The organism is Blautia hansenii (assembly GCF_013304445.1).
Lineage (GTDB): Bacteria > Bacillota > Clostridia > Lachnospirales > Lachnospiraceae > Blautia.
The window spans coordinates 56655-114325 of record NZ_JAAITA010000002.1; the positions used below are offsets into that span (position 1 = coordinate 56655).

48 protein-coding genes and 1 tRNA gene (2 of these 49 cut by a window edge) are annotated in these 57671 nt (G+C 44.0%); 12 read left to right on the plus strand and 37 right to left on the minus strand.

The features are described 5' to 3' along the window. Both G5A70_RS02355 and G5A70_RS02360 read right to left on the minus strand, forming a co-directional pair. Positions 1-2182, minus strand: partial view of an insulinase family protein gene (locus tag G5A70_RS02355; protein ID WP_173747643.1) — the 5' portion only. 737 nt of this gene lie to the left of the window's left edge; 2182 of the gene's 2919 nt are visible here — the first part of the coding sequence; it begins with the start codon at positions 2180-2182; the stop codon falls past the left edge of the window. Positions 2183-2342: 160 nt separating this feature from the next. Continuing rightward, positions 2343-2984 (minus strand): phosphoribosyltransferase, encoded by a 642-nt coding sequence (locus G5A70_RS02360; protein ID WP_173748001.1) that lies wholly within the window; start codon positions 2982-2984, stop codon positions 2343-2345. 370 nt (positions 2985-3354) lie between these two features. Between G5A70_RS02360 and G5A70_RS02365 the strand changes: the two genes are divergently transcribed. Continuing rightward, positions 3355-4647 (plus strand): hemolysin family protein, encoded by a 1293-nt coding sequence (locus G5A70_RS02365; RefSeq protein WP_173747645.1) that lies wholly within the window; start codon positions 3355-3357, stop codon positions 4645-4647. Between the two features lie 101 nt (positions 4648-4748). Here the strand turns inward: G5A70_RS02365 and nifJ are convergent, their stop codons facing one another. Both nifJ and G5A70_RS02375 read right to left on the minus strand, forming a co-directional pair. Further along, positions 4749-8288, minus strand: coding sequence for a pyruvate:ferredoxin (flavodoxin) oxidoreductase (gene nifJ / locus G5A70_RS02370; RefSeq protein ID WP_173747647.1), 3540 nt, complete (start codon positions 8286-8288; stop codon positions 4749-4751). Positions 8289-8451: 163 nt separating this feature from the next. Further along, positions 8452-8871 (minus strand): RrF2 family transcriptional regulator, encoded by a 420-nt coding sequence (locus tag G5A70_RS02375; RefSeq protein ID WP_173747649.1) that lies wholly within the window; start codon positions 8869-8871, stop codon positions 8452-8454. Positions 8872-9045: 174 nt separating this feature from the next. Between G5A70_RS02375 and G5A70_RS02380 the strand changes: the two genes are divergently transcribed. Beyond that, positions 9046-10677, plus strand: a complete 1632-nt coding sequence (locus G5A70_RS02380) for an ABC-F family ATP-binding cassette domain-containing protein (protein ID WP_173747651.1) — start codon at positions 9046-9048, stop codon at positions 10675-10677. A gap of 34 nt (positions 10678-10711) precedes the next feature. Here the strand turns inward: G5A70_RS02380 and G5A70_RS02385 are convergent, their stop codons facing one another. Further along, on the minus strand, positions 10712-11608 hold the full coding sequence (locus tag G5A70_RS02385) for a helix-turn-helix domain-containing protein (RefSeq protein ID WP_173747653.1): 897 nt from the start codon (positions 11606-11608) through the stop codon (positions 10712-10714). Between the two features lie 152 nt (positions 11609-11760). Here G5A70_RS02385 and uxuA point away from each other — a divergent pair, with 152 nt between their 5' ends. After that, positions 11761-12831: a mannonate dehydratase gene (uxuA, locus tag G5A70_RS02390; RefSeq protein WP_173747655.1), complete on the plus strand. Its 1071-nt coding sequence runs from the start codon at positions 11761-11763 to the stop codon at positions 12829-12831. A gap of 15 nt (positions 12832-12846) precedes the next feature. Further along, positions 12847-14457, plus strand: a complete 1611-nt coding sequence (locus G5A70_RS02395; RefSeq protein WP_173747657.1) for a mannitol dehydrogenase family protein — start codon at positions 12847-12849, stop codon at positions 14455-14457. A gap of 79 nt (positions 14458-14536) precedes the next feature. On the opposite strand, the gene G5A70_RS02400 is transcribed toward G5A70_RS02395, so the two are convergent. The 12 genes from G5A70_RS02400 to G5A70_RS02455 form a co-directional block, all read right to left on the minus strand. Next, positions 14537-15424 carry a 3-isopropylmalate dehydrogenase gene (locus G5A70_RS02400; RefSeq protein WP_173747659.1) on the minus strand — a complete coding sequence of 296 codons (888 nt, stop codon included), beginning with the start codon at positions 15422-15424 and terminating at the stop codon, positions 14537-14539. Positions 15425-15702: 278 nt separating this feature from the next. Then, positions 15703-17076 (minus strand): MATE family efflux transporter, encoded by a 1374-nt coding sequence (locus G5A70_RS02405; RefSeq protein ID WP_173747661.1) that lies wholly within the window; start codon positions 17074-17076, stop codon positions 15703-15705. Then, positions 17057-17563: a MarR family winged helix-turn-helix transcriptional regulator gene (locus G5A70_RS02410; protein WP_173747663.1), complete on the minus strand. Its 507-nt coding sequence runs from the start codon at positions 17561-17563 to the stop codon at positions 17057-17059. Before G5A70_RS02410 ends, G5A70_RS02405 begins: the two co-directional genes overlap by 20 nt. 78 nt (positions 17564-17641) lie before the next feature. Further along, a complete protein-coding gene (locus G5A70_RS02415) occupies positions 17642-18106 on the minus strand; it encodes a DUF1648 domain-containing protein (RefSeq protein ID WP_173747665.1) in 465 nt (154 codons plus the stop codon). A 212-nt stretch (positions 18107-18318) separates the two neighbouring features. Next, positions 18319-18729, minus strand: a complete 411-nt coding sequence (locus tag G5A70_RS02420; RefSeq protein WP_173747667.1) for an arsenate reductase ArsC — start codon at positions 18727-18729, stop codon at positions 18319-18321. Between the two features lie 23 nt (positions 18730-18752). Beyond that, positions 18753-19088, minus strand: a complete 336-nt coding sequence (locus G5A70_RS02425; protein ID WP_173747669.1) for a thioredoxin family protein — start codon at positions 19086-19088, stop codon at positions 18753-18755. A 14-nt stretch (positions 19089-19102) separates the two neighbouring features. Then, positions 19103-20098, minus strand: coding sequence for a permease (locus tag G5A70_RS02430; RefSeq protein ID WP_420314200.1), 996 nt, complete (start codon positions 20096-20098; stop codon positions 19103-19105). A gap of 90 nt (positions 20099-20188) precedes the next feature. Beyond that, on the minus strand, positions 20189-20494 hold the full coding sequence (locus tag G5A70_RS02435) for an ArsR/SmtB family transcription factor (protein ID WP_173747673.1): 306 nt from the start codon (positions 20492-20494) through the stop codon (positions 20189-20191). 163 nt (positions 20495-20657) lie between these two features. Then, positions 20658-21602: a homoserine O-acetyltransferase MetA gene (metA, locus tag G5A70_RS02440; protein WP_173747675.1), complete on the minus strand. Its 945-nt coding sequence runs from the start codon at positions 21600-21602 to the stop codon at positions 20658-20660. A gap of 67 nt (positions 21603-21669) precedes the next feature. Further along, positions 21670-23232: a cardiolipin synthase gene (gene cls, locus G5A70_RS02445; protein WP_330489618.1), complete on the minus strand. Its 1563-nt coding sequence runs from the start codon at positions 23230-23232 to the stop codon at positions 21670-21672. A 6-nt stretch (positions 23233-23238) separates the two neighbouring features. After that, entirely contained in the window at positions 23239-25191 is a 1953-nt protein-coding gene (ligA, locus tag G5A70_RS02450) for an NAD-dependent DNA ligase LigA (RefSeq protein ID WP_173747677.1), read from the minus strand. Then, entirely contained in the window at positions 25184-26023 is an 840-nt protein-coding gene (locus G5A70_RS02455) for a pseudouridine synthase (RefSeq protein WP_173747679.1), read from the minus strand. The genes ligA and G5A70_RS02455 overlap by 8 nt, the downstream gene beginning before the upstream one ends. Before the next feature lie 201 nt (positions 26024-26224). On the opposite strand from G5A70_RS02455, the gene G5A70_RS02460 reads away from it, so the two are divergent. Continuing rightward, on the plus strand, positions 26225-27352 hold the full coding sequence (locus G5A70_RS02460) for an N-acetylmuramoyl-L-alanine amidase family protein (protein ID WP_173747681.1): 1128 nt from the start codon (positions 26225-26227) through the stop codon (positions 27350-27352). A gap of 43 nt (positions 27353-27395) precedes the next feature. Here G5A70_RS02460 and G5A70_RS02465 read toward each other — a convergent pair whose 3' ends face one another. The 8 genes from G5A70_RS02465 to aroF form a co-directional block, all read right to left on the minus strand. Beyond that, on the minus strand, positions 27396-28301 hold the full coding sequence (locus G5A70_RS02465; protein ID WP_173747683.1) for an SH3 domain-containing protein: 906 nt from the start codon (positions 28299-28301) through the stop codon (positions 27396-27398). Positions 28302-28352: 51 nt separating this feature from the next. Next, positions 28353-28425 (minus strand) — tRNA-Arg (locus G5A70_RS02470). Between the two features lie 117 nt (positions 28426-28542). Next, positions 28543-29424 carry a DUF5688 family protein gene (locus tag G5A70_RS02475; protein WP_173747685.1) on the minus strand — a complete coding sequence of 294 codons (882 nt, stop codon included), beginning with the start codon at positions 29422-29424 and terminating at the stop codon, positions 28543-28545. A 233-nt stretch (positions 29425-29657) separates the two neighbouring features. Beyond that, positions 29658-30215: an elongation factor P gene (gene efp, locus G5A70_RS02480; protein ID WP_173747687.1), complete on the minus strand. Its 558-nt coding sequence runs from the start codon at positions 30213-30215 to the stop codon at positions 29658-29660. An 84-nt stretch (positions 30216-30299) separates the two neighbouring features. Beyond that, positions 30300-30812: a YqeG family HAD IIIA-type phosphatase gene (locus G5A70_RS02485; protein WP_173747689.1), complete on the minus strand. Its 513-nt coding sequence runs from the start codon at positions 30810-30812 to the stop codon at positions 30300-30302. An 81-nt stretch (positions 30813-30893) separates the two neighbouring features. After that, entirely contained in the window at positions 30894-32258 is a 1365-nt protein-coding gene (locus tag G5A70_RS02490) for a citrate/2-methylcitrate synthase (RefSeq protein ID WP_173747691.1), read from the minus strand. Positions 32259-32359: 101 nt separating this feature from the next. Beyond that, complete coding sequence (locus G5A70_RS02495; protein ID WP_173747693.1) at positions 32360-34543, minus strand: DNA topoisomerase III; 2184 nt, start codon at positions 34541-34543, stop codon at positions 32360-32362. Further along, positions 34540-35565: a 3-deoxy-7-phosphoheptulonate synthase gene (gene aroF, locus G5A70_RS02500; protein WP_173747695.1), complete on the minus strand. Its 1026-nt coding sequence runs from the start codon at positions 35563-35565 to the stop codon at positions 34540-34542. The genes G5A70_RS02495 and aroF overlap by 4 nt, the downstream gene beginning before the upstream one ends. Positions 35566-35964: 399 nt before the next feature. On the opposite strand from aroF, the gene G5A70_RS02505 reads away from it, so the two are divergent. From G5A70_RS02505 to G5A70_RS02515, 3 genes are read left to right on the plus strand one after another with little or no spacing between them, the layout of a single operon-like run. Beyond that, the gene (locus tag G5A70_RS02505; RefSeq protein ID WP_173747697.1) at positions 35965-36933 is read left to right on the plus strand and encodes an AAA family ATPase; all 969 of its coding nucleotides are present in this window, start codon (positions 35965-35967) and stop codon (positions 36931-36933) included. Positions 36934-36954: 21 nt separating this feature from the next. Then, positions 36955-38022, plus strand: a complete 1068-nt coding sequence (locus tag G5A70_RS02510; RefSeq protein WP_173747699.1) for a DUF58 domain-containing protein — start codon at positions 36955-36957, stop codon at positions 38020-38022. 19 nt (positions 38023-38041) lie between these two features. Further along, a complete protein-coding gene (locus G5A70_RS02515) occupies positions 38042-40417 on the plus strand; it encodes a transglutaminase-like domain-containing protein (RefSeq protein WP_173747701.1) in 2376 nt (791 codons plus the stop codon). Positions 40418-40434: 17 nt separating this feature from the next. Here G5A70_RS02515 and G5A70_RS02520 read toward each other — a convergent pair whose 3' ends face one another. From G5A70_RS02520 to G5A70_RS02530, 3 genes are read right to left on the minus strand one after another with little or no spacing between them, the layout of a single operon-like run. After that, positions 40435-42273, minus strand: a complete 1839-nt coding sequence (locus tag G5A70_RS02520) for an ABC transporter ATP-binding protein (protein WP_173747703.1) — start codon at positions 42271-42273, stop codon at positions 40435-40437. Then, positions 42266-44434, minus strand: coding sequence for an ABC transporter ATP-binding protein (locus G5A70_RS02525; RefSeq protein ID WP_173747705.1), 2169 nt, complete (start codon positions 44432-44434; stop codon positions 42266-42268). Before G5A70_RS02525 ends, G5A70_RS02520 begins: the two co-directional genes overlap by 8 nt. Then, positions 44428-44904: a MarR family winged helix-turn-helix transcriptional regulator gene (locus tag G5A70_RS02530; RefSeq protein ID WP_226853468.1), complete on the minus strand. Its 477-nt coding sequence runs from the start codon at positions 44902-44904 to the stop codon at positions 44428-44430. The genes G5A70_RS02525 and G5A70_RS02530 overlap by 7 nt, the downstream gene beginning before the upstream one ends. A 235-nt stretch (positions 44905-45139) precedes the next feature. Here G5A70_RS02530 and G5A70_RS02535 point away from each other — a divergent pair, with 235 nt between their 5' ends. Next, positions 45140-45670 carry a shikimate kinase gene (locus tag G5A70_RS02535; protein WP_173747707.1) on the plus strand — a complete coding sequence of 177 codons (531 nt, stop codon included), beginning with the start codon at positions 45140-45142 and terminating at the stop codon, positions 45668-45670. Here G5A70_RS02535 and G5A70_RS02540 read toward each other — a convergent pair. From G5A70_RS02540 to G5A70_RS02555, 4 genes are all read right to left on the minus strand, one after another. After that, complete coding sequence (locus G5A70_RS02540) at positions 45667-46998, minus strand: MATE family efflux transporter (protein ID WP_173748008.1); 1332 nt, start codon at positions 46996-46998, stop codon at positions 45667-45669. The genes G5A70_RS02535 and G5A70_RS02540 overlap by 4 nt on opposite strands. Before the next feature lie 87 nt (positions 46999-47085). Beyond that, positions 47086-48303: an aminotransferase class I/II-fold pyridoxal phosphate-dependent enzyme gene (locus tag G5A70_RS02545; protein WP_173747709.1), complete on the minus strand. Its 1218-nt coding sequence runs from the start codon at positions 48301-48303 to the stop codon at positions 47086-47088. 59 nt (positions 48304-48362) lie between these two features. Then, positions 48363-49682 (minus strand): replication-associated recombination protein A, encoded by a 1320-nt coding sequence (locus tag G5A70_RS02550; protein WP_173747711.1) that lies wholly within the window; start codon positions 49680-49682, stop codon positions 48363-48365. A gap of 9 nt (positions 49683-49691) precedes the next feature. Then, the gene (locus G5A70_RS02555; protein WP_173747713.1) at positions 49692-50360 is read right to left on the minus strand and encodes a polysaccharide deacetylase family protein; all 669 of its coding nucleotides are present in this window, start codon (positions 50358-50360) and stop codon (positions 49692-49694) included. A gap of 163 nt (positions 50361-50523) precedes the next feature. On the opposite strand from G5A70_RS02555, the gene G5A70_RS02560 reads away from it, so the two are divergent. Continuing rightward, the gene (locus G5A70_RS02560; protein ID WP_173747715.1) at positions 50524-51561 is read left to right on the plus strand and encodes an FAD:protein FMN transferase; all 1038 of its coding nucleotides are present in this window, start codon (positions 50524-50526) and stop codon (positions 51559-51561) included. A 72-nt stretch (positions 51562-51633) separates the two neighbouring features. Here the strand turns inward: G5A70_RS02560 and G5A70_RS02565 are convergent, their stop codons facing one another. The 5 genes from G5A70_RS02565 to G5A70_RS02585 form a co-directional block, all read right to left on the minus strand. After that, entirely contained in the window at positions 51634-52401 is a 768-nt protein-coding gene (locus tag G5A70_RS02565; RefSeq protein WP_173748010.1) for a hypothetical protein, read from the minus strand. 20 nt (positions 52402-52421) lie between these two features. Continuing rightward, positions 52422-53333: an FMN-binding protein gene (locus G5A70_RS02570; RefSeq protein WP_173747717.1), complete on the minus strand. Its 912-nt coding sequence runs from the start codon at positions 53331-53333 to the stop codon at positions 52422-52424. Positions 53334-53346: 13 nt separating this feature from the next. Next, complete coding sequence (locus tag G5A70_RS02575) at positions 53347-54294, minus strand: RnfABCDGE type electron transport complex subunit D (protein ID WP_173747719.1); 948 nt, start codon at positions 54292-54294, stop codon at positions 53347-53349. Next, complete coding sequence (rsxC, locus tag G5A70_RS02580) at positions 54291-55670, minus strand: electron transport complex subunit RsxC (protein WP_173747721.1); 1380 nt, start codon at positions 55668-55670, stop codon at positions 54291-54293. Before rsxC ends, G5A70_RS02575 begins: the two co-directional genes overlap by 4 nt. Positions 55671-55769: 99 nt before the next feature. Next, a complete protein-coding gene (locus G5A70_RS02585) occupies positions 55770-56924 on the minus strand; it encodes a glycerate kinase (RefSeq protein ID WP_173747723.1) in 1155 nt (384 codons plus the stop codon). A gap of 198 nt (positions 56925-57122) precedes the next feature. Here G5A70_RS02585 and G5A70_RS02590 point away from each other — a divergent pair, with 198 nt between their 5' ends. Together G5A70_RS02590 and G5A70_RS02595 are read left to right on the plus strand one after the other, a co-directional pair. After that, positions 57123-57374 (plus strand): hypothetical protein, encoded by a 252-nt coding sequence (locus G5A70_RS02590; RefSeq protein ID WP_173747725.1) that lies wholly within the window; start codon positions 57123-57125, stop codon positions 57372-57374. A 40-nt stretch (positions 57375-57414) separates the two neighbouring features. Next, on the plus strand, positions 57415-57671 hold the 5' portion of the coding sequence (locus G5A70_RS02595; protein WP_173747727.1) for a hypothetical protein. It continues 166 nt past the right edge of the window; the window shows 257 of its 423 coding nt (coding positions 1-257); the start codon lies at positions 57415-57417; the stop codon falls past the right edge of the window.

Sequence of the window (57671 nt, forward strand, 5' to 3'; positions counted from 1 at the left end):
TGAGATTTGCAATAATCTCCTGCTTTTTCTCCTGAAAATTCTTTTCCATCTCATCTACAAATTTGTAAAAATCAATGCCTGCTACTCTTTCCTGGAAATTAGAATTTTCAGAAAAATAGGAAAGTGCCCGCATAACTGCTGTGCTGTGTCCGGCAGAAGCCAGGTTCATCTGCAGTCTGGATTTCATTTTTGCAAGGATTTCATAAAGCCGTTTTTCATCATCCAGATGAGAGGTACAAAGAATTTCTCTTATCATTTCAAAAACAAAGGGTAAATCTTTATACAAAGTTTTCGCCCGAATCCCCATCACTTGTGTGGTCTTTTGGTTGTCCTTTGCATCTCCGAATACCTGAATTCCAAAGGCAATTCCACCGCTTCTGGCATTGATTTCATTAAACAGTTCTCCGTATTTGTAATGTTCCGTATCTACATAACCTAGCACGGATTTCAGAATTCCGAGATAGGGAATCAAATCCTGAGGTACCTGTTTTGTATCAAAGAGCAAATCCAGATACCCGATGCCGTTAGTATAAAGGTTGTGGTGAAGAATCCGGGTATCTCCCACCTTTTTTTCTGTATTGTATAGCTTTGCCGCTTCTGTGCCGATATCGCTTCTTTTCAGCAGTGGAATGGTACGAAGGGCTTCCTCTGTCTCCGGCTCATCCTGGTATTTCTTTAAGTGTCTGGTATCTGCAGCAATTTTGCTGATTTCCTCTTTGCTTAAAGATGCTTTGTAAGCCGCCAGTTTTTCTTCCAGCTTTTTGTCTGTTTCCGCAGCCAGTCCTCTTTTGGGATTTACCACTACAATAGAAGCATGGGTATTCTCCAACAGATATTTTTCAATCAGTTCTTCAAAGTATCCGGTATCTGCTTTTGCTTTCAATTTTTCGAAAATATCCAGACGCATTACCTGGTCAAAAGGCCGGTTATCATCATATAACCAGCTGTCAAACACGTCAATGCCGTACATCAGTCCTTTGGGGAAGGAGGAGAAGTCCGCCTCACGGAAACGGAATTCCATATAATTAATGCCCGCTGCAATGGCCTTTTTGTCTACTCCGTTTTTCACAATCTCTTTCAGTGTATCCTGAATCAGAGACACAAAGCGTTCCTTATCCTCAGGTCTGGCATTTTTCGCTACAATGGAAAAGAAGGGCTGATAGATACCGTCTTCATAAGAGCCCATAATATCCTTTCCGATTCCCTTATCTAAAAGCACCTGCTTTAAAGGCGCCCCGGGTGCGCTTAGAAGGGTATAATCCAGCACTTCAAAGGCTGTACAGGTTTCCACATCCAGGCTGTCTCCCACAACCACATTGTAGGAAAGGTAGGAATTATTTTCCTCCGGCTCATTTTCTGTAATAGAATATTCCATTTCCAGTTCCCGCACCGCCTCAAAGGGGTTTTGCCGGGGAATTTCCGAGTGTACGGGAATTTCATCATATTTGCCCAGATATTCCTTGTCCATCCAGTTCAGCCGCTCTTCCATGTCCATGTTTCCGTAAAGATAAATATAGCTGTTGGCCGGGTGATAATAGCGGCTATGGAAAGAAAGAAAGTCGGAATACTTCAGCTCAGGAATATATTTCGGGTCGCCGCCGGACTCTACACCATAAGGAGTATCCGGAAACAGAGAATTGAAAATTTCTCTTTCCAACACGTCCTCCGGTGAGGAAAAAGCGCCCTTCATTTCATTATAAACCACGCCATTTAACGTAATCGGCCCGTCTTCCTCTTCCAGTTCATAGTGCCAGCCTTCCTGACGGAAAATTTCTTCTTTTTCATAAATATTTGGAAAAAATACCGCGTCCAGATACACATGCATCAGGTTTTTAAAATCCTGTTCATTGCAGCTGGCAATGGGATACATGGTCTTATCCGGATACGTCATGGCGTTCAAAAATGTATTCAAGGAACCCTTCACCAGTTCTACAAAGGGGTCTTTTAACGGGTATTTTTCGGAACCGCACAATACACTGTGTTCCAAAATATGCGCCACACCAGTACTGTCGGAAGGCGGGGTGCGGAAAGCGATATTAAATACTTTATTGTCATCATCGTTTTCCAGAAGCATCACTCTTGCACCGCTTTTTTTATGTTTCAGCAGATAACCTTTTGAATGAATATCCGGGATATCCTGCGTCAATACCAGCTCATAAGCCGGAACCTGCTCGATTCTCATAGTCTTTCCTCCGTATTCTTTTCTGTCTTCATACATAGCATATAGTATAACACAATTTATGTTTTCTTGATAGGGGTTTTCCTATCAGAAAAGGCAGCCAAAGCCACCCGCATTTCAAAAATGCCGATGTCCAGGCCGCCTTTTTGCATTTTGTTTTCATTTACAATTTTGAATAACCGTATCCATTTACAATGGCATCTATCCTTTCTTTTCGCTGACACATGGGGCATTTTTCCGCCGGATAAGATTCATAATCGGGAATGTCCTGCTTATCATATACTGCATTTATTTCAATTCCCGCCACTTTGTTCACCGCACTGAAAATTGCGGAGACTCCCTGTATTTTGCCCCCATAATACAGCACGGTTTCCATACACTGCCGCAGTGTTGTCCCCGTAGTAATGGAACCCATCAAAATCACCGTATTCCTGTTTTTTACCATGTTTTGCGTATTATCCCTGAAAAGCATTTGCCCATTGGCATGAAATTCCGGTGTTACAATGTAAATGGTCTTGTGCGCATTCATGGATAAAACACCGGCTTTGGCCAGTTCCTCTGCCAGAAAGGCACCTACAACTTCCAATCCGTCCAGACAAATAATACTGTCTACCGGTGTTGTCGCCTCATATTTGGCAGACAGCAGCCTTGCAATTTGGGCCGCCTCCGCACATCTGGTTTTCATCGTGGTCATATCCAGATAATGAGTGATATGGGACTGGGACGTTATAAAATGTCCCGATATAATTTTCAGCTGAATCTTTTCGTCCCCTTTTGCATACGCCTTAAACATTCTTGCCTCCATATCCATAAAAATCCCTCCCATCTTTTGACAGAATATCTCTTTTTTCTGCTATTCGCCTTCAAATTTTCTGATAATTTAATTATATCACGGTTTTTATGCAAAAGAAACAAAAATCTTTTCTTTTATATTTTTTCTTGACTATCTGGAAGTAATGTGCTATTTTATTGCTTAATCAAAAAATGAAAGGAAGTGAAGATTTTCATGGACGACGATCCTGATACGAATTGTATTAAAACACTGATTTCCTCTCCATGTGAGATTATGAATAGATAACGGAACAGCTGCACAGATAGCATTACTGTCTGTGGGGCTGTTCCGTTTTGCATTTTATTTCACAAACTTTACAATTTTATCTTACAGGAGGAACATTATGATTAGTTCATTTTTTTTATTAGCAATACTTATTTTACTAAATGCTGTTTTCGCAAGTGCGGAAATTGCAGTCATTTCCATGAATGAAACAAAGTTGAAAATGCTCACAGAACAGGGAAACAAGAAGGCTGTAAAACTGACGAAGCTAACCCGGCAGCCGGCACGTTTTCTGGCAACCATTCAGGTAGCCATTACCCTGGCAGGCTTTTTAAGCAGTGCCTTTGCAGCGGACTATTTTGCCCAGCCTCTGGTGGACACGCTTCTGCAGGCAGGCGTGCCCATCTCGGAACAGGTGTTAAGTTCGCTGTCTGTTATTGTCATTACCATTGTTCTATCTTATTTCAGCCTGGTTTTCGGAGAACTGGTACCGAAACGAATTGCTATGAAAAAGGCAGAAACTCTGGCCTTATCCCTGGCGGGGATTCTGTATACGGTTTCTAAAATCACCGCCCCTCTGGTATCTCTTTTAACGGTATCTACCAATGTAGTTTTAAAACTGCTCGGCATAAATCCGGAAGAAACGGAAGAACAGGTAACCGAAGAGGAAATCCGTATGATGCTTTCAGAAGGCAGTCAGCAAGGTACCATTGCCAAAGACGAAACAGAAATGATTCAGAATGTTTTTGACTTTAATGACACCAGTGCAGAACAGATTTGCACACATCGAATTGACGTACTTTCTCTAAATTACGAAGACAGTTTAAATACATGGGAAACTATTATTTTTGACAGCCGTCATACTTATTACCCTGTCTATCGGGAAAATACGGACAACATCGTAGGTATTCTGGATACCAAGGACTACTTTAGAACAAACACCAAAACAAGAGAATATATTCTGAAACATGCCTTGGATACTCCCTGGTTTGTACCCGAGAACATTAAGGCAAACGTACTGTTCCAGGAAATGAAGAAATCCAGAAAATATTTTGCCGTGCTGATAGACGAATATGGCGGCATGTCTGGAATCATCACCCTTCACGACCTGATTGAGGCTCTGGTTGGTGACTTATATGAACTGGAAGATGATTTGCAGCGTCCGGAAATTATACAGATATCAGAAAACACCTGGAACATTCTGGGCAGCGCCAGTCTTGACGATGTAGCAGAAGCCGTAGGTATCAAGCTGCCTGTTGAACGCTACGATACTTATAACGGGTATGTCTGTGATATTATAGGACGAATCCCAAACCGCGGAGAAAGCTTCACCTGTGAGGCTGATGGACTGAAAATACAAGTACATACGGTGGAGAATCATTGCATTGGGGAGACTACGGTCACGCTGGCGTAAATATCTCCTCTTATCAAAAAGGACTCCCTCCCCGCAGTTGCCTGCGGGTGGGAGTCCTTTTCAATCGTTTGGACACATTTATAACATTTCAGTTAATGGAATTACTCTTCTGTTTTTCCGTACAGAGTAACCAGTTTGTTCAGATATTCGTATCTTTCCTTAGCTTCAGACTCATTCTTAGCAAACAGTCTAGCTGCTTTTTCCGGATTAGAACGTTTCAGAGAATTGTAGCGAACTTCTCCGTCTAAGAATTCCTGGTATCCTTCTGCTGCCGGTGCTTTAGAATCCAGAGAGAATTTGTTTTCTGCTGCTGGATTGAAGCGGAAGTTGTGCCAGTATCCACATTTAACTGCTAATTCTTCTTCTGTCTGAGCTTTGCTCATACCTTTCTTGATACCATGGTTGATACATGGAGCGTAAGCAATAATCAGAGATGGTCCCGGATATGCCTCCGCTTCAGCAATTGCTTTTACAGTCTGGTTGAAGTCTGCACCCATAGCAATCTGAGCAACGTATACATAACCATAGCTCATAGCGATAGAAGCCATATCTTTCTTCTTCACTTCTTTACCGCCTGCTGCGAACTGTGCGATAGCACCTGTCGGTGTAGATTTAGAAGACTGTCCACCTGTGTTGGAGTAAACTTCTGTATCGAATACCATAACGTTGATATCCTGTCCGGAAGCTAATACGTGGTCAACGCCACCAAAACCGATGTCGTATGCCCAACCGTCACCACCGAAGATCCACTGGGATTTCTTAGCTAAGAAGTCTTTGTTCTTAACGATGTCTTTGCATACGTCACAATCAACACCTTCTAATGCTGCAACTAATTTATCTGTAGCTGCACCGTTTGTAATTCCGCTTCCGAATGTATCTAACCATTCCTGACAAGCAGCTTTTACTTCTTCAGAAGATCCTTCGTAAGCCATTACAGACTCAACTTTTTCTTTTAATCCGCCACGGATAGCTTTCTGAGCTAATAACATACCGTATCCGAATTCAGCGTTATCTTCGAACAGAGAGTTAGACCATGCAGGACCCTGTCCTTTTGCGTTTACAGTGTATGGTGTAGATGGTGAGGAGTTACCCCAGATAGAGGAACAGCCTGTTGCGTTAGCAATGTACATTCTATCACCAAATAACTGTGTGATTAATTTAGCGTAAGGTGTTTCTCCACAACCTGCACAAGCTCCTGAGAACTCAAGTAACGGCTGTTTGAACTGAGAACCTTTTACTGTATTTTCTTTGAATTTAGCGATAACATCTTCTTTAACCGGTAATGTTACACCGTAATCGAAGAATTTCTGCTCGCCTGCATTTGCTTCCATGTTTGCCATAACAAGCGCTTTTGCACCCTTCTTACCTGGGCAGACATTAGCACAAGAACCACATCCTGTACAGTCGTAAGCAGATACAGTCATAACGAATTTGTAATCAGCCATACCTGTCATAGGCAATGTTCTCATTCCTTCCGGAGCTGCTGCTACTTCTTCGTCAGTCATAGCAACCGGACGGATAACAGCATGAGGACATACATATGCACAACGGTTACACTGGATACAGTTTTCCGGCTGCCATACAGGGATATCCACTGCAATACCACGTTTTTCAAATGCAGAAGAACCAGATGGGGTAGTACCGTCAACGTAATCTTTGAATGCAGATACAGGTAATGTATTACCTTCCTGAGCATTTACTTTTGCCTGGATGTTGTTTACGAAATCAACAACGTCGCCGCGTCCGCCTTCTGCATGTGCCATAAACAGACCTTCATCAGCGCAGTCTTTCCAGCTTTCCGGAACCTGAACTTCAACAACCTGTTTTGCACCTGCATCGATAGCGTCATAGTTCATCTGAACGATAGCGTCACCTTTTCTTCCGTAAGTTGCTTTTGCAGCAGCTTTCATTAATTCGATAGCATGATCTTCCGGAATGATGTTAGCCAGTTTGAAGAATGCAGACTGAAGAACTGTGTTGATACGTCCGCCAAGTCCGATTTCTTTACCAATCTTAATACCGTCAATTACATAGAATTTGATATTGTGGTTGGCAATAAATGCTTTTACCTGTCCCGGCAAGTGTTTTTCAAGGCCTTCCATATCCCATGGGCAGTTTAATAAGAATGTACCGCCGTCCACTAATTCCTGAACCATATTGTATTTGTTCACATAAGACGGGTTGTGACATGCAACAAAGTTTGCCTGTCTAATCAGATATGTGGATTTGATTGGGCTCTTACCAAAACGAAGGTGAGACATTGTAACACCACCGGATTTTTTAGAGTCATAATCAAAGTATGCCTGTGCATACATATCTGTGTTGTCACCGATAATCTTGATGGAGTTTTTGTTCGCACCAACAGTACCGTCAGCTCCTAATCCCCAGAATTTGCAGTTGATAGTTCCTTCCGGTGTAGTAACAAGAGGAGCGCCAACTTCCAGAGATAAGTTTGTAACATCATCCACAATACCGATTGTGAATTTTTCTTTTGTTGTGTTTTCGTATACAGCAACGATCTGAGCCGGTGTTGTATCTTTGGAACCTAATCCGTAACGTCCGCTGAAGATTGGTGTATCGTTGAATTTTGTGCCTTTTAATGCAGCAACAACGTCTAAGTATAATGGTTCACCAAGAGCACCTGGTTCTTTTGTTCTGTCTAATACAGAAATCTGTTTTACAGAATCCGGAATAGCGTTTACTAATGCTTCCGCGCAGAATGGTCTGTAAAGACGAACTGTAACAAGACCAACTTTTTTGCCTGCTGCCATTAAGTAATCGATGGTTTCTTCAATTGTTTCACAAGCAGAACCCATAGCGATGATTACGTGTTCAGCATCTTCAGCACCGTAGTAGTTGAATAATTTATAGTTTGTACCGATTTTTTCGTTTACTTTGTCCATGTATTCCTGTACTAATGCAGGTAATGCATCATAGTATGGGTTACATGCTTCTCTTGCCTGGAAGAAGATATCCGGGTTCTGAGCAGAACCTCTCTGGCATGGGTGATTTGGATTTAAAGCGTGTTTACGGAATGCGTCAACAGCGTCCATATCTACCATGTCTTTTAAATCTTCGTAATCCCATGTTTCAATCTTCTGGATTTCATGAGATGTACGGAATCCGTCGAAGAAGTTAATGAATGGAACTTTCCCTTTGATTGCGGAGCAATGAGCAACCGGTGTTAAGTCCATAACTTCCTGTACAGAAGATTCACATAACATAGCGCAGCCTGTCTGACGGCATGCATAAACATCAGAGTGGTCTCCGAAGATAGACAGTGCATGGCTTGCTAAAGCACGAGCAGATACGTTGATAACGCCCGGTAACTGCTCACCAGCGATTTTGTAAAGGTTTGGAATCATCAACAGAAGACCCTGAGATGCTGTATATGTAGTAGTCAGGGCACCTGCTGCCAAAGAGCCGTGAACTGCACCAGCAGCACCAGCTTCAGACTGCATTTCTGTAACCTGTACTTCCTGTCCGAAAATGTTCTTTCTTCCCTGTGTTGCCCACTCATCTGTAGCTTCTGCCATTACGGATGAAGGGGTAATCGGATAGATAGCCGCAACATCTGAATAAGCATATGAAGCATGAGCTGCTGCATGGTTACCATCCATGGTTTTCATCTTTCTAGCCATTTGATTTTTTTCCTCCTTGAAAATTGTTGTTTTTTTAACAATATTCCACTTCGCTCACGAAGTCTATAAGAAATTATAGCACGATTTCAAGTGCATGTCCATTTGTAAAACATAAGAAAATCAAATGTTTTCCCAAAAAAACATGCCCTCTCCTGCTTTTGGCTTATTTTTCTTCTGAAACTTCCCCTGCCATAATTTCCGCAATAGATTTTGCAGACAATTCCCGCAGCAAAACACCCTGTATTCTTTCCAATTCCCTGTGCACCCTGCAGCCACAGTCCTCCTGATTGTGTACACAGGGCTTCTTGGGATTCATACATTCTATCATATAAAAGTCCGGCTCTACCGCCAGATAAATATCCAGAAGCGTCAGCTCCTCTATGGACCGCTTCAGCGCATAGCCGCCGTTGCTTCCCCGAAAAGACTTTACAATTTCCTTTTTTTCCAGTTTTTTCAGTATTTTATATACGAACGCCGGTGTAAGCCCCTCCTGGTCACATACCTGGTTGACACACATCTTTTCACCATTTGCCAGGGCACGGACAATCCTTACGCCATAGTCACATTCTCTCGTAATCAGCATGATATTTCCCCTTCTTTTGTTGTTAACTTCCTAATATAAATGTAATTATAACTATCTGTACTGTATTTATCAAGTATTTTTCGCAAGAAACACTTGCAAAATCCAGGTTTTACGGTAAAATAAAAGAGATTACGCATTAAAATTGTTTTTGATTAAGTGAGGTATGAATAAAACATGATTGCAGCAAATAATGTCACATTACGAATCGGTAAGAAAGCACTGTTTGAAGATGTCAATATTAAATTTACAGAAGGAAACTGCTATGGTCTTATTGGTGCCAACGGAGCCGGAAAATCCACATTCTTAAAAATCCTTTCCGGACAGCTGGAAACCACGAACGGGAATATTACCATTACACCGGGACAGCGTCTCTCCTTCCTGCAGCAGGACCACTTCAAATACGACGCTTTCACTGTCCTTGACACAGTTATTATGGGAAATCAGCGTCTGTATGACATCATGAAGGAAAAAGAAGCCATTTACGCAAAAGAAGATTTCACAGACGAAGACGGCATCCGGGCCAGTGAACTGGAAGGCGAATTTGCAGAAATGAACGGCTGGGAAGCAGAATCTGACGCCGCTATGCTCTTAAACGGACTGGGCATTGACACTGATTTGCACTATGCCCTTATGGCTGACTTAAAAGGCAGTGAAAAGGTGAAAGTTCTTCTGGCCCAGGCCCTGTTTGGAAACCCTGACATTCTGCTTCTGGACGAGCCTACGAACCATTTGGACTTAGACGCTATCGAATGGCTGGAAGAATTTTTGATTAACTTTGAAAATACGGTCATCGTGGTATCTCATGACCGTTATTTCTTAAACAAAGTCTGTACCCATACTGCCGATATTGACTACGGCAAAATCCAGCTTTATGCCGGAAACTATGATTTCTGGTATGAATCCAGCCAGCTTCTCATCAAACAGATGAAAGAAGCCAACCGTAAGAAAGAGGAAAAAATTAAGGAACTGCAGGAATTTATTTCCCGTTTCTCCGCCAATGCTTCCAAATCCAAGCAGGCAACTTCCAGAAAACGTGCGCTGGAAAAAATTCAGTTAGACGACATGCGTCCTTCCAGCCGTAAATATCCTTATATCGACTTCCGTCCAAACCGCGAAATCGGAAACGAAGTACTTATGGTAGAAGGTCTGTCCAAAACCATTGACGGTGTAAAAATTCTGGATAACCTGACCTTCACTCTGGGACGTGAGGATAAAGTGGCTTTTGTAGGCGGCAATGAACGCGCCAAAACTGTTCTGTTCCAGATTTTAACGGGAGAAATGGAACCGGATGAAGGTACTTACAAATGGGGCGTTACCACCACACAGGCCTATTTCCCAAAAGACAGCACCAAAGAATTTGACAATGATTTAACCATTGCAGACTGGCTCACCGGATATTCTGAAATCAAGGACGCCACTTATGTCCGTGGTTTCCTTGGCCGTATGCTCTTCCCCGGAGAAGACGGTGTGAAAAAAGTCCGGGTACTCTCCGGTGGGGAAAAGGTAAGATGTCTGTTGTCCAAAATGATGATTTCCGGGGCAAACATTCTGATTTTCGATGAACCTACCAACCATCTGGATATGGAATCCATCACAGCCTTAAACAACGGTATGATGAAATTCCCAGGTGTGATTCTCTTTGCCTCTCACGACCACCAGATTGTACAGACCACTGCAAACCGTATTATGGAAATTCTTCCAAACGGCGTATTAATTGACAAAATTACCACTTACGACGAATATCTTGCAAGCGATGAAATGGCAAGAAAACGTCAGGTTTACACTATGACCGAGGAAGACAACTAAACTTCCCGAAGCTGCCGCATGAAGCAAAAGCAACTTAATGCGGCAGTTTTTCTTCTTTCATTCCTATCTGTATTTTCAAGTCTTTGTATTCTTTTGGCGAAATCCCAAACTCTTTTTTAAAAGCCCGGTAAAAACTGGAATAATCCTTAAAACCAAACATCAGATAGGCCCGGCTGATACTGATGTTTCCCAAAATAGCGTCCTGACAAGCAGCCAGACGTTTTTTCATAATATACTGGTGAATCGAAATTCCTGTATTTTCTTTAAAAATATGGGCAATATGATATTTACTCACATAAAACTCTCCGGCCAGATACTCTAATGACAAATCCTGTTCCAGATGGTCGTCAATGTACTGCAGAATATTCCGGTAAAGGTTCTGGTCCTCCTTTATTTTCCCCGGGTTGTTTTTTTCATAGGCCATACGATTCAAATGGAGAAGCAAATCACAGATATTGATGAAAATCCGCGCTTCTTTTCCATAGCGCTCTGCATGAATCTCCTCCATCAGATGAAATATTTTAGACTGGATACCGGAAAATTCCACTGTGCTGTTGTGATACACATACTGCTTCTTTTCCGCTGCACGCTGAACCAGATAATAATAATCCTCTGACATCTGCCGCAAACGCTGATAATATTCCACACTAATCCAGAATACAAAGCGGCTGTAAGGATGTTCCTGGTCGTGAATCACTGCTTTATGGGGAATTCCCGGCGGCAGAATAACCACATCTCCCGGCTCCAGTCTATACAGCTTATCGCGAATCAGAATAGACACACTGCCTTCCAGGAAAAAATACATTTCATAATATTTATGTATATGGCTGTCCACATTGCCCAAATGACTGTCGCTGTAATAATAGATTTCATAATCTCTGGACAACATATATTGGCGTTTTAAAAATTCTGTCTTATAGTTTTTTTTCATAATGAGGCACACTCCTCTCTTCTTTATGCACCTATTTTAATACAAAACCGCAACTTTTACAATATATACAACAATCTTATCAATAGGAATTTTTTTCGGATAATCTATAATAATAACTATAAAAAATACATGCGAAAGCGAGGAACTTGACTATGGAAATGACAATGCGCTGGTACGGCACAGGACACGACACTGTAACTCTGGAGCAGATTAAGCAGAGCTGCTATGTAAAAGGAATCATCACAACTCTTTATGACAAATTGCCTGGAGAAGTATGGACACTGGAAGAAATTCTGGCAATGAAAAAAGAAGTAGAAGATGCAGGGCTTCACCTTGCAGGTATCGAAAGTGTAAACGTAAGCGATGCTATCAAGACAGGTGCACCGGAAAGAGATAAAGACATTGCCGCTTACATTGAAACACTGGAAAATCTCGGAAAAGCAGATATTCATATGGTATGTTACAACTTCATGCCCGTATTTGACTGGACAAGAACAGAACTGGCCAGAATGAGAGAAGACGGAACTACTGTTCTTGCTTACAATCAGGACACGGTAGACAAAATGGATCCAGACAACATGTTCGATTCCATCAAAGACAATATGAACGGAACCGTAATGCCTGGCTGGGAACCGGAACGTATGGAAAAAGTAAAAGAACTCTTTGAACTTTACAAAGACATTGACGAAGACAAATTATTTGACAACCTGAAATATTTCCTGGAAGCGATTATGCCGGTATGTGACAAATATGACATCAACATGGCTATTCACCCGGATGACCCATCCTGGAGCGTATTCGGACTGCCTCGTATTATCTCTTCTCAGGCAAAACTGAAACGTATGATGGACATGGTTCCAAACAAACACAACGGTGTTACTTTCTGCATGGGCTCTTACGGAACAAACCTGAACAACGATTTAATCGACACTATCCACATGTTAAAAGGCAGAATCCACTTTGCACATGTAAGAAACCTTCGTTTCAACGATGGTATGCGTGACTTTGAAGAAAGCGCTCACTTAAGCGCGGACGGAACCTTTGATATGTACAAAGTTATGAAAGCCCTTCATGACACAGGTTTTGACGGACCAATCCGCCCAGACCACGGACGTATGATTTGGGGCGAAAAAGCAATGCCCGGATACGGCTTATATGACCGCGCTCTTGGTGCCGCTTACCTGTGCGGCTTATGGGAAGCAGCCTGCAAAGAATCCAAATAAGAAAGGGAAAAAATCATGAAATTAACTTTAGAAGGTCTGAAAAATACACAGGAATGGGAAGCAGCAGGGATTGCTCTCCCTTCCTATGATGTAGAAAAAGTTGTAGCGAACACAAAGAACGCGCCTACATGGGTACACTTTGGTGCAGGAAACATCTTCCGTATTTTCATCGGCGGACTGGCTGACACACTTCTTGCAAAGGGAGAAGCCGACAAAGGTATTACCTGCGTGGAAACTTTTGACTTTGACGTAGTAGATAAAATCTACAAACCATACGACAATCTGGTACTGGCCGTTACTTTAAAAGCAGACGGCTCTACAGATAAAAAAGTGCTTGGTTCTCTTACAGAAGCTATCAAAGCACAGTCTAATGTTCCGGAAGAATGGAATCGTTTGAAAGAAATTTTTGTAAATCCGGTGCTGCAGATGATATCCTTTACTATCACAGAAAAAGGATATGCTTTAAAGGGCGCTGACGGAAACTTCTTCCCATTCATTCAGGCAGATATTGACAACGGTCCTGAAAAAGCAGGTTCTGCTATGGCTGTTGTATGTGCGCTGTTAAATGAGCGTTACAAAGCAAACAAAGCGCCTCTGGCTGTTGTTTCCATGGATAACTGCTCTCACAACGGTGAAAAACTGCAGAATTCCATCTTAACCATGGCAAAAGAATGGGCTGCAAAAGGCTTTGTAGAAGAAGGCTTTTTAGCATACCTGTCTGACGAAAAACAGGTTTCCTTCCCATGGTCCATGATTGATAAAATCACACCAAGACCGGCAGATTCTGTATGTGCAGACCTGGAAAAAGCAGGCGTAGAAGAAATCGCCCCTGTCATTACTTCCAAGAGAACTTACATTGCACCTTTCGTAAATGCAGAAGGACCACAGTACCTGGTAATTGAAGACAAATTCCCCAATGGAAGACCAGCTCTGGAAAAAGCAGGCGTCTACCTTACAGACCGCGATACGGTAAACAAAGTAGAGCGTATGAAAGTTACTACCTGCCTGAATCCACTGCACACGGCTCTGGCTGTATACGGCTGTGTATTAGGCTACACTCTCATTGCAGATGAAATGAAAGACGAACAGTTAAACAAGCTGGTTCACGAAATCGGTCCTGTAGAAGGCATGCCGGTTGTAACAGACCCTGGTATCCTCTCTCCTGCTGATTTTGTAAACGAAGTCATCAATGTTCGTATTCCGAACCCGTTTATGCCTGACACACCACAGCGTATTGCAACCGATACTTCACAGAAAGTTGGTATCCGCTACGGTGAAACTATCAAGTCCTATGTGGCTCAGTACGGAGATGCAAAGAAATTAACTGCAATTCCTCTGGCTATCGCAGGCTGGTGCAGATATCTTCTGGGTGTAGATGATGAAGGAAATACTTTTGAACGTTCCGCTGACCCCATGCTGGAAGAACTGACAAAAGCTCTGGACGGAATTGAAGTTGGAAATCCTGCTTCCTACAACGGACAGTTAAAATCCATTCTTTCCAATGAAAACATCTTCGGTATTGACTTATACAAAGCTGGAATCGGTGAAAGAATTGAAGAAATGTTCTTAGAAGAAATCGCCGGAAAAGGCGCAGTAAGAGCTACTTTGAAAAAATATATGGCTTAGAGTAAAAAGGTGCTGTTTCCCGGGAGACAGCACCTTTTTACAATTCAGGCACCTGAATATTGCAGTCAAACACTCCACCTTACAGACCGAATTCCTGGAACAGTTTTCTCTGGTACCCCTTGTCCGCTGCAGCTTTCAGAATATCATCTGTCCTTCCCAGTTTGGATAAACGCATATTCAAATCATTTACTCTGTTTTCGCCCTGCTGTATTCCCTGTTGTATTCCCTGTTGCATTCCCAGCCGTCTTCTCTCCTCCAGTTCATCGTGCATCAATTCTTCTAATGCCTCACACATATCTTTTACCTCCTGAAATTCCTTTTTATTCGCGCGTACAATAATATTCATAACAGACTTATACAGTGGATTCTTATCATGATTTTTGTAGTCTTCCAACAATTCCCTGGCTGCCTGTCTTCCCTCCAAATGATTGGTGAGATTTCGCAGCCATAAATTCTCTTTTGCCGACAATTTTCCAGTGACAATCAACTGCATAGGAATTTTATCTCCCGTTATATAGTAAATTCCCTCTTCCTTTTTTATGACCTGCAGCCCTTTGTCCTCCTGTAAATGCTTTAGGAGTTTTCTAGGATAGCCCTCACTGATTAAGGAAATCGTTAATTCTTCTATTCTGACTTCATTGACTCTGGTCGCATCCGCCTTATAAAAGCAGGCATAGCCATACACCTTGTAAAAATCATCTACACTCAAATAGTCTCCCGGTCCTTTATATTCTATAATATTGTGTTCCCGAAAAATTCTTCCAATATTCTTATGAATACTTCGGTTTCTATCTTTTTTTATCAGAACGTCAATGGACATAGGCTTTGTTCCCAGCTGATGTTCCTGCTCAAACTGCAGATACTTTGCCTCATTCCCAAATTCAATCTGAAGGCCTGCAAAAAATGCAGGATGCCATTGTAACAACTGCTCACTGCCCTTTTTTGCAGCTTCTGGTTGCAATTTCATACGAATCCTCCTCTTTTTTATTTTCTGGAGATTCGCTTTTCGGAATCTCCTGCTTGCTGTTGGATGAAAGCATGAATTTTCCGAAAACAGAATTGTAATAAGACCTGCAAAACAAAAGTATGCTCTGCGTATAGATGATTTTAAGAAAATAATGCTTTTTTACATTATAGCATGAACTTCCATTCATGAAAATATCGGAATAATAAACAAACCCGTGGGGAAAAATGCGACACACTTTCGTTTCCCCACAGGTTTCTTGTATACCTGAAAATCTTTTATCACACGGTTCCAGCCACAGTTCCCATATGCTTAAATTCTTTCGTAATAAAGAAAATACACAACAATGCAGCAATGCCGTCCGCCACAGGCGCAGAAAACATAACACCTTCAATCCCCACAAATACGGGAAGGATAATCAGCAGTGGCAGCAAAAAGATAATCTGTCTGGTAAGGGACAAAAAAACGCCTTTTCCTGCCTTTCCAATAGACGTAAAGGTGTTTGCCGTAATAGGATGAATTCCGTTAATAAAGGTAAAAAACATATAAATCCGGAAAAATTTTTCTGCAAACAGAAAATATTCCTCACTTCCAGAACCGAAAATTCCAATAATCTGCCTTGGCGCCAGTTGAAAAAGCAAAAAGGCCACCATCGAAATTCCCAAAGCAGCTGTCACCGCCTTTTTATAGGTCTGCTTGACGCGTTCATAATTTCCGGCGCCGTAATTATAACTGATAATCGGCTGGATTCCCTGGGAAATTCCGATGACAATAGCAAAGAAAATCATACCCACCTTAGAAATAATTCCTGCACAGGCCAGTGGAATATCGCTTCCGTAAGAAGATTGTCCTCCATAATGCGTCAATGTATTATTCATGACAATCTGCACAATCATCATAGCAAGCTGATTGCAAAAGGGTGCAACTCCCAGAGAAATAACAGGAATCCAGGCCGATTTAGAGGGAATCAGGGTTTTCAGGGGAATATGCACGGTTTTAAATCTGGAAAAATATATCAATACCATAATTCCCGAAACAATCTGTCCGATAATCGTTGCCCAGGCTGCACCTGCCATCCCCATATCCAATACGAAAATAAATAACGGGTCTAAAATCGTATTGATAATTGCTCCTGTCAGAGTACAAATCATAGAAAATTTAGGACTGCCGTCTGCCCGGATAAGATTGCTGCCCCCTGTCGTAACAATCAAAAACGGAAATCCCAGAGAGGTAATTCCCGTATACGTCAGCGCATAATCCAAAATCTGGTCCGTAGCTCCGAAAGCCCGCATCATAGGCTCCAGAAATATCCGGACAAGTATGCACAGCAAAATTCCCAACGTCAGCATCATGCCAATAGCACCTCCGGCAAATTTCACTGCCTTCTCCTTTTCATTCCGTCCCATAGAAAGGTTAAAATTTGCTGCGCCTCCGATGCCGCATAAAAGCGCCAGCGCCGTACAGGTAATGCTCAAAGGAAAAGCCACATTTGTCGCTGCATTTCCCAGCATTCCCACGCTTCTGCCTATAAAAAACTGGTCCACAATGTTATACAGCGAGCTTACCAGCATAGCGATAATACTGGGAACGGCAAATCTGGCAAGCAAACTTCCTATAGCTTCTGTCCCCAATGGATTATTCTGTTTTTCTCCCATCTGTTCTTTTTCCTTCCTCCTGCATTTTTATGGTATTTTCTGCTTTCCGTTCTTTTGCATTTTGCAGAACTTCCCGAGACTGCTGTGCCATTTTTTCCACACCGCTTATCATCCTCTGCTGTTCCTCCTCAGACAGTATGGATAAAACCTGTGTCCACCATCCGGCAAGGGCATTTCGCAGTCTTGGAATAATCTCTTCTCCTTTTTCAGTCAGATAAATAGCATAAGATCTTCCGTTTTCTACAGATTTCTCTCTCTCAATTAATCCCTGCTCTTGAAGCTTTTTCATCATTCTCACTGCCAAAGCTTCATCTACTGCCATGTTTTCACACATTTCCTTCTGGCTGCAGCCCGGATTTGCTGATAAATAAAACAAAAAATTATAACTGGAATAGCCAATACCGTATTCCTTCATGGTCTGAATCATATACTTTTGCTCTCGCCGATGAAGAATGGCAATACTTCTTCCCAATACACGGTTTTCCATATTTCCTCCTTTTTCTTGACAAGTCAATTCTCATTATAATAATCCATAATTGACTTGTCAAGTATCAAACCGTATATCTTATTTTACTTTCACAAGCTTCCAAATCCAGAAAAACAGACTGCCAAACAGCATTCCCATCGTGATAGGAAAAAACCACACAGATAGCGCGGTTCCAGATACTGTTTTTATGGTAAGAACCGTAAATATAAAAACGGTTTCTGCTTTCATGGTACTGAGTAGGTGCTGCAAAACACCATAGACTCTTTCTCTGTTGGCCTCTGTCACAGTAACCCCTGTATTCCATATCTGAGGATACCGTTCTGCCACTCGCAGAAAAAGATAAAGCAGGCAGGACAGCGCCGGCTCTATCAGAATTTCCCCTTTTCCACCCCAACGGTCTATTTCTCCAACAGCATTGTAATGTGCCGGTATGGTATCCGGAAACTTTCCCCAGGATACCAGCACATATAACATCTGACTGATAAGCAGCAAAATACAAAAAATATCTGCCAGCTTATCCCCTTTGCTTTTTTCCACTTTCATGAAATCCCTTCTTTCAGCTTTTTGAGCATAATGCATACTACAATCTGATTATACTATAAAAGTCTTTTTAAAACACCATGATGTATAAAAGACGGTAATTTTGATACAAAAAAGGATTGCTTCTGCTCATCTCCTTCTTTACATAGGACAGATAAAGAACATGCATTTCCGTCATACTGGCGTACTGATATGGCTCATCCTATTGCCAAACTTTAAGTAAGCAGTCCACTTTCTACTTTTTTAGCCAACTCCAGTACATTTGAATGGATTTTGTGTATCGTTTTTGAAAATTCAACATCGTCCTTTCCAGTAGGGTCATTTAAGCCCCAATCCTCTCTGTATTTACATGGTATTATAGGACAATTTACATTGCACCCCATGGTAATCACAATATCTGCTTGCGGTATTTCAGATAACCGTTTGGAATATTGTGTTTTCTCCATATCTATCTGATACATTTTTTTCATTAGGCGAACTGCATCCTGATTGATTCGTGGCTTTGTTTCTGTTCCTGCTGAATAACTTTCAAAGACATTGGAAGAAAGATGTTTCCCCAATGCTTCCGCAATTTGACTACGGCAAGAGTTATGAACACACAAAAAAGCTACTTTAGGTTTTTTCATATAAATAACTGCCTTTCACTGTTTTATTTTTTTGTCAATAATACTTTAACTTCTTCTACTGTCAACACTTTTCCATACGATATAACTTCGCCGTCAAGCACGAATGCCGGTGTAGCCATCACTCCATAACTTGCAATTTCTGCAAAATCTGTAATATGTTCAACCTCATAATTTAACTGAAGTTCAGATAATGCTGTTCTGGTTGCTCTTTCCAATTCCATACATTTTGCACAACCCGAACCGAGTATTTTAATTCCTTTTTCACGCTTCTTGTTTTCTGCATTTCGCATAGTTTGTGATGTGCCGTTTCCACCACAGCAACATGCTTTTGTTTCTTTTTTCTTTCCAAACAATTTCATTTTATTCGCTCCCTTTACATAAATAGTGTACTAAAAAAATTAAAAAGATAACCTACAATTATGATGCCAAATGTGCAAATGGCAATAAATAACGTTAATAGTTTTGGCTTTACTGCTTTCTTTAACATAATTAAGGACGGTAAACTTAATGTTGTCACTGCCATCATAAAGGATAAAATCGTACCTAATTCAGCACCTTTGGCAAGCAAAGCTTCTGCAACCGGAATTGTTCCGAAAATATCAGCATACATAGGAATTCCTACCAGTGTGGCTAAAATAACACCAAATGGATTGTTACTTCCTAAAATACTTTCAATCCATGTTTCAGGTATCCAGTTATGAATCATTGCTCCTATCCCCACGCCAATCAGAATATATGCAAATACCTTTTTGAATGTTCCTGCAACTTGTTCTTTCGCATATTGAACTCTGTCTTTTTTGTTTAAGGTAGGAGAGGTAATGTCAACGCTGCTTGCATTTTTCACAAAATCTTCTACATACCTTTCCATATGCGATTTTTCAATCAAAGTACCGCCAATCACAGCAATTATCAGACCAACCATGACATAAGCAAGAGCAACCCTAGCGCCGAAAATACTCATTAACAATACAAGACTTCCTAAATCAACCATAGGGGATGAAATCAAAAAAGAAAAAGTTACTCCCAGCGGCAGTCCTGCACTTGTAAATCCTATAAATAAGGGGATAGAAGAACATGAGCAAAAAGGTGTAACAGTTCCCAATAATACAGATACCATATTTGCTCTTATACCATGAAAACGACCTAATATTCTCTTACTTCGTTCTGGCGGAAAATAACTTTGTATATACGAGATAAAGAAAATCAACAGGCATAACAAAATGGTAATCTTGATTACATCATACAAGAAGAATTGAACACTTCCGCCTAAGCGACCGTTCAGGTCTAAACCTAGCAGTGACAGTCCGTTACCAATAAAATCATTCAACCATTTCATACCTAATATTTGGTCTTGGAAAAATAACCACATTGAACTTAATGCTTCCAAAAAATCTCTCCTTTAACATATCAACTTTTTTTGATGTGAAAGTGTTTTATAAAAGCCACCTCTCGATGACCTTTATTTACAACAGTTTGACTGATTTTCACTATTTGGTGTCGTTAATTCTAACAATCGTTTTGACGCATATTCGCTTCCACTTTTGCTAAGACTGTAATGCGTCCATTTGCCGTCTTGCCGTGCTGTAACAATACCAGAGTCGCAAAGTATCTTCATGTGATAAGATAATGCTGACTGTCCTATGTTCATTTTTTCAATTAGAACACACGCACATTTTTCGCCACTTTTTAAGTAATCTAAAATCGTTAGCCTTTTTGTATCACAAAAAGCCTTGAAGATTTTAGCATCCTTTGAAAAATCAGTCATTATCCTCACTCCTCACATCAAATATTTTTGATGTGTTTATATTAATACTTTTTCATTTTCTTGTCAATATATAAATCAAATATTTTTGATATGTATTGACCCGCTTTACATCGCTATTGATATCATGCTTTTTTGCACTCTTGCTTCTACGATATTTCTGGGTTTAACAGTTCTCCTGATTCCCACTTGAAAACGGGGTTCCCTCCAAATCATATGGAGTCATCTGATAGACGTAATAATTCAGCCAGTTGGTATACAGATTATTGGCATGAGACCTCCACAAAAGCTGCGGTTTATTGTCTGCATTATCCCCCGGATAATATCCCTTAGGCATATCAATAGGCAGTCCTTTTCCCAAATCCCGTTTGTACTCTCCATCCAGAGTCACCCGGTCATATTCCGGATGTCCCATAACGAAAATCTGCCGTCCTTCTTTCGCCATAGCCAGGAACACCCCTGCCTCCTCGGATTCTGCCAACACGGTAAGCTCTTTGCAGTTGTGAATATCGTCTGCCGGAACTTCTGTGTGACGGGAATGAGGAGCCAGAAAAACATCGTCAAATCCTCTTACCAGAGGTATTTTCCGGTTCTGTACCTTATGGTTGAAAAGCCCGAAGACCTTATGGTCCATCTGCCGTTTGCGCAGTCCGTAGTGATAATACAGTCCTGCCTGAGCCGCCCAGCAAAGATAAATGGTGGAAGTTACATTTGTTTTCGTCCATTCCATGATTTTCTTCATTTCTTCCCAGTAGTCCACTTCTTCAAACTCCATCTGCTCTACCGGCGCCCCTGTTATAATCATTCCGTCGTATTTGTGTCCCTTTACGTCTTCAAAAGTCTGATAAAATTTATTCAGATGACTGGTTGCCGTATTTTTCGAGGTATGGCTGCTGACCATCATAAAGGAAACATCCACCTGCAGCGGTGTATTTGACAGAGAACGCAAAAGCTGCAGCTCTGTCTCCTCTTTTAAGGGCATCAGATTTAAAATTAAAATCTGAATGGGACGGATATCCTGGTGTACTGCTCTTTTTTCGTCCATGACGAAAATATTTTCCTTTTCCAGAATCTCCTTTACGGGTAAATCACTCTGTATTTTAATAGGCATATTTTTTCTTCCTTTCCACTGCATTTTTTCATTGTATTTGAAATATTTCTGAACCCTTCGTTTCAAACTACATCAACGGCGCAAACATACGAAGCACCTTTCCTATTACACGCATGTACAGCTTCTGCTTCTGATAATCTCCGGCCTTAATTTTGATACATTTTTTCAAGGTATTCCGGAAATCCTCCTCTACCGCAGCAATCTGAGAATTTTCATACAGCAACGCCCCACATTCAAAATGATGGAACAAGCTTCTGTAATCCAGATTGATGGTTCCCACCACGGCCTTTGTGTCATCAGAAACAAATACCTTGGCATGTACAAATCCCGGCTCGTATTCGTAAATCTTCACACCTGCGTCCAAAAGTTCATTGTAATACGTTTTCGCCACTGCGAAGGCATATATTTTATCTGGTATATGAGGCATAATAATAGCCACGTCAATGCCCCTTTTTGCCGCATAGGTCAGAGCCATTATCATTTCGTAATCCAATATCAGGTACGGCGTCATAATATGTACATATTTCTCGGCTGTGTTTAAAATATCCAGATAAACTTTTTTACCCACTCGCTCTTTTCCATAAGGGCTTACTTCATAAGGTATCACAAAACCGTCATTGGGCATGGAAAAATTTTCCGGAGTCTTATAACGCAAATAATGTTCTTCCTTCATCTCGGTAACGTTCCACATTTCCAGAAACATATAAGTAAAACGCTCCGCTGCCTTCCCCTTCAGCCGCACAGCCGTATCCTTCCAGTGTCCGAAGCGTACTTTGCGGTTGATATATTCGTCAGCCAGATTCGTTCCTCCTGTAAAAGCAACTTTTCCGTCAATTACCATGATTTTCCTGTGATCTCTGTTGTTGTAATAAGTGGAAAAAACAGGACGGATAGGGGCAAACATCTTACACTGGATTCCCTGAGCCTGCAAAACCTTTGGATAAAAGTAAGGCAGCAGAGCCAACACGCACATACCGTCATACATGACTCTGACTTCTACGCCTGCTTTCGCCTTTTCCTTTAGAATATCCAGAATACTGTTCCACATTTCCCCTTCTTCCACAATGAAAAACTCCAGAAAAATAAATTTCTCTGCCTTTTTCAGTTCCTCCAGCATATCTACAAACTGGTCATCCCCAAGAGGATAATAGGTAACCTGCGTGTGGTCATAGACCGGTGAGTTGTCATATTCCTCCATGTAATCTGCAAAATGCCCCATCTGCGGATTCCGCTCTTTCAGCCGGGCCTTTACCTGCATATTCTGTGGTACGTACTGCTTTGTATACCCGGAGAGAAAGCGCAGTCTCCGAAACAGCATTTTCGTTCCCAGTTGTGTATACACATAAAGGTAAAATAAGGCGCCGAATACCGGAAAAATAATCAGCGGAAGCATCCAGACCAGTTTAAACTCCGGACTGCCGCTGCTGTTAAACAAATGGAGCACAACGCTGACGCTGAGCACAATAAATATCAGATAAAAAATATAACTGTACTCCCGCAGCCATATATAAATGGCTGTCAGAAGGGCAAACTGTACCAAAAACGCAAAAACCACAATCAAGGTTCTTCCAAAAATAATGGTTTTTACCCCTTTCATGCCCTTTTTTTTCATTTCGTTTTTGTCTATCATGCCCTGTCACTCTCCTGCCATTTTCAAAAAATCTTCCTCCGACAGTATAGGAATTCCCAAATCCTTGGCTTTTTTGTTTTTGGAAGAATTGGAAGTTGTATCATTGTTAATCAGATAATGGGTTTTGGAGGTTACGCTTCCCGTCACCTTGCCGCCTCTCTCTTCAATATATTCTTTTAGCTGTGCCCGGTTGGCAAAGTGTTCTACACTGCCGGTAATCACGAACTGTTTGCCTTCCAGAGAGGAATTTTCCTCTTTTTTCACAGTTTCCAGTTCCAGATGAGACAGCAGATGACGAAGCTTTCTCTGATTTTCCTCATCCTTAAAATATTCGGTATAGGTTTTGGCAATCACAGGCCCAATGCCTTCTATGTCACTGATTTCTTCCCCTGTAGCTGCAATGAGCCGTTCTATATCATAATCAAAGGCTTTACAGATAACCTTGGCATTGGCCAGTCCAATATTGGCAATTCCCAAACTGTACAAAAGCCGGGGCAGTGTGGTGTGTCTGGCTCTCTCCAGACTTACCATGAGATTTTCATAAGACTTCTCGCCAAAGCCCTCCATTCCCACAATTTCTTCCCGGTACCGGTCTATTTCAAAAATATCTCCGAAGTCCTTAATAAAGCCTTTCTGAATAAATTTTTCCAGTGTAGCCTCGGAAAGCCCGTCAATGTTCATGGCATCTCTGCTGACAAATAAGGTAAAAGACTTGATTTTCTTTGCCTGACACTGGGGATTCATGCAGTACAGAGATTCTACTTCATTGGTCTTCTGCACCCTGGCTTCCTGTCCGCACACCGGGCAGATATTGGGAATTTCCAGATTTCCGCTGCGGGTCAGGTTTTCCGCAATCTGTGGGATAATCATGTTAGCCTTATAAACCTGTATCTTATCCCCAATTCCCAACTGCATTTCTTTCATAATACTGATGTTGTGCACACTGGCCCGGCTGACAGTGGTTCCCTCCAGTTCTACAGGGTCAAATATGGCCACCGGGTTAATAAGACCCGTCCTGGAGGGACTCCACTCAATTTTTCTTAACACAGTTTCCCGGATTTCATCCTGCCACTTAAAGGCGTAGGCATTTCTGGGGAATTTTGCCGTACTTCCTAAAGATTCTCCATAGGCAATGTCGTCATACAGCGCCACCAGTCCATCGGAAGGGAAATCGTTCTCTGCGACCTGATGGGCAAAATACTCCATAGCCTCATCCAGAGCAGCTGCCGTCACCACCCGGTATTCCACCACTTCAAAGCCCTGTTCTTTCAGCCACAGAAACTGCTGCTCTCTGGAATTTTGAAAATCCACATCCTCAGCCTTTACCAGAGAAAACGCGTAAAAATGCACATTTCGCCTGGCGGTTATCTCGTTATTTAACTGCCGTACTGAACCGCTGCACAGATTCCGCGGATTTTTATATCTGGCATCCACATCCTCTATCTGCCGGTTGATTTTTTCAAAATCAGAATACGTGATAATGGCCTCTCCCCGAAGCACCAGTTCTCCCTGATATCCTATCTGCAGAGGAATGTTTTTAAACACTCTGGCATTGTTGGTAATCACCTCACCCACGGTTCCGTTTCCCCTGGTGACTGCTTTTTCCAGTTTTCCATTCCGATACGTCAGTACAATGGTAAGGCCATCCAGTTTCCAGGAAAGCAGGGTCTTATGCTCTCCCACAAACTGCCGCAGCGTTTCCCGGTCTTTCGTCTTATCCAGGGAAAGCATAGGACTTTCGTGGGCCTCTTTCGGCAGTTCTTCTAATGACGCATATCCCACAGAGACCGTAGGACTTCCTGCAAGGGTGACTCCTGTCTCTTCCTCCAGCTTTACCAGTTCGTCATACAATCTGTCATATTCAAAATTGCTCATGATTTCCCGGTCTTCCTGATAATAGGCCTTTGCGGCCTCCGTCAGCATGGGAATCAGTTCTTTCATTCTCTGCATCTTATCCATGTTTCTCAAACCTCCGTTTTTGTTGTCCCTGATGTAGTCCTTTCCTGTCTTTGACAGGGGTTCTGTATTTTCCCGCGTTTTTTACAGGCTTTCCTCCGGTATAGGTTTCCTGCACTTTTCCTGCCTTTTTCTCCTGCTCACGTTTCTCTAACAGCCGGGTGAGCTCTTCCATTTCTTCCCCGGTGGCTGCCCGATACTGTCCTACAGCCAGGTCTCCCAAACAGACATTCATAATCCGCACACGTTTCAGACGCTTCACTTCATATCCAAGATAATGACACATTCGCCGTATCTGCCGGTTCAAACCCTGGGTCAGCACAATCCGAAAACTGCGCTCTCCTTCCTTTGTAACTTTGCAGGCTCTGGTAACGGTTCCCAGAATGGGGACACCCTTTCCCATGGCCGCCAAAAATTCTTCCGTCACCGGCCTGTCTACGGTAACCACATACTCTTTTTCGTGGCCATTGCCTGCTTTCATCATTCGGTTCACCAGTTCGCCCTGATTGGTCAGAAGCAGCAGTCCTTCGGAGTCTTTATCCAGCCTTCCTGCATAATATACCCGTATTGGATAATTTATATAAGAAATCACGTTTTTTTTCACACGCAAGTCTGTGGTACACTCAATTCCTCTGGGTTTATGAAAAACCAAAAGCACCTTTTTCTCTTCTCTGCGGATTTCTTTCCCATCTATGAGAATCCGGCTGGAGTCTTCCACCTGGGTTCCTAAGGCCGCCGGTTCGCCGTCTATGAGAATTCTGCCCTCCTGCACCAGACGGTCTGCCTCTCTTCTGGAACAGACTCCTGCCTCACTTAAATACTTATTTAAACGCATAATATCTCCCTTTTTTTACCGCCCAACGCTGGTATACGGTCTGCACAATGTGGGACTATTATACCACAATTTCCCCGGTAAAGGAAAGATTTCTTCCAAACCCGGTTGCTATTTTCCCATGATTCAAGGTATAATAAGAACGGCAACGAAAACTTTAAGGCGGACTGACAGGACAGTCTGACTGACAAAAGAGGAGACAGCATGAAAGTTACAAAAAAGGGATTTTTTCTTACCGTGTTCGTTCTTCTTCTGGGTGCTTTTTTTGTTCTGGCCCCGCCCTTTGCCTGTGTACTGGTAAGAAACTATCTGGTTGCTTACGAAAACAGGCAGGAGGCCATGAAGGAGGACCACTGGGTTTACAATGCAACCGGTAAACGCTATGTCTACCATGACGGCTCTGTGATTCAAAATGACAGCAAGGTACTGGACAATGTGACCTACTATTTTGATTCCAAAGGCTATGTGAAAACAGGCTGGGTGCAGGATAAGGGCAAGCTCTATTACCGCAATTCTGACGGTTCCCCGGTTTCCGGCTGGTTTGAAGACGAAAACGGGAAATATTACCTGCTAGAAGACGGCTCTCCCACCATCGGCTGGGCAGATATTGAAAATAAAAAATATTATTTTCAAAGCAATGGCGTCATGGCTGTGGGCATGACGGAAATCGACGGCGCACAGCATCTCTTTAATGAGGACGGCTCTGTATCCTCCGGCTGGGCGGAAGATGACGGCAAAAAATACTATCGTGATGATACCGGTGCCCTGACTGTAGGATTCAAGGATATTGACGGCAAAACTTATTACTTCCGGGAGGACGGCACTATGGCTACAGGCTGGATTACCAACGGCAATGACCGCTACTATATGGACCAGGACGGTTCCAAGGTAACCAATGCCTGGATTGAAGAGGAAGGACAAAAGCATTTCGTAGACAAAGACGGCAAAGAATTAAAAGGCTGGGTAACCGTCAGCGGGAAGAAATATTTTCTCAATGAAGAAGGTATTCTGGCATCTTCCGGCTGGATGAAACAGGACAATAAATGGTACTTCATTGACAAAGACGGCAGCGCCAAAACCGGACTGTTCCAGGACAGTGGAAAATGGTACTTCCTTACTGCAGAAGGCGAACTGAAAAACGGCTGGGTAGAACAAAACGGCAAAAAATATTATCTTGCCAATGCACAGCTTATGACAGGCTGGAGAAAAATCGACAACAAACAATATTATTTTAATGAAGACGGCACCATGGCCACAGGCTGGATTACCATTGACGGAAAATCCTATTTTCTGAAAGAAGACGGCAGTTTGGACGCCACTGCAAAAAAATGAGGAGCAGGAAATTCCTGTTCCTCATTTTCTCTTTTCTATACTCTTATTGCAGTAAATCCGCATATACATAGGCTTCCTGCCCGTTATACTCCACTTTAATCCAGTTGTCTTCTCCGTTTTCCAGCTTCTTCACCTGGTCGCCGGCTTTCAGCCTTCCCAGAATCTCTGCATTAGTCGTGGAATCCGCACGCACATTACAGTCTTCCTTTGCCGTGAGCATATCGCCGTTGTCTGCCATCTGCGCGGTATTCACTTCCTTACCTAACTTTTCTTCAAAGGCTTTTAACTCTGCATCAGACGCCATAGCTTCATTCAGTTTATTCTCCACATCTTCAATCAGCGTCATCACATCTTTTTCCTGTCTGGTCTTTTCGATACATTCCTGTACTTCCGCATCACTGTCATCGTTGTGAATCACATAATTTCCGCTGTCATTTTTGATAACATAGAGCTCTGAAAGTCCCGGCGCTGCTGTTTTCACATCCTTAAACTTCAAGTCATAGGAAACAAAAACTACATAGCTGTCTTTTTCCAGTCCTTGCTTGGTGTAAACTACAATATTATCATAGCTTTCAATATACGTCGCATTGGTTACCTTTGCCTCATCTGTGGCATCGAAGTTATCCGTTAATTCTTTCATCTTGGCGACGTCTTTCTGTCCCCATGCTGTATAAAAGGACTCAATCAGGGCATTTACTTCAGGGTATGCATTCTTTTCAAGAGCATTCTCATCTTCCTTATCCGCATCGTCTTTCTCTGCTTCATCGGAATCTGTGGAATCTTTCTTTTGCTCTGTCTTTTTCTCCGTATCTTTTGGCTTTTCATCAGAAAATCCTCCGGTTAAAGCTTTGACGCCAAAAAATAATAAGACAAGAGCAAGCAGAATTGCCAGACCCAGAAGAATATACCTCAGATTATCTGAGAGCCATTCTCTGAAATTGTCTAACATACCTTTCCTCCTTATATTCCCTTATCCCTATGCTCTCCCCAAAGCACAAAACACACCCGGAGGGAATCGAACCCCCGACACGTGGTACCGGAAACCACTGCTCTATCCCCTGAGCTACGAGTGCCTGCGATTGTTACATCTTGGTTATCATACCACACATTTTGGAAAATGTAAAGACCTATACGCATTTTTGGGAAATGACACCCTGTTCATCCCAAAAACAGGGTGTCAGCCCCCACTTTTACATCATAAGAGCGGCTTTTTTCCTGTCATAATAATAAACCTCATTAGAGAGAATCTCCTCCTCTTCTACCTGTTTTTCATTCACCTCTCTCACCATTTTCTTTAACTCCAAACGGGAATACTGTCCCCGGTCCGGGACGAGAATACATTCATGAACGCTGCTTGGAAGAATGTAGAAATTCCCCCGCAGCAGACCTGCGATATGACTTAAGACATGAGGATAAAGGATAACTGCTGCGCCAAAACATTTTTCTTTGTTGGTCAGCACATACATCAGTTCCTCTTCCCTTGAAAATTCCGGGCTTTCTCCGGTAAGCTCTGCAATCAGGGCTTCCATTCCCTGAAGTGTGTAGGGAAGCTTCCGGCTGGTATTGTGCACGGCGTCTTCCAGCAGACAACGTCTGGTAATGCCCCAGGCTTCCAGATTGCAGTTGTGGATTAACACCGTGGCCCCGTGAAAGTTTCCCCCTTCCACCCGGTAATAAAAAACCACTGCCAAATCCAGATATTTTATATGCGGCATTTTGTCCAGGCGTTTCCGATTCATTTCGTAATTAATCAGTTTATAATAAATTCTGGTTCTGGCCTGTCCGTAATCTTCAAAATTCTCCATGGAAATCTCTGTCTCCGGCTTCTGCAATTCTTCAAATGCCAGAATTTCCTTTGCCAGTTCTTCCATAGAGGCGTTTTCTTCCCAGGCCTCATACAGTTCTTCCAGATAAAGGGTGGGGGCTATGTTTTTTCCCTCCTTACGGATAATAATGCCATCCAGTAAAACGCCGTTATTTTTCTCTATCTGGTGCAAAGATACTTCCTTTTTTTCTCCTGCGGCTCTTTGCAGCACCTCCAATAGTTCTGTTTTGAAAGTTTCATAGTCCATACATATTTTTCCTTTCTGAAATAATTATTTATATAAATCAGAACAGAAAAAGTACCTGGTGTGCCAGACGGACTTTCCCTGCTGCTGCTTTATATCACTTCCTGTTTGTATCTGGAAAAATCTTTCACGAATGTGTGTGAATAAAAATAAAATCAGAAATGTAAAAAGAATTTCAAGTCAAATCCGCGGGACGGATACGCCAAAGACACCGCCCCCGGATTCTTATATCTGTCTTATACTCTGGACAGGTATTCTCCTGTTCTTGTATCGATTTTGATAACATCGCCCTGGTTTACGAACAGAGGTACATATACTGTGGCTCCTGTCTCTACAGTTGCAGGTTTTGTTGCGCCCTGCGCTGTATTTCCGGCAAAGCCCGGCTCTGTATCTGTGATTTCCAGTTCTACGAATAATGGCGGTTCAATCGCGAATACGCTTCCGTTGTAAGAACATACTTTTACAGTTTCGTTCTCTTTTACGAATTTCAGAGAATCGCCTACTGTATCCTGGCCGATTGCAATCTGGTCATAAGTTTCATTGTTCATGAAGTTGAACAAATCGCCATCGCTGTATAAATACTGCATATCCACACGTTCAATACGAGCCTGTGGGAATTTTTCAGTTGGTCTGAAAGTTCTTTCAATAATTCCGCCACTGATAACATTTTTTAATTTTGTTCTAACGAATGCAGCACCTTTACCTGGTTTAACGTGCTGGAATTCCATAATCTGTACTACGTTACCATCAATTTCCAGTGTGAGACCATTTTTAAAATCTCCTGCTGATATCATAATGATATTCCTCCTTATTTCGTCCATTGGGAAAACCTGTGTTTTTTCCACTGTACTTCATTTTATAATACATCCGGGCAATTTTCAACTGTTTTTTCTCTTTCTTTTCTCTTTCTTATAAAAATACAGCACGATTTTTTCCAGTTTCCGCTTTAATACAATCTGAATCTCTTCTTTTGGATGAATGGGCTTTACCAAAATATTGTAAATTCCCGTTCTCTTTGCCCCGTAAACATCTGTAAAAAGCTGGTCTCCCACAAAAATCGTGTTTTCCAGAGAAGTTCCCATAAGTTCCATGGCCTTTCGGTAATTCTTCCTGGAAGGTTTATGGGCGTTTTCAATAAAATGTACCTGAATGTTCTGGTTAAAAGAGCTGACACGCTCATACTGATTATTGGACAACAGACAGCACTGAAAGCCTGTGTTTTTCAGTCCGGCAAAAAGAGCCTCTGCCTTTTCGTCTGCCGGTGCCCCGTGGGGAACCAGAGTATTGTCAATGTCGAAAATGACGCCTCTGTACCCCTTTTTGTAAAGAGCATCGAAATCTATGAGATAAGTAGAATCCAGATATTCATCCGGGAAAAATTTCTGAAACATATTTTCTTCCTTTCCTGTACCCGCTTTGTAAAACACTCTGCATTTTCTCTATGGTAACAGGTACAGGCGGTATTTGTCAAATTATCCTCTGCTCTTTAAAGGCTCATAGGACATTTCTTCCAACACATTTTTATAAGCCGGACGGATAATTTTATCTGTGTTAATCAACTCTTCCATGCGGTGCGCACTCCAGCCGACAATACGGGCAATGGCAAACATCGGTGTATACAGTTCCAGCGGAAGTCCCAGCATGCTGTACACAAAACCGCTGTAAAAGTCCACATTAGCGCTGACACCTTTGTAAATGCGCCGCTCTTTTGCTATGACTTCCGGAGCCAGACGTTCCACGGTGGCATAGAGTTCATAGTCTTTCATTCTGCCTTTTTCTTCTGCAAGCTGGCGGACAAATTTCTTGAAAATCTGCGCTCTGGGGTCAGAAATGGAATAAACGGCATGCCCTATTCCATAGATAAGCCCACGCTTATCAAAAGCTTCTTTATGAAGCAGCTTCGTCAGATATCCCTTAATTTCCTCTTCATCACTCCAGTCCTCTAAGTGTTCCTTCATATCCTGGAACATACTGACCACCTTAATGTTGGCGCCTCCGTGTTTAGGTCCTTTTAAAGAACCCAGGGCTGCTGCAATGGCAGAATACGTATCCGTACCGGAGGAGGATACCACATGAGTGGTAAAAGTGGAGTTATTTCCGCCGCCGTGTTCCATATGAAGTACCAGAGCCAGGTCTAAAATAGACGCCTCTAAAGGTGAGTACTGCTTATCCGGACGCAGCATCAGCAGAATATTTTCCGCTGTGGAAAGGTTTTTCTCAGGATTATGGATATAAAGACTGTCGTCCAAATTGTAATGTTTATGCGCCTGATAACCGTATACGGAAAGCATGGGAAACACGCTGATAAGGTTGATACACTGACGGAGAACATTGGGAAGGGAAATATCTTCCGGATTTTCGTCATAAGAATACAGAGTCAAAACGCTTCTGGAAAGGGTATTCATCATATCTTTGCTGGGTGCCTTCATAATGACATCCCGGACAAAGTTTGTGGGAAGCGTTCTCTGGGCAGCCAGAATCTTGCAGAAATCATCCAGTTCTTTCCGGCTGGGCAGACGTCCGAAAAGAAGAAGGTAAGTAGCTTCTTCAAATCCAAAACGCTTTTCATCCAGAAAGCCTTTCGTCAGGTCTTCTACATTAATTCCGCGATAATACAATTCGCCTTCGCAGGGAACCTCTTCACCGTCAATCACCTTTTTGGAAACAATATTGGAAATCTGGGTCAGACCTGCCAGAACACCTTTTCCATTAATGTCACGAAGCCCTCTTTTGACATCGTATTTCGGATACAGGGATGCATCTATGCGGCTGTTTTCTTTACAGATTTCCGTAAGCATTTCAATTTCCGGAGTAACATTCATATTAAAATCGGACATTTTGATTCCCCCTTATCTGTTTTTCGCTTTAGCGTGATAACATTTTAACACATGAGATAAGGGGTGACAAGAAAATTTTTTCTAAAAAATTTATGAACCATTTATTTCAGATTTAATTTAGCCAGTGCATCTGCAAAAGCATTATTGACAGGTTCCTGGGCCTCTTTCTTTTGTTTGTTCAGGTAACGCTGCACCTCTTTTTTGCTGACCCCTGCCCCTTCTTTGGCTCTTCTCTGCTGGAAACTGGAAAGTTTTTCCTTATAACCGCAGGTGCTGCAGATAAAGGTGTCCTCTTTTCCCTTGACATACATCTCCATTTTCCGGTGGCAGTTGGGACATCTGGCATTGGTCAGACGGGAAATGGTTTCTCTGTGTCCGCATTCCCGGTCCTGACACACCAGCATTTTACTGTTCTTACCGTTCACTGCCAGCATCCGTTTTCCGCACACCGGACACTTCGTATTGGTCAGATTGTCATGGCGGAATGTGCCTTCTCCTGTCTTAATTTCCCGGATGAGGTCCTCCGTATACCCCCGGATTTCCTTTAGAAACAAGTCTTTTTGCAATTTTCCCTTGGAAATCTCTGACAGCTTCATCTCCCAGTCTGCCGTCAGTTCGGGTTTCTTTAAATCTTCCGGAACCAGTTCCAGAAGCTGCTTTGCCTTTGAAGTCAGGTAAATATCATTTCCCCGTTTTTCCATTAAGAACGTGTGAAACAGCTTTTCAATAATATCTGCCCGTGTGGCAACGGTTCCCAGACCTCCGGTTTCTCCCAGGGTCTTTGCCGCTTTTTCATCTGCATTCTCCAGATATTTCACCGGATTTTCCATGGCAGACAACAGGGTTGCCTCTGTAAAAGGGGCCGGAGGTTTGGTTTTTCCTGCTGTGAGTTCCACTCTCTCGATTTTCAGCTTCTCACCTTCCTGTATATCGGAAAGCTTCTGGAAATCCTCCTCCTCCTCTTCTTCTGTCCAGGTGCCTTCATAAACCTCTTTCCATCCGGCCTGCTTCACGATTTTCCCTTTTGCCGTAAAGATTTCTCCCCCGGCTGAGGCTTTCATGGTGGTCTGTTCGTACTCAAAAGGCGGATACAACACGCTTAAAAACCGTCTGACTACCAAATCGTAAATTTTCCGTTCTTCGTTTGTCATGTGGTCCAACTGCACAAACTGCTCTGTAGGAATAATGGCGTGGTGGTCACTGACCTTTTTGTCGTCCACAAAGGATTTGGATACTTTCACCGGCTTCATGGACAGGGACCCTGCCAGAGAGCGGTAAGGACCTACCGCGCAGGCTTTCAGCCTTTCCTTAATGGTGGACACAATATCGCTGCCAATGTATCTGGAGTCGGTTCTCGGATAAGTGAGCACTTTATGATTTTCATAAAGTCTCTGCATAATATTCAGCGTTTCCTTTGCGGAAAAACCGAATTTTTTGTTGGCATCTCTCTGCAGCTCGGTCAAATCATACAGCCCAGGAGCATACGTTTTCTTCCGGCTCTTGTCCACAGAAACTACCTGCAGCAAATCCGACTGCACCGCCCCTTTTTTCTCTTCCATGCGTTCTTTCTGGAACGAACGGATACTGCCGCTTTTCTTATCCTGCCAGGTCCAGCGGTTTTTTCCTGCCAGAAGGGTCAGTCCATAGTATTCCTGCGGTTTAAAACTGCGGATTTCTGCCTCTCTTGCCGCAATCATAGCAAGGGTGGGCGTCTGGACACGTCCGCAGGAAAGCTGGGCATTGTATTTGCAGGTCAAAGCTCTGGTGGCATTGATACCCACTAACCAGTCTGCCTCGGCTCTGGACACCGCCGCGTCATAGAGAGAGTGATAGGCTCTTCCGTCTTTTAGGCTGGCAAAGCCTTCCCGGATGGCCTTATCCGTTACCGATGAAATCCAAAGGCGTTTGATGGGCTTTCTGCACTGGGCCTTTTCCAGAATCCAGCGGGCAACCAGTTCTCCTTCTCTTCCTGCGTCTGTGGCAATAACGATATCCTGCACATCCTTGCGCCAGAGTTGGGTTTTCACTGCCTGATACTGCTTTGCAGTCTGTTTGATAACCACCAGTTCCATCTTTTTCGGCATCATAGGCAGGACTTCCATATTCCACTCTTTGTATTTTTTGTCATATTCCTCCGGGTCTGCCAGAGTGACCAGATGTCCCAGGGCCCAGGTTACAATATAGCGTTCTCCTTCCAAAGCACCGTTCAGCTTTTTGCTGCATTTCAACACTCTGGCAATATCTCTTGCCACGGAAGGCTTTTCTGCTAAAACCAGTGTTTTCATTCGCCAGCCTCCTGCATATCTTTTCCGAAAAAGGCAGCTGTCCTGCTCACCTTGCTCATTAAATCAGAAAAAGCCTGAGGAGTTAAAGACTGTTTGCCGTCGCACAGAGCCTTCTCCGGGTTGTTGTGCACCTCTATCATCACACCGTCTGCTCCTGCTGCAATAGCTGCCATGGTCAGCGGTTCCACCATAAAACGCAGTCCTGCCGCATGGCTGGGGTCTACGATGACCGGCAGATGGGTTTTGGATTTCAGCATGGGAATGGCGGAAACATCCAAAGTGTTTCTCATAGAGGTTTCAAAGGTGCGGATACCTCTTTCACAGAGAATAACCTTTTCATTTCCCCCTGCCATAATGTATTCCGCGCTCATTAAAAGTTCTTCCAAGGTGTTGGCCATTCCTCTTTTCAGCAAAATCGGCTTATCCACCTTACCTAGTTCCTTTAAAAGCTGGAAATTCTGCATATTTCTGGTACCTACCTGAATCACATCCACCTCATCAAAAAGGGGCAGATGGTCTGTGCTCATAATTTCTGTCACAATGGGAAGTCCCGTGGCTTTCTTTGCCTCTAGCAGCATTTTTAATCCTTCGTCCCCCAGTCCCTGGAAAGAGTAAGGTGAAGTCCTGGGCTTAAAAGCACCGCCTCTTAGAAGACCTGCTCCTGCTTTTTTCACATCTAAGGCTACTTCTGTCATCTGTTCTCTGGTTTCCACAGAACAGGGACCTGCAATTACCTGGAAAAATCCGCCTCCGATTTTTCTGCCTGCAATATCTACCACCGTATCCTTGGGATGCATATCTTTGTTGGCTTTTTTATACGGTTCTTTGATTCGCTTTACAGACTCTACCACGTCCAGGGCAGACAACCACTCGGCATCTACTTCTGTGGTGTCTCCTACCAGACCAATCAGGGAAGTGTTCACCCCGTCTGACAAATGAAGCTGCAATCCCATATGGGTAAGTTCCTGTTTTAAAGCGTCTACTTTCTCTTCGTCCGCCCCTTTTTTCAATACTACAATCATGCTGTGCCCTCCTGTTTTCATAAAAAAAGCGATGCCTGCTGCTGCAAACACCGCTGTTTTCTCTTTTCCTGTGTGAAAGGAATCAGAATCTTTTGCAGCGAAAGCAGCCTGCGCCGTAAAAATAGCCCAGGTAAGCGTAATAAGAATCCTTGTTTCCGCTAAAAACTGCCTGTTTCTGCATCATGATTTCTTCCTGCCCTTTCTTTTAAACTAATCTTATCATATAACCGCCTTTCCTATTTGTCAACCGAAATTTTAACAATTTAAAGCGTTTAAGTGTTTTTTGAAATCTTTGTTAAAAAATCGGTTGTGTATTGTGATGTCAGCCGTTTTATATTATAATTATTTGAAGAATTATTTCTATTTTTCAGAATTTTTTTACAGATGAGGGGTAAACAAATGTCTAATACTACCAATCTTCGCAGCCAACTGGCCTATCAGGTAATTCAAGAGGTACAAAAAGCCGTTATCGGGAAAGAAGACCGGGTTCGCAAAGTGATGATGGCTATTTTAAGCGGCGGACACGTTCTGTTGGAGGATATTCCCGGTGTGGGCAAAACAACCATGGCTCTGGCTTTTTCCAAAGCACTGAGTCTGAAAGAAAAGCGTCTGACTTTTACACCGGACGTGCTGCCTGCAGATTTGACAGGCTTTACCATGTATCGGAAAGAAACCGGAGAATTTTATTTCCATCCCGGTGCCCTGATGTGCAATCTCTTTCTGGGCGATGAAATCAACCGCACCTCGCCCAAAACCCAGTCTGCCCTCCTGGAAGTCATGGAGGAAGGGCAGGTCAGCGTGGACGGCAGTACCTATCCCGTGCCAAAGCCTTTTATCGTCATTGCTACCCAGAATCCCTCCGGCTCTGCTGGCACCCAGCTTCTGCCGGAGTCCCAGCTGGACCGTTTCTGTATCTGTCTTAGGCTTGGATATCCCGACATGGAAGAAGAAATTGCCATTTTAAAGGGTCGAATTGCCCAGAGCACTATAGAAACCGTACGGCCTGTACTGAACGTCACTCAGCTTCTGTCCCTTCAAAAGGAATGTCAGGAGATTTTTGTCCATGACCGGATTTACAGCTATATTGCCGCTCTCGTACAGGCCACCAGAAACCATGAGCTCATTGCACTGGGTGTCAGCCCCAGAGGCACTCTGGCACTGACGAAAATGGCGCAGGCAGGGGCTTTTCTTTCCGGGCGCAGCCATGTGCTTCCCGAAGATGTACAGTCTGTGTTTGCCGATGTCTGTGTACACCGGCTGATTTTAAACTCCAAGGCCCGTATCAGTCACGTTTCTCCGCTTTCTCTTCTGGAGGAAATTTTGAAGACCACTCCGGCGCCTTCTGTACGGAAAAAGACATCTTTATAAAACCCAGAAAGGAAGCTCTGTATGGCAGCAAATATTTTTAGTGTAATCGGTATCCTTCTCTGTCTGTATCTGGCGATTCTGTACCAGAGTACAGCTGCCTGTGCTGTTTTTCTGTTTCTGGTTCTTTACGGCACAGCCTCTTTTTTGCAGCTTTGGTATCTCTCCGGGAAAATAAAGACGGAAATTCTGCAGGCCTCTGCCGCTAAATCCCAGGACCGGGAAATCGCGTTTGCTCTGTCTGTAAAAAATACGGGAATCCTTCCCCTCTTCCGAGGCTGTATCCTTTTGACGGTCCAGGATTTGCAAGGACAGGTCTGCCAGACTCAAAAGTTGTATTTTTCAGTCAAAAGCAGGCAGGAAATCCGCCCCGGAGGAACTTTAGAAAGTCCCTGCTGCGGACGTTTCCTGTTGTTGGTGAAGGCTGTGCGCCTTTACAGCTTCGGCCATCTTTTCAGCCGAAAGCTTTCTCAAGACTGCCCAAAGGAACTGCTTTTTTACCCGAAAATCACATCCCTTCCCCTCACTGTCAGCGAACAAGTCCGATATTTCTCCGCAGAAAGCGGGGAGGAAGAACAGATTCTTCCCGGTATCTTTCAAACACCTGTAAACCAGGTTCGGGATTTCAGCCCCGGCGACAGAGTCCGTCAGATACACTGGAAACTCAGTGCCAGAACGGACAGTCTGCTGGTGCGGGACATGGGTATACAACAGGGATTTCCTGTACTTTTATTCCTTTTCATTGAACCTCTGCCGGATAAGGATTTCACGGCTTCGTACAGCCGTTTTCTGGAAACTGCCGTATCCTTATCGTTTTCTCTTCTCCAGTCGGGGTGCCGCCATTTTGTAATCTGGTACCATCACCGGGAGGAAAAACTCATTCGTTTTCCCATTCGCCGGGAAGAGGATTTAGACCTCTGCACCTATTGCCTCCTGCTGGAAGATGTAAAGCCTGTACCGGGAGATATCTGTGAACTGTACCGGCAGCAGTATCCTTCCGATACCTTCTGCACCACGCTTTTACTCCATACACGGCTGGAATTTTATAAAAACGGTCAGCCGGAAAATCTAGAGTCTGTGCCGTCCATTTAGACGGCGGAATGGAGCCTTTATGAAAAAAGAAAAAACAATTTCTGTTCTTACCCGTATAGCGGATTCCCCCGTCCGCCCCAAAAACCTTCTGTTTTCTCTGACAGGCTGCTTTGCGCTGCTCTTTTTAGGCGGACTGGGCTTCTTTTCCAGTGTGAAGGATATGTCTGCGGTTCCCGGCGCCGTTTCTTTCTGGATTTTCCCCCTGGCAGGCGTGGCTTTGCTTCTTACCTTTCTCTTTGGGCTTTTTCTTCTGCACAAAAAGAAAAGGCTGGCTCTGCTTCTTAGCGGAGGGCTGCTCTGCAGTCTTCTTCTCTTTCAGAGAAAGGCTCTGCTGGCACAGGGAAGCTCTTTTTTGGGCTATCTCCACGCCCGGCTGGAACGGTTTTACGGTATTTCCCTATTTTCGGATTTTTCCGGCTCTGCTGCGGATAACTCCCTTTTCTTCTTTTTCTGTACCCTGTTATTCCTGATTCTGGTCTGCCTCACCCTATGGTACAGAAAAAAAGTACTTTTTCTCTTCTTGCTTCTGCTGGCACCGGTGGCACAGTTTGTTACAGAAATCCGTCCTTCTTTCCTTTCCGCCGGCTGTTTTTTGGTCTGCTTTTTCCTGTGGGACTGTCTGTCTGCAAAGGAAACCTCCTCTGGATTCCTTCAGACCGGACTTCTTTTCGGGCTTTACTGTTTCTGCGCCCTTGTGCTGACCCCCGGCTTTTCTGCTCTGGCTTTCCAATCCACTTCTTCGTTATTTCAGACGGTCAATGAGGCCTCTGCAAAGTTTGGCGCCCTTTTTCATGCAAATTCCGCTGACAGAGCGACGCGTACATCGAAAACCCGTCCTACCGCATCCGGAAACAGCAATCAAAATACGGTTTCCACACAGACAGACAAGGAAGTTCTGGACAATACAGCCCCTGTTTACAGCAATCAGACTATGTTTACGTTCCACACGAGCCGGATTTTTGACACACCTGTTTACCTGCGCGGCTTTACCGGATTCACCTACACAGACGGGGTCTGGGAAGCTTTGGACGAAAAGCAGTGGAAGTCTTTTTGCAGCAGTTACGGACTGTCAGACGAACTGCAGAAGCAGCTTCCTTCCATTCCTTATGAAGCCGGAAAAGCACAGACTTCTCTTGCCTCTGCACAAATGAGCCTAAAGCCTGCCTTTTCCCCTTCCTTTACTTATCTGCCTTACGGGGCTGACATACCGAAGGGGTTCAGCACTGGAGATGGCAATGTGCTGACAGAAAAGTTTCCTTCCAGGCTGACCTTTGACTGCTATCCTCTTTCCCTGGATTCCTCTCCATTTTTAAGAGCGCCTTCTCTTCCTTCCGCACAAACCTCTGCAGAAGGTCTATACAGGGAATTTGTGCAAAACACCTATACCTGGTATGACAAAGACTTAACAGCCCGGCTTCTGGAGGACATACAGCACCTGCCAGTATATTCCTCTCTGCCGGAAAATCCTTCCTATGACCAGGTGCTGAAGGCAGCCGGAGAAATTCAAAGTTTCCTCTCCAGCCATGCCTCCTACAGTCTGCAGCTCTCCCCTGTTCCCGCAGACAGCAATCTGCTGGACAACTTTCTCTATGAACAGAAAAAAGGCTTCTGCGTTCACTTTGCCACAGCCGGAACCCTGCTTTTCCGCATGTACGGTATTCCGGCCCGGTACGTCAGCGGATACGTCATTACCCCTGAAGATTTACAGAAAGAAAGCGAAGGCGGCTATTCCTTTGCCGTGCCGGATTCCAGTGCCCATGCCTGGACAGAAATCTATCTGGGTGAAGGAGGCTGGGTTCCCGTGGAGGTCACCCCGGCTGCTTCGGACACATCTCAGACCGTACAGACAGAACAGACAGCCCGCCAGGAGAATATGCAGACGGTAAAACAGGAGAACCTCCCAGACAGCAAAAAAGACCAGCCTTCCCCATCCTCAGACACAGAAAAAAGAGGCTTTCTGCCTGTTCTGACAAAAATCCTCTTTTTTGCAATGGTATTTTTTATAACTGCTGCTCTTTTGTTTTTTCTGCTGTATTTCAGACGAATCCTTCTCTTCCGCAAACGGATGGGCATTTTCTGCCGCAGCCGGGAAGCATGCTTTCTCTGTGTATTTAACAGTATTCTGGATTTATGGAAAGTGCGGTTCCACATTCCTGCCCTGAATCCCCAGCAGCCGGAATTTCCTGTCCTCTTCGGCCAGAAACTGCCGGAAGAGACACGAATTCTCTTTGACCAGCTTTACACCTTGGCCGAATGCTTCTGTTTCGGGGCGGACACACCTAAAAAACAGGATATCCGCAAACTGCGTCATATCTATGCAAGGGAGAGGAAGCTATTCTTTGCTTCCTGCTCCCCCAGAAAAAAACTGTATTATCTCTTTTTCCATGTTTTCTGACCGCCAGGGCTGTTCCTTTAAACAGCCTCAGCTTTCTCAAACTGGCTGTTGTACAGGTTTGCGTAGAAGCCGTTGGCGGCCAACAGGGATTCATGGGTTCCCTGTTCAATAATATCGCCGTCTTTCATAACCAGAATCAAATCTGCGTCACGAATGGTAGACAGTCTGTGGGCAATGACAAAGCTGGTTCTGCCCCTCATGAGATTATCCATAGCAGCCTGAATCTGTTCTTCGGTTCTGGTATCCACAGAAGAAGTTGCTTCATCCAGAATCAGAATCTTATTGTCTGCCAAAATGGCTCTGGCAATGGTGAGCAGCTGCTTCTGTCCCTGGGAAATATTGCTGGTTTCTTCATTCAATACCATCTGATAACCGCCTGGCTGAGACATAATAAAGTGATGGGCATGAGCTGCCTTTGCTGCAGCGATAACCTCCTCATCTGTAGCGTCCAGTCTTCCATAACGAATATTTTCCATAATGGTGCCGTGGAACAACCAGGTTTCCTGAAGTACCATGCCGAAAAGTTCCCGCAAATCCATTCGGTTGAAGTCTTTCAGATTGTGTCCGTCAATGAGAATCTCCCCAGAATTGACGTCATAGAAACGCATGAGCAGTTTTATCATCGTAGTTTTTCCGGCCCCTGTAGGTCCTACAATAGCCACCTTCTGTCCTGCTTTTACCACGCCGTTGAAATCGTGAATAATCATCTGTTCCGGATTATAACCGAATGCTACATGGTTTGCTACCACGTTTCCTTCAATACTGCTGATGTCCACAGGATTTTCCACAGTCTGGTCTTCTTCTTCTACATCCAGAAATTCAAAGACACGCTCTGCAGCGGCTGCAGAAGACTGCAGCATATTCGTCACCTGGGCAATCTGCTGAATGGGCTGGGTAAAGTTTCGGATATACTGGAAGAACGCCTGAATATCTCCCACCTTTACATCGCCTTTAATGACCATAAAACCACCCAGAAGTGCTACCATAACATATCCCAGATTTCCCACAAACTGCATAATCGGCATCATCATACCGGAGAAAAACTGAGAACGCCAGCCGGAAGTATACAGCTTTTCGTTGGTTTCTTCAAAGGTACGGATAACGTCTTCTTCTTTGTTAAAGGCCTTTACCACATTATGGCCGCTGTAGATTTCTTCCACCTGTCCGTTAACCTCACCCAGATATTTCTGCTGTGCCTGGAAATATTTTTGAGAGTGTTTCATAACCTTTCCGATAATCAGCATGGAAACCGGCAGAATCAAAAGCGCTGCCAGGGTCATCCACACATTGATAGACAGCATCATAATGAACACACCGATAAGAGTGGTCACCGATGTAATAAGCTGGGTAAAACTCTGGTTGATACTGGTCTGAAGGGTATCCACATCGTTGGTAATTCTGGAAAGAATTTCTCCATGCGTTCTGCTCTCAAAATATTTCATAGGAATTCTGTTGATTTTTCCTGAAATATCTTTTCTCAAATTATAGGTAACGTTATTGGAAATTCCCGTCATAATAAATCCCTGAATCAGGGAAAACAGCGCACTGACTACGTACAGTCCCAGCGCCCACAAAAGAAATGAGGCGATTTTTCCGAAATCAATGCCGCTTCCTCCGTTGATTTTCGATACCAGGCCGCTGTACAGTTCTGTGGTAGCTTTTCCCAGCACCTTCGGTCCGATAATATTGAAAACGGTACTTCCAATGGCAAACACAATCATGCACATAAGCTGTATGCGGTACCTTTTCATATAGGAAAGCAGTCTTTTCATAGCTGTTTTAAAGTCTTTTGCCTTTTCTGCAGACATGCCGCCGCCATGTCCGCCCATAGGCCCTCTTGGTCTTGCATTACTCATCTGCCAATTCCTCCTCTGACAACTGTGACATAGCAATCTGACGATAGACATCACAGGATTTTAAAAGCTCTTTATGGGTTCCCTGTCCAACCACTTTTCCTTCGTCCAGAACCAGAATCTTATCCGCATGGAGAATGGTACTGATTCTCTGGGCTACTATCAAGGTTGTGGCGTCTTTTGTTTCTTTCTTCAAGGCTCTTCTTAAAACTACATCCGTCTTATAATCCAGAGCAGAAAAACTGTCATCAAAAATATAAATTTCCGGTTCTTTGGCAATGGCTCTGGCTATGGAGAGACGCTGTTTCTGACCGCCGGATACATTGGAACCTCCTTGGGCAATGGCAGAATCCATACCATCTTCTTTATCCTGAATAAATTCCCAGGCCTGGGCAATCTCTGCTGCTCTTTTTACTTCTGCTTCTGTGGCTTCCGGCTTTCCGTAACGGATATTGGAATCAATGGTTCCTGAGAAAAGCACACCCTTTTGAGGCACATAGCCAATGCGCTGCCGCAAGTCATGGAGTTTTATCTTCCGTATGTCCACACCGTCTACCAGAATCCGTCCGGAAGTCACATCAAAGAATCTCGGTATCAGATTTACCAGGGTACTTTTTCCGCTTCCCGTGCTTCCGATAAAAGCCACCGTCTCACCCTTTTTGGCGTGAAAATCAATATCGGTTAAAGAAGCCCCGTCCGCACCGGGATACGTAAATCCCACATGCTCAAAGACCACATCTCCTTTTAATTCTGTGTTGACTTCCTGTGTCTCCTCTGCATCATGAATACTGACTTCGGTTTCCAGCACTTCGTTGATACGGGTTGCAGATACCTTTGCACGCGGAATCATAATGGACATCATGGTTATCATCAGGAACGCCATAATAATCTGCATAGCGTACTGCATAAACGCCATCATATTACCTACCTGCATAGTACCGTCATTCACTGCATGAGAACCATTCCATACAATTAATACCGTAACGCAGTTCATCAAAAGCATCATCACCGGCATCATAAAGGTCATGCAGCGGTTTACAAACAGGTTGGTCTTCATCAGTTTTACATTGGCGTCTTCAAAACGTTCTTCTTCATGTTTCTCACGGCTGAAGGCACGGATAACAGACACACCGGTAAGAATTTCTCTGGCTACCAGATTCAATTCGTCAATGAGGTACTGCAGCTTCGTAAACTTGGGCATGGCAATTTTAAACAAAAAGGCCACAAAGAGTATAATTAATACCACTGCCAGTCCTAAAATCCATGTCATGGATGCGTCGGTCTGAAATACCTTATACACACCGCCGAGTCCCAGAATGGGAGCATACAGTACAATACGGAACAGCAGTGTGAACAAAAGCTGTACCTGCTGCACATCATTGGTGCTTCTGGTTATCAGGGAAGCTGTAGAAAAATGATTCAGTTCCCCGCCGGAAAAGGAAATAACTTTTCTGTATACCTGATTTCTCAGATTCTTTCCAAGGGTTGCCGCAGCCTGGGAAGACAGGAACGTTACCGTAACTGCTGCTGCCATTGCCAGAAGCGCCAGCCCCAGCATTTTCAATCCGCTGCCTAAAATGTACTGTGTCTGCATGGCATCCAGGTCTTTTCCCTGCGCCTCATATTCACTCTGCACAAAAAGCACGGAACTCTGGGTGATAATAGACTCCGGCATGTCTTCAAACTTCTCCGTCATGCCTTTTGTCATGGCCTGCAGCTGCTCCTTTGGCATTTGAGAAAACAGTTCCAGTAAATTGGTCTCCTTTGGTACCTGCAGCTGTTCTTTTATCTTGGTTACTTCTGCAGAGGAATCATCCCAAAGTCCGCTGACTACCATTTCGGGAATCCCCAGAATCTGATTCAAGTCTTCCCGTTCTTCCTCTGTTACATCTTTTAACCGGTAAACATCTCCATCTTCTTTATAAAAATCTTTTACCTTTTTGGCATCTTTTTCATCCATAAACAGACAGACCTGCTCCATGGATTCTTTTCGCAGGGTTTCCGGCACTCCGTCTTCAATGCCCTTCTGCTGGATACCCACATTGACAATTTTGGATGTGTAATCCGGCAGAGATAAATCACAAAATGCCTGAACAAATAAAAGAAGGATAATCATGACAATATAGTGCCACCGTTCCTTCATATAATGAAACATTTTTAACATAAAGTCCTCCTTTGCTGGCTGTCACCTTCTAAATTATTTTCCGCCTCCAGGTTCGCAATCATCTGGTCAAAAAAACGCTTCATCAGACACCTTTCACTTTCGGAAAAGCCCTTAAAAATGATTTTTTCACTTTTCTCTACCTGGCGCTGGGCCTTTTCTATGAGTTCTCGTCCCCGTTCGGTCAGATAAATGCGGATTCTTCTCTGGTCCTGTTCGTCACTTTTCCGCTCTATAAGACCGCTTTTTTCCAGACGCTTCATAGAAACTGCCACCGTAGGCGCGCTGATATGAAGATTTTCCGAAATTTCCTTCTGGCTCATCCCTTCTTTTCTGCTCAGCTGCATCAACAAGGGCATTTGCTTGGGATGAATCCCTGTTTCGCTGAGAAGACAGAAAGTATTGCGGAAATACAGGTGCGTCAGCTTTACAACTCTTGCCTGAATGCTGTCTTCTTTTTCCATATCTATCATTCCGATTCTCCTTTCTTAGTTAGTCGACTAACTTATATTATGTCACATTTTACTAAATTGCAAGTCACATTTTTATATTTTACACTTTTTTTAGAAATTACTCCCAAAAAATTAATTAGTCATCTAACAGTATCATTTCGCTCTTGCACCCGTGTGTGTGTCCTGTTATAATAAGTATAACATTTTCACAGTTTAACTCGAAAAAGTATCTGTATTTAGAAAGGCAGGATTTCATATGTCACAGACAAAGAACAAAGGCTCTCTCCCCTTTAATCTCATACTTATCGGCTTTATGGGAACAGGAAAAAGCACGGTTGCCCGCTGTTTAGGGAAAAAATGCGCTATGGAAATTATTGAAATGGATGAAGAAATTGTCCGGCGGGAGCAGAGGAGTATTCCTGAAATCTTTCAGCAGCAGGGAGAAGCCTATTTCAGGAATCTGGAAACCGGTCTTTTAAAAGAATTACAAAAAGAAACGAATAAAATCATTTCCTGCGGCGGCGGCGCTGCCCTTCGTGCAGAAAATGTAGCCGAAATGAAAAAAAACGGAAAAGTCATACTGCTGACAGCCGAACCCCAGACCATTCTGAATCGGGTGAAGTATGACAATTCCCGTCCTATTTTAAAAAATCGCAAAACCGTTGCGGATATTGCCGAATTGATGGAAAAACGCCAGAAAAAATATCTGGCTGCTGCTGATCTGGTTATTTCCACTGACAATAAAAATATTGGGCAAATCTGTGAGGATATCCTGCATGCGCTCTAAGGGCGTTTCCCTCCTCTTGACAGCTCCGGCAGCACTACACAGAGCATGGTGACAAAGCAGGCCGTTCCACCGATAAAATTGGAAATGGGCTCTGCCAGGAAAACGCCTTTGGCTCCAAGTCCTGCCACAGAGGGCAGCCACAGGGTAAGCGGTATGACAATCACCGCTTTGCGAAGCAGCGAGAAAAAGATTGCCTGCTTTGCTTTTCCCAATGCGGTAAACACACTCTGTCCCGCAAACTGCAGAGACATAAAGCAAAATCCAAAGAAATAAATCCGCATGGACGGCACGCCCAGCTTCAAAAGTTCTTCCCCTCCGTTAAAAAGACGGATAAACACAGCCGGAAACAGCATAGTAAAAATCCAGACCACCGTAGTGTATGCCATGCATACCACAGACATAATCTTAATCCCTGTCCGTACTCTTCCATACTCCCGTGCTCCGTAATTAAATCCCAGCACCGGCTGTGCCCCCTGGGTAAATCCCTGAGAAGGCACGCTTAACACCTCTCGCACAGAATTAACAATCGTCATAATTCCCACATACACATCTCCGCCAACGGACTGAAGCGTAACATTGCAGACCACCTGTACGGCACAGTTGGTTGCCGCCATAATAAACCCGGAAAGCCCCAGTGCCAGAATCTCCTTCATGCAGCCAAAATCCGGCTTCATATACCGTCTTTGCAGTTTCAAAAGCGTCTTCTTTCCCCTGAGGAAAAATACCACCCATAAAGCTGACACTGTCTGAGAAATCACCGTAGCCACTGCTGCTCCCTTTACCCCCATGTGAAAACCGAAAATAAAAACCGGGTCTAAAATAATATTTATGACCGCGCCTATGAGCACTGTACACATACCGGTTCCGGCAAATCCCTGACAGTTGATAAAGCCATTCATGGACAAGGTTATCATCACGCAGACGGTTCCCAGCAGATAAATACTCAGATAGTCATTCGCATAACCGAAAGTATCCCTGCTGGCTCCCAGCGCGTACAATAGGGGGTCTTTTATCAAAAATCCCACCACCGTGAGAAGGACACCCATAACAAGCGTCATGAGAAAAGAATTCCCCATAATACGCCCGGCCTTCTCCATATTTCCTCGCCCTCTTTCAATGGAACACAGGGGCGCTCCCCCGGTTCCCACAAGGTAAGAAAAAGCCGTAATGGCGGTGATGACAGGAAACGCCACCCCCAGACCTGTAAGGGCCGCCGCACTGGCTCCCGGAAGTCGGCCAATATAAACCCGGTCTACAATATTATAAAGCACATTGATAAACTGTGCCAGAATCAAAGGAAGAGACAGCCGAAAAATATTTCCCAACATACTTCCTCTGGAAAAATCATGTTCCTCTGCACTGTGCAGAGTTTTTACCCTTGTACCCACATTTCCACTTCCTATCTCAAAAACCTTTTATTTCTGCCGGTAAGTAGTCAGGAAGTCTGCCAGTTTATCAGCCGCCTTTCCAAGAACCTCCACATTAGGCAGATACACAATGCGGAAATGGTTCGGCTGTCCCCAGTTAAATCCTTTTCCGCAGGTAATGAGAATCTTCTTTTCATGAAGCAAATCCAAGGCAAATTTCTCGTCATCATGAATGTTGAATTTCTCTGTGTCAATCTTGGGGAAAATATAAAAAGCCGCTTTTGGCTTCACAGCAGAAAGTCCCGGTATGTCTTTAATAGCATTGTAAATAAACTCTCTCTGCTCATAAATTCTGCCTCCCGGCACCAGATATTCGTTCACACTCTGATAACCGCCAAGAGCCGTCTGCACCACTGCCTGGGCCGGCACATTGGAACACAGGCGCATATTGGAAAGCATATTTAAGCCCTCTATGTATCCCTTTCCCTTTTCCTTTGCCCCGCTTAACACCATCCAGCCGCAGCGGAAACCTGCAATCATATGAGATTTGGAAAGTCCGTTTAAGGTTACGCAGAACAAATCCGGCGCCAGAGACGCAATGGAGGTATGGGTAATGCCGTCCATAACCAGACGGTCGTAAATCTCGTCTGAAAAAATCATCAGTTCGTGTTCTCTTGCCACATCTACAATCTTCTGCAGCACTTCTTTTGGATACACTGCTCCAGTAGGATTGTTTGGATTAATCAGGACAATGGCCTTTGTCTTATCTGTAATTTTGCTCTTAATATCCTCTACATCCGGATACCACTCCGACTGCTCATCACAGATATAATGTACCGCTTTTCCGCCTGCCAGAGTCACACAGCCGGTCCAGAGGGGATAATCCGGGGAAGGCACCAGAATTTCGTCTCCGCTGTCCACCAGTCCCTGCATAGCCATATTAATCAACTCACTGACGCCGTTTCCTGTATAAATATCATTGATAGACACATTGGGAATCTTTTTAAGCTGACAATACTGCATAATGGCTTTTCGGGCTGCAAAAATCCCCTTAGAATCCGAATATCCCTGGCTTTCTCTCAAGGTATAAATCATATCCAGAATGACTTCTTCCGGGGCTGAGAACCCAAACGGCGCAGGATTGCCGATATTCAGTTTTAAAATATCAATTCCGCTTTCCTGCATCCGGTTCGCTTCGTCCAGAACCGGTCCCCTTACGTCATAACATACATTGTCCAGTTTTGATGATTTCTGAAATGTTCTCATATTTCTGCCCTCGTTTTCTTTTTTATAACAATAGATTTTATCACTTTAGTCTGGGAAACTCAACTGTTTTCCCGAATCTTTCGGAAATATTCCTGTATCTCCTGCTCATACCCATTGTCTGTTGGACGATAAAAGACTCTGCCTTCTAATTCGGAGGGCAGATACTGCTGCTTTACATAATGATTGGGATAATCATGAGCATACTGGTATCCTATTCCATGCCCCATTTTGGCTGCCCCTTTATAATGAGAATCCTGAAGATGGACCGGCACGGTGGTTTTCACAGAGCGCACTGCTTCCATGGCCTCGTCCACGGCCAGATAAGCTGCATTGCTCTTAGGCGCACTGGCTACATAAGTGACTGCCTGAGCCAGGGGAATCCGCGCTTCCGGCATGCCAAGGCGTTCTACGGCCTGAGCTGCCGCTACCGCTACCTGCAGTGCCTGAGGGTCTGCATTTCCCACATCCTCTGCCGCACAAATCATAATTCTGCGGGCAATAAATTTAATGTCTTCCCCTGCGTACAGCATTTTAGCAAGGTAAAATACCGCTGCATCCGGGTCAGAGCCCCGCATACTTTTAATAAAAGCAGAAATGGTGTCATAATGGTTGTCCCCTGTCTTGTCGTAGCGCACCACCCGTTTCTGAATACACTGAGACGCTGTTTCCAAATCGATATGGATTTTCCCGTCTTCGCTCTTTTCCGTGGTTAAAACTCCCAGTTCCAAGGCGTTTAAAGCCGCCCTGGCGTCGCCTCCTGAAATATCTGCCAGAAATTCTTTGGCCTCATCCTCCAATACAGCGCCATAGCTTCCCATTCCCCGCTCCGTATCTGTGGCAGCCCTCTCCAGCAGTTTGCAGATATCTTCTTTTTTCAAAGGCTTTAGTTCAAAGACAATAGAACGGGAAATCAAAGCTCCATTTACCTCAAAATAAGGATTTTCCGTGGTAGCACCGATTAAAATCAACGTGCCGTCCTCTACGAAAGGAAGCAGATAGTCCTGCTGTCCCTTATTGAATCGGTGAATTTCGTCTACAAACAAAATGGTTTTCTTTCCGTACATACCCAGGTGCTGCTGCGCCTCCTTCACCACTTCCTCCATATCTTTTTTTCCGGCAACTGTGGCGTTAATCTGCTGAAACCGGGAACTGGTGGTGTTGGCAATGACCTTGGCCAGCGTCGTTTTTCCGGTTCCCGGCGGGCCGTAAAAAATCACGCTTCCCAGTTTATCCGCCTTAATGGCACGGTAGAGCAGTTTATCTTTTCCGATAATATGTTCCTGCCCTGCCACCTCCTCTAAGGTGCGCGGCCGCATGCGGGACGCCAGAGGAGATTCATTTTCCAGAGTCTGTTCTTTCATATAATCAAATAAATCCATACGCTTCTCCTATTCCAACAGCAGTTCATCTACTGTAACAAATTCATAACCCTGCTTTTTCAGTATATCTGCAATCTGCAAAGCCGCATCTACAGAGGACTGAAAAATATCGTGCATTAAAATAATATCACCTTCCTGCACATCTTTCACTACCCTTTTCACAATTTTTTCTGTATTTTCCGTTGTCCAGTCCAGAGAATCCACATTCCAGGACACCGGAATCATGGTAATTTCAAAATCCAGATTCTTTTTCCACGCGCCAAAAGGAGGACGGACAAAGGAGGTACAAATTCCCGTATTTTCATAAATTTTATTGCAGGTCAGCAGAATTTCCTCCTCTGCCTGGGATTCCGAAAGTTTTTTCAGATTTACATGGTGATAGGTGTGATTGCCAATCAGATGTCCTTCCTCCTGTATACGCTTCACAACATCCTCATTTCCCTCAATATTTTTCCCAATGAGGAAAAAGGTGGCGCGAATGTCTCTTTCCTTTAATCCGTCCAGCAGTTTTTCTGTATAAACGCTGTGAGGGCCGTCATCAAAGGTCAGCGCAATCCGGGGGTGTTCCTGATCCAAAAGCTCCCCTGCCGTCTCCCTGGCTTTTTCCATTCCATTTCCTGCATATCCCAAAACTGCCAGAAATAACAGCATGCACAGGAGTGTTATCCACTTTTTCATATTCTACGTTCTCTGCCTATCCTCTTTCTTCTATAATAATATATGCAGTGTTTCTTTTTATTTTCGCTGGAAATCCTTCTGCAGACAGAATCCTGCTCTTGACAGAATCTTTCCCTCCCATTACAATATTTTTGAATCTTGACAAAAAAAGTAAGGAGCGTTTATGACAAATCGAAAAACTATGACTGTTGTCTGCTGTCTGCTGGGACTGGCGGTGCTTATAACCTTTGCCGTCTTCTACCAGAAAAAAGAAAAGCAGGCAGAACCAATATCCGCAACGGCCTTTAAACTGAATACCATTGTCACAGTAACCATTTACGATTCCAAAAATCAGAAACTGGCAGATGAAGCCGTAGCTCTGTGCGACAAATACGAAAAGATGTTCAGCCGCACGATGGAATCCAGCGAATTGTATCAGCTGAACCACGGTACTCTGCCAAAAGAGGGAAATGCCTTTGTATTAAGCGAGGAAACTGCAAAACTAATTCAGAAAGGACTGGAATACGGAAAAGTTTCTGACGGAGCTTTTGACATTGCCATAGAACCCGTATCCTCTCTCTGGGATTTTACTTCCGGAAAAAAGGACATCCCTTCTCAGGAAGACATCTCAAAGGCCCTGCCTCTGGTCAATTACAAAGATGTGCAGCTTGACGGAAATCTGCTGACCTTTGCCAAAGAAGGCATGGGACTGGATTTGGGCGCCATTGCCAAGGGCTATATTGCAGACCGCATCAAAGATTATCTTCTGGAACAGGGCGTAAAAAGCGCCACCATCAACCTGGGCGGCAACGTTCTCTGTGTAGGAGAAAAGCCAGAGGGCACCCCATTTAAAATCGGTATCCAGAAGCCCTTTGCAGACCGCAGCGAAACCATTGCAGTTATGAATATTTCAGATAAATCTGTGGTATCCTCCGGAATTTATGAACGATATTTTGAAAAGGACGGGAAAATTTACCACCATATTTTAAATCCTGCTACGGGGTATCCCTATGACAACCATCTGGTGTCCGTCACCATTATTTCCGATAAATCCGTGGATGGGGACGGACTGAGCACCTCCTGCTTTGCACTGGGACTGGACAAAGGCATGGAACTCATCAATAGCCTGCCGGATGTACAAGCCGTGTTTATCACAGATGATTATGAATTGCATTACAGCGACGGATTTGAAGAAGAAATTTCTATGGCCGATGTAAAATAGAAAAATAACAGCATAACTCAAAAGAAAGAAGTGCACAGGTGATTTTCCGGCCTGCAGCACTTCTTTCTTTTCTCAATAAATACTAAGTATCATATAAATAAATCCCATGGAAAGCATTTCCACCGGAAGGCCCCGGAAGGCTTTCCATGTATTGGCAAATTTCAGTGTTTTCTGTACAGACCAGAACAACACCACGGGTACGGCTGCCGTCCAGATAAGACCTGCCACCTGTCCAAAACTCTCCATGTCAAAGGGACGCATAAAGAGAGCCAGCGGAATGACCAGCCAAAGGGTTCTCGTATCTGTGTGGTTCTTCTTCAGCACACTGTTCGCGCAAGCCAGGGAAATTCCCGCTGTGAGGAATCCGAAAATAACGTCCTGGAAAATACCAGACTGAAATTCTGCTTTCATAATCAAATTGCCAAAGATTTCGCCTGTCCCGAAAAATTCTCTGCCAATGGCAAACAGTATCCAGAATCCCCAGCAGACTGCAGATTCCCACAGCAGTTCTCCATACTCTGCATCTATATTCTCTGAGATTACATGCTTTGCCGCAAACAGTCCCAGAATCAGGGTCATAAGCCAGGTTCCCCATTCCATTTCCAGACCAAGAGCTGAAAAGCCCAGCAAAAAGGCGCTGGAGCTAATCGCTGCTGTCCCCACGCACACGCAGCCCATGAGGCTCCAGCGGGGAATCCGGGATTCCAGCAGGTTTTTCAGCACTTCTGCAAACACAACTGCCAGAATCACCAGAATACCCGCCGCAAACGCTTCCTTCATGCCGGCAGAAAACAGTACCATACCCAGGGCAAAGGCTTCCGCCGGATATTTTATTTTCATCAAATCCTGTCCTCCACTTTCTATTTTACTGACTGCAGAAACTCATAAGCAGCATTGATACCTTCCACTGCTGCAGTAGAGGAAATGGTTGCTCCTGCTACTGCATCTACCTGTGTGCCGTTCTGTGGTTCCTGTGTCTCAGTTTCTTCGCCTGCTGCCTGATTCAAGCACTGCTCTGCCAGGTTTACAAAGCCGCCTACTGCAATGCTGACACCAGATACTGCGTCTGTCTTTCCCTGCTCATTCACATTTAAAAAGCTAAGGGACTGCTTTTCAATAAGGGCTGCAGACAGCGCTTCTGCCTGTTCTTTCCAGGTAAGGCCGTCCTCTGTCATCACATATTCGCCGTTTTCGGAAAGCACACTCTTCTTACTGCCATCCGCTCCTACAGATTCCCAGTTTACAGCTGTGATTTTTCCGTCTTTTACCGTCATGGTTACCTGGTCTGTAAATCCGTTATTATCCGGGCCATCTGCTTTTGCCTCATAATCTCCATCGGCCAATGTCCTATCTTCCAGAGAAATCTCCTCTTTTTCCTCCAGACTCATGCCAGGGAGATATACCGGGGCTTCTGCACCTTCAAACTGTGACAGAAATTCTGATTCGGCAATTTTGGCACCCAGACCCTCTGTTTCTTTTTGCTCGGTCACTTCCACCTTTGTAATTTTCTTTCCTGCTTTATCAAAGGAAACGTTTAGGAAAATATCTCCGCCGTATCCCTTTGTCTTTACAGATACCAGATAGCCGTCTTCTGTTTTAGAGGCGCTTTCAATGCCTTCTGCACCCTTGGTATCCAGTTCTTCCGTAACTTTTGCTTCTGCGCTCTCGCCTTCGGTGTCCTGTGCCAGAGCCTTGGAGCCCAGAATCACACCAAAAGAAAGGGCGGTCACAACTGCCAGTGCCAGAATTCCTCTTACATTTTTATTTTTCATCTCTTTTCCTCCGTTAAGCCTTAATTTTCCTGATGCCGTATACATGTTTTTTATAGAGCAGGGACAACATTCCCGCCATACAGTTTGCTGTTAAAATACCGAAACAGATACCTTCCGGGTACACACTGAAAATTCGTATGGCAGCCGTAATCACACCGGCTGTGGCTGCATAAAGCAGTTTTCCCCTTCTGGATACAAATACATAATCTGTCAGCATATAGCAGCCGCCCATAATCAGCCCGCCGCCAAAGAGATTCAGCAAAATATCTCCTGTAAAAAGACCTTCCGGTCCAAATATAAAAGTCAGTACCGTTACGGTAGCAATATAAGTAAAGGCCGCTTCTGCATTCACCACGCCCTTATAGCACAGATAGCCGAAGCCCACCAGAAGCAGCAGCTTGCTGGTTTCGCCCATAGCGCCTGGCATTTCTCCCAGAAACATCTGTAAATAACTGTATTCCGGGGTATTTCCCCCTTTTACACTGCCCAGTATGGTTGCCGCGGAAACTGCGTCCACAGAAACGGTTTTGGGCACCACATACTGCATGACTGCCTGGGGCCATGCCACCATAACCAGCAGTCTTCCCATAAGCGCCGGATTTACGAAGTTATTCCCCAGTCCGCCAAACATCTGCTTCACCAGCAGAATACTGAAAACATCTGCTGCAACCAACACCCATAGCGGTACGGTTACAGGCATATTAAATACCAGCAAAAGTCCCGTTACCACAGCACTGAAATCTCCCGCTGTCACTGGTTTTTTCGCCAGTTTCTGCCAGATATACTCGGTCAATACACAGACCGCCACGGAAAGCCCCGCCAGATACAGCGCGCGGATTCCGAAATAGTAAATTGCTCCTAAAAGCACAGGTACCAAAGAAATGGCTACATCCATCATGACTGCTCTGGTGGTTCTCTGTGTCCGGATGTGAGGTCCGTTTATCACTCTTGCTTCACTCATGCTTTCTGCACCGCCCTTTCTCTCATTCTCTGTTTCACCATATCTCTTGCCATTCTGGTACTGACAGAAAGTTCCCTTTTTGCCGGGCAGGTATAAGAACAGCAGCCGCAGGCAATACACTCACTGGCATACAGACTTTCACACAAGTCATAGTCCTCTTCACGGAAGGCAAAATCAATGGCATAGGGAGTCAGACCCGCCGGACACACGTTTTCACAACCGCCACAGCGCATACAGGGCGATTCCTCCTGCCGGCTGTCCGGCAGCACCAGAATACCGGAGGTATTCTTTGTCACATAAAAAAGTTCCTCTTCTTCCGTCCAGTCCGATGCCACGCAGGGTCCTGTCATAGGGCCTCCGGCAATGATTCTGTTTTTCTCTGCGGTCACACCGCCGCAAAGAGTCAGCAGTTCTTTTGCAGAAGTACCTACAGGCACCAAATAGTTTCCCGGCTCTTTCACACATCCGGTAACGGTGACAATTCTCTGAATCAGCGGCATCCCTCCCAGTATCATATCGGCAGCGGCCTTCGCTGTTCCCACATTGGAAACAATCACGCCCACATCTGCCGGCAGTCCGCCCTGGGGTACTTCTCGTCCCAGGACCGCCTGTATGAGCTGACGCTCACCACCCTGGGGATATTTTGCCGGAAGTTCTCTGATTTCCAGTTTTTGGGTTTCCTCTATCTTTCCGCTCTGTTTTGCAGCTTCTAAAATTCTGCGAAGACTGCGGATGGCCTCCGGCTTATTATCTTCAATGCAAAGATACGCCTTCCTGGCTCCTGAAGCCTTTAAAAGCAGACAGATACCATTTAAAATTCCATATCCCTGCTCCAACATCAATCGGTAATCACAGGTCAGAAAAGGTTCGCACTCTGCACCGTTTATCAAAAGACTGTCAATGGATTTATCCGTTTCATATTTTTTATGAGTTGGAAATCCCGCGCCTCCCATACCGGTAAGACCGCCATCCCGAATTCCTGCCAAAATCATCTCTTGGGAATAGGATTCCAGGCTCACCATTTCTGTCTCATACTTTTGAGCCTCTCTCCCCTTTTCTCCTTCATTTTTTATTATGCAGCTCAAAACCATGCGGTTTTGCTGACGCACTTCTTTCACGTCCAATACCTCTCCGCTGACGCTTGCGTGAAGAGGTGCTGCCATAAATGCCTCCGGCTTTCCAATCTGACTTCCTTTGAGAACTTTATCCCCTGGCTTTACCAGCAGAGAGCATTTGCCTCCAAAGGACTGTTCTGTCAGAATGGTTACTGTCTCAGGCCAGTATTCACGGACAGGCAGATTCATGGTCATGGCTTTGTCATAACCGTCTGTGGGGTGGATTCCTCCGGGGAATCCGCTTTTCTTCTTTTTCCACATGTTCTGTCTTCCTCCAGTCACTTTCATTTGTTAAATAATTGACATGCCATCCTAAGATAACATATCGGAGAGATTTTGGCAAGATTATTTTTTATCCATTTATTGTATATTCTTCTTATTTATGGTAATTCCTGCTCTTAAAATGCGAAACAGACGTTCTGCGGCATCTGCATACAGCATTTCTGCCTGTTTCAAAGCTTCTTCAAGACACATAGGACTGTTTTGCGTTGTCATAATACTGTCAATTCCACAATCATAAACTGCCTTTGCACCTTCTCCCATGGCTCCCGCAAGTGCAAGCACCGGGATTCCCTTTTTCTTCCCACAGGTTCCTATTCCATCCAGCACCTTTCCGCAGACAGACTGGCCGTCAATTCTGCCCTCTCCGGTAATAATCAAATCCGCATCCCCAATCATAGTTTCAAAATCCACCATCTCCAATACCGTCTGAATTCCTGACTGCAGTCTGGCATTGCAGAAAGCCAGAAGGGCAGCACCCATACCTCCTGCTGCACCGGCACCCGGAATTTCAGAAACTTTACGGCCGCAAAGCACTTCTATTTTTTCAGCATAGTGTACCATTCCTCTTTCCAAAATCTCCAAATCCCTGTCTGACGCGCCTTTCTGCGGCCCAAAAACATAGGTTGCACCCTGGATTCCCAAAAGAGGGTTCGTCACGTCACACATGACACAAAAGGAAGCATTTCGCATTTCAGACAGGATACCGCTGCAATCTATTTTTTCTATGTTTCCCAGCGTCTCTCCAACGGGTATAAACCTTTCTCCGTCTTTGCTGTAAAACTCTACTCCCAGAGCAGCCAGCATACCTGCTCCACCGTCATTTGTCGCACTTCCGCCAATGGAAACCGTGATTTTCCGGTATCCCGCTTCCAGAGCATTGCGGATAAGCTCCCCCGTACCATAGGAAGTCGTCTTTCCTGCATTTCCGGATTTATAGGGAATCAGGGTAATGCCTGAGGCCTGCGCCATTTCAATGAAGACCCTGTCTTCGTCCAAAATCAGATATTCCGCCTCTACAGCTGCCCCTAACGGCCCTGTTACCCGGCATTTTTTCAGTTTTCCTCCTGCCGTATTCCATATTGCCCTCATAGTGCCTTCTCCTCCGTCTGCTATGGGAACTCCTACGGTTTCTGCTTCCGGAAAAATTTCTTGTGCCTTTTGTTTTAAAATACCAATCTGCTGTTCTGATGACAAAGTTCCCTTAAAGGAATCGGGTGCAAATACAAATTTCATGATGTGTTTTCCTTTCTACTTGTTTTTCTCTTTTAAAGGTGTAATAATACTTTTGTTCTATCATATTACTATTTTAACAGGGGAATCAACTATGAAAAACAAAGGTCTATTTTTTACCCCTATTTTGCTTTCTGTTCTATTTTCTTTCACCTAGTTATTTTTGACCAAAATGGCCAGTTGCTTCAGGAATATCCAGATGTGAAAGTCAACTGGCTCTATCCTCTGGAAAACTCCAATTTCATAATTGCCGGAAACTTTAACAAAGAAATCTGTTCCTTTTCTCTGGATAAAGACGGAAATCTGTCGGAATACCAGACCCTCTTTACCAGTGAAAACCTTATGATTGACCCTACCATTATCCAGAAACGCCGATTCCAATGCAGCAAATGGAACTTACACGGTACATACTTATACTTCAAAAGATTTAAAAAACTGGGAATATCATTCTGACATTCTTACCTGTCAAAACAATTTAGAGGACGGGGACATTTTGTATGAAAATGGCATTTTATACTATGTGTTTGAAAAAGAAATGTACGATAAAGGTCCGTCTTCCTTAAATGTGATTTCATCTGCGGATGGCGGTTTCACCTGGTCTGGGGAAAAAGAGATTCTGCCTGCTGATGCCGACCACGAACCAGCAGCCTGTCTGCCTGATAAATCCAGTTATACCTTATATTACAGCAGCGACAGTCAGAATCCCGGTAAAAGCTATGCCAGTGCTTCTGTGTATAAAATAAAACTGGA

What these genes read in the sequence shown, in the direction of transcription:
- G5A70_RS02360 (WP_173748001.1), bottom strand. Translation starts at nt 2,984, where the DNA reads ATGGAGGCAAGAATGTTTAAGGCGTATGCAAAAGGGGACGAAAAGATT.
- G5A70_RS02365 (WP_173747645.1), top strand. Translation starts at nt 3,355, where the DNA reads ATGATTAGTTCATTTTTTTTATTAGCAATACTTATTTTACTAAATGCT.
- nifJ (WP_173747647.1), bottom strand. Translation starts at nt 8,288, where the DNA reads ATGGCTAGAAAGATGAAAACCATGGATGGTAACCATGCAGCAGCTCAT.
- G5A70_RS02375 (WP_173747649.1), bottom strand. Translation starts at nt 8,871, where the DNA reads ATGCTGATTACGAGAGAATGTGACTATGGCGTAAGGATTGTCCGTGCC.
- G5A70_RS02380 (WP_173747651.1), top strand. Translation starts at nt 9,046, where the DNA reads ATGATTGCAGCAAATAATGTCACATTACGAATCGGTAAGAAAGCACTG.
- G5A70_RS02385 (WP_173747653.1), bottom strand. Translation starts at nt 11,608, where the DNA reads ATGAAAAAAAACTATAAGACAGAATTTTTAAAACGCCAATATATGTTG.
- uxuA (WP_173747655.1), top strand. Translation starts at nt 11,761, where the DNA reads ATGGAAATGACAATGCGCTGGTACGGCACAGGACACGACACTGTAACT.
- G5A70_RS02395 (WP_173747657.1), top strand. Translation starts at nt 12,847, where the DNA reads ATGAAATTAACTTTAGAAGGTCTGAAAAATACACAGGAATGGGAAGCA.
- G5A70_RS02400 (WP_173747659.1), bottom strand. Translation starts at nt 15,424, where the DNA reads ATGAAATTGCAACCAGAAGCTGCAAAAAAGGGCAGTGAGCAGTTGTTA.
- G5A70_RS02405 (WP_173747661.1), bottom strand. Translation starts at nt 17,076, where the DNA reads ATGGGAGAAAAACAGAATAATCCATTGGGGACAGAAGCTATAGGAAGT.
- G5A70_RS02410 (WP_173747663.1), bottom strand. Translation starts at nt 17,563, where the DNA reads ATGGAAAACCGTGTATTGGGAAGAAGTATTGCCATTCTTCATCGGCGA.
- G5A70_RS02415 (WP_173747665.1), bottom strand. Translation starts at nt 18,106, where the DNA reads ATGAAAGTGGAAAAAAGCAAAGGGGATAAGCTGGCAGATATTTTTTGT.
- G5A70_RS02420 (WP_173747667.1), bottom strand. Translation starts at nt 18,729, where the DNA reads ATGAAAAAACCTAAAGTAGCTTTTTTGTGTGTTCATAACTCTTGCCGT.
- G5A70_RS02425 (WP_173747669.1), bottom strand. Translation starts at nt 19,088, where the DNA reads ATGAAATTGTTTGGAAAGAAAAAAGAAACAAAAGCATGTTGCTGTGGT.
- G5A70_RS02430 (WP_420314200.1), bottom strand. Translation starts at nt 20,098, where the DNA reads ATGTGGTTATTTTTCCAAGACCAAATATTAGGTATGAAATGGTTGAAT.
- G5A70_RS02435 (WP_173747673.1), bottom strand. Translation starts at nt 20,494, where the DNA reads ATGACTGATTTTTCAAAGGATGCTAAAATCTTCAAGGCTTTTTGTGAT.
- metA (WP_173747675.1), bottom strand. Translation starts at nt 21,602, where the DNA reads ATGCCTATTAAAATACAGAGTGATTTACCCGTAAAGGAGATTCTGGAA.
- cls (WP_330489618.1), bottom strand. Translation starts at nt 23,232, where the DNA reads ATGATAGACAAAAACGAAATGAAAAAAAAGGGCATGAAAGGGGTAAAA.
- ligA (WP_173747677.1), bottom strand. Translation starts at nt 25,191, where the DNA reads ATGGATAAGATGCAGAGAATGAAAGAACTGATTCCCATGCTGACGGAG.
- G5A70_RS02455 (WP_173747679.1), bottom strand. Translation starts at nt 26,023, where the DNA reads ATGCGTTTAAATAAGTATTTAAGTGAGGCAGGAGTCTGTTCCAGAAGA.
- G5A70_RS02460 (WP_173747681.1), top strand. Translation starts at nt 26,225, where the DNA reads ATGAAAGTTACAAAAAAGGGATTTTTTCTTACCGTGTTCGTTCTTCTT.
- G5A70_RS02465 (WP_173747683.1), bottom strand. Translation starts at nt 28,301, where the DNA reads ATGTTAGACAATTTCAGAGAATGGCTCTCAGATAATCTGAGGTATATT.
- G5A70_RS02475 (WP_173747685.1), bottom strand. Translation starts at nt 29,424, where the DNA reads ATGGACTATGAAACTTTCAAAACAGAACTATTGGAGGTGCTGCAAAGA.
- efp (WP_173747687.1), bottom strand. Translation starts at nt 30,215, where the DNA reads ATGATATCAGCAGGAGATTTTAAAAATGGTCTCACACTGGAAATTGAT.
- G5A70_RS02485 (WP_173747689.1), bottom strand. Translation starts at nt 30,812, where the DNA reads ATGTTTCAGAAATTTTTCCCGGATGAATATCTGGATTCTACTTATCTC.
- G5A70_RS02490 (WP_173747691.1), bottom strand. Translation starts at nt 32,258, where the DNA reads ATGTCCGATTTTAATATGAATGTTACTCCGGAAATTGAAATGCTTACG.
- G5A70_RS02495 (WP_173747693.1), bottom strand. Translation starts at nt 34,543, where the DNA reads ATGAAAACACTGGTTTTAGCAGAAAAGCCTTCCGTGGCAAGAGATATT.
- aroF (WP_173747695.1), bottom strand. Translation starts at nt 35,565, where the DNA reads ATGATTGTAGTATTGAAAAAAGGGGCGGACGAAGAGAAAGTAGACGCT.
- G5A70_RS02505 (WP_173747697.1), top strand. Translation starts at nt 35,965, where the DNA reads ATGTCTAATACTACCAATCTTCGCAGCCAACTGGCCTATCAGGTAATT.
- G5A70_RS02510 (WP_173747699.1), top strand. Translation starts at nt 36,955, where the DNA reads ATGGCAGCAAATATTTTTAGTGTAATCGGTATCCTTCTCTGTCTGTAT.
- G5A70_RS02515 (WP_173747701.1), top strand. Translation starts at nt 38,042, where the DNA reads ATGAAAAAAGAAAAAACAATTTCTGTTCTTACCCGTATAGCGGATTCC.
- G5A70_RS02520 (WP_173747703.1), bottom strand. Translation starts at nt 42,273, where the DNA reads ATGAGTAATGCAAGACCAAGAGGGCCTATGGGCGGACATGGCGGCGGC.
- G5A70_RS02525 (WP_173747705.1), bottom strand. Translation starts at nt 44,434, where the DNA reads ATGTTAAAAATGTTTCATTATATGAAGGAACGGTGGCACTATATTGTC.
- G5A70_RS02530 (WP_226853468.1), bottom strand. Translation starts at nt 44,904, where the DNA reads ATGATAGATATGGAAAAAGAAGACAGCATTCAGGCAAGAGTTGTAAAG.
- G5A70_RS02535 (WP_173747707.1), top strand. Translation starts at nt 45,140, where the DNA reads ATGTCACAGACAAAGAACAAAGGCTCTCTCCCCTTTAATCTCATACTT.
- G5A70_RS02540 (WP_173748008.1), bottom strand. Translation starts at nt 46,998, where the DNA reads ATGTTGGGAAATATTTTTCGGCTGTCTCTTCCTTTGATTCTGGCACAG.
- G5A70_RS02545 (WP_173747709.1), bottom strand. Translation starts at nt 48,303, where the DNA reads ATGAGAACATTTCAGAAATCATCAAAACTGGACAATGTATGTTATGAC.
- G5A70_RS02550 (WP_173747711.1), bottom strand. Translation starts at nt 49,682, where the DNA reads ATGGATTTATTTGATTATATGAAAGAACAGACTCTGGAAAATGAATCT.
- G5A70_RS02555 (WP_173747713.1), bottom strand. Translation starts at nt 50,360, where the DNA reads ATGAAAAAGTGGATAACACTCCTGTGCATGCTGTTATTTCTGGCAGTT.
- G5A70_RS02560 (WP_173747715.1), top strand. Translation starts at nt 50,524, where the DNA reads ATGACAAATCGAAAAACTATGACTGTTGTCTGCTGTCTGCTGGGACTG.
- G5A70_RS02565 (WP_173748010.1), bottom strand. Translation starts at nt 52,401, where the DNA reads ATGAAAATAAAATATCCGGCGGAAGCCTTTGCCCTGGGTATGGTACTG.
- G5A70_RS02570 (WP_173747717.1), bottom strand. Translation starts at nt 53,333, where the DNA reads ATGAAAAATAAAAATGTAAGAGGAATTCTGGCACTGGCAGTTGTGACC.
- G5A70_RS02575 (WP_173747719.1), bottom strand. Translation starts at nt 54,294, where the DNA reads ATGAGTGAAGCAAGAGTGATAAACGGACCTCACATCCGGACACAGAGA.
- rsxC (WP_173747721.1), bottom strand. Translation starts at nt 55,670, where the DNA reads ATGTGGAAAAAGAAGAAAAGCGGATTCCCCGGAGGAATCCACCCCACA.
- G5A70_RS02585 (WP_173747723.1), bottom strand. Translation starts at nt 56,924, where the DNA reads ATGAAATTTGTATTTGCACCCGATTCCTTTAAGGGAACTTTGTCATCA.